Here is a 56,610-nt window from a genome sequence, read left to right on the forward strand (position 1 = left end):
TGTCGGCTTTGAGCTGAACGCATAATTGAAGAGTGTGCTTGTTCGCTCGAAACCATTAGGGTTTCGGTGGTTATAGCGTGAGGGAAACGCCCGGTTACATTTCGAACCCGGAAGCTAAGCCTTACAGCGCCGATGGTACTGCAGGGGGGACCCTGTGGGAGAGTAGGACGCCGCCGAACAATCTTTGGAAGGACCCCTGGTCCCAGCGTTCAGCTGGGCCGGGGGTCCTTTTTGTTTTTACAATGCTTGCGGTACCGAAGACAGGAGTCACCGATGTCCACCAACTCTCCCGACGACCGACCGGAGCGCGACCAGCGGCGACGGGACAGTGGGGACCGCGGAGACCGCGGCGGTCGAGGTGACCGTGGCGGCTTCCGCGGTAATGACCGTCGTGACGACCGGCGCGATGACCGACGCGATGACCGGCGTGGCGACAATCGTGGTGGCTCCGACCGTGGCGGGTACGGCCGTCGTGATGACCGTGGTGGTTTCCGGCGCGACGACAACCGGGGCGGCGGCGGTTACGGCCGGCGCGATGACCGGCGTGACGACCGCGACCGCGGTCCGCGTCCCTCCTTCCAGCGTGACGACCGTGACCGTGGACCGCGCCGCGACGACCGCGGTGACCGTCCCGGGTTCCGGCGCGACGACCGCGGCGATCGTGGTGACCGCCCGGCCTTCCGCCGTGACGACCGTCGTGACGGCGACCGTGGTGGTTTCCGTCGTGACGACAACCGGGGCGGCGGCGGTTACGGCCGGCGCGACGACCGACGTACCGATGACCGTGACCGGGGAGACCGCGGCGACCGTGGCGGCTTCCGCCGCGACGACCGGCGCGATGACCGCCGTGATGACCGGCGGGACGACAACCGTGGTGGATACGACCGCGGCGGCTACGGCCGACGGGATGACCGTCGTGACGACCGGCGTGACGTCAGGCGGGACGATCGCGACCGCGGTCCCCGTCCGTCCTACCAGCGCGACGACCGTGACCGTGGACCGCGCCGCGACGACCGCGGTGACCGTCCCGGGTTCCGGCGCGACGACCGTGGCGATCGTGGTGACCGCCAGGCCTTCCGTCGTGATGACCGTGGCGAGCGTCGTGACGGCGACCGTGGTGGTTTCCGGCGCGATGACAACCGAGGTGACCGAGGCGACCGCGGTGGATTCCGTGGCCGTGACGACCGTGGCGGACGCGGTCCCCGGCGCGACGACCGTCGTGACGACCGCGGCGGCCGTCCCGGAGGCTTCCGTGGCCGTGACGACCGGCGTGGTGGCCCCGCCGGCGGCGGTGGCCGTTTCCGCGACGACCGGGACCGGGACCGCGAGCCCATCAAGCGGCTGCCGATCCCGGAGGACGTCACCGGCGAGGAGATCGACAAGGACGTACGGCAGGAACTGCTCAGCCTGCCCAAGGGGCTCGCGGAGGACGTCGCCAAGAACCTGGTGATGGTCGCGCGGCTCATCGACGAGGACCCCGAGGCCGCCTACGGCTACTCCAGGGTCGCTCTGCGGCTCGCGTCGCGTGTCGCCGCCGTACGGGAAGCCGCCGGGTTCGCCGCGTACGCGAACCAGAAGTACGCAGAGGCGCTCGCGGAGTTCCGGGCGGCGCGGCGGATGACCGGCAGCGTGGAGCTGTGGCCCGTGATGGCCGACTGCGAGCGTGGGCTCGGGCGGCCGGAGAAGGCGCTGGACATGGCCGGTGCTCCCGAGGTGCACAAGCTCGACAAGGCCGGGCAGGTCGAGATGCGGCTCGTCGCGGCCGGTGCCCGGCGTGACATGGACCAGCTCGACGCGGCCATCGTCACGCTGCAGAGCCCTGAGCTCGCCTCCAACTCCGTACAGCCGTGGACCGCGCGGCTGCGGTACGCCTACGCCGACGCACTGCTCGCCGCCGGTCGTGAGGGCGAGGCGCGGGAGTGGTTCGCGAAGGCCGTCGAGGCCGACCGGGACGGCAGCACGGACGCCTCGGACCGGCTCGCCGAGCTGGACGGCGTCGAGTTCGTGGACGCCTTCGACGAGGGCGACAGCGACGCCGCGGCCGACGAGAAGGTCGTAGAAGACGACGGTGATGAAGAGGGTGAAGGGGACGAGCACAAGGGCTGACACGCGCTGTCACTGAGTAAGGGGCGGGTTCCTTGATCCCGCCCCTTACTCGTACTCGCGTCACACGTCCAGCGCGCGCAGGACCAGGCCCGAGGCCGGCTTCGGGCCGAAGGACGTCGACTTGCGGGGCATCGTCACGCCCTGGCGGGCCAGGTCGCGGACGACCTCCTCGCGGACCGGGTGCATGAGGACGGCCGTGCCGCCGTCGCGTTCCGCCTTCGCGACCGTGGCCGCCGTGTCGTGGATGTAGGCGATGCGGGTGGGGTCGTCCTCGGGGATGTGCCAGACGTGGTCGAGGAGCGTGGCGTGCAGGACCGTCGCGTCAAGGGTGCGCCAGGCGGTGGGGCGGTCGGCGGGGATCGTGCGGGCCAGCAGGTCCGGGTCCGGGCGGTCGATGAGGTGGAAGGTGCCGTCGCCGGTGAGCAGGAAGGCGTTGCCCGCGCAGGCCGCGTCGGCGAGGGCCTCCAGGGCCTCGGCGAGGGGCACGTCCAGGCGTCGTATGCGGAACAGGCCCTCCACGGCGGCGAGCGCCTCCGCCACCGGCAGGCCGTGCAGGAGGCGGTGGATGGCGCGGACGCGCAGGGGGTAGCGGGCGGTGTCGACCAGGAGGACGAGGCCGTAGTCCCAGGGGCTGGGGGAGGGGTGCTCCGCGCGTAGACGTCGGTATGTCGCCCAGCGGTGGTGGCCGTCGGCGATCAGGGCCTGGTGCCGGGCCAGGTCGGCCTGGACGCGGGCCAGGTCGGTCGGGTCCGTGATCGACCACAGGCGGTGGCTGTAGCCGTCCTCGGTGGTCGTGGAGAGGATCGGGGGTTCGGCGGCGAGGCGTTCCACGGCCTGGGCCGCAGCGGCCGTCGAGCCGTTGCCACGGTAGGTCAGGAGCAGGGGCTCCAGGTTCGCGGAGGTCGCGCGCATCAGGGCCGCCCGGTCGGCGACCACGTGCGGCATGACGTCCTCGTGCGGCAGCACCACGCCCTCGGACGGGTCCGAGACGCGCAGGGCGCCGATGATGCCGCGTTGCAGCATACCGTCGGCGTGGCGCTGCTCGTAGACGTACAGGCCGGGATCGGTGTCGGCGGCCAGGACTCCCTCGGCCTGCCAGCGGCGCAGGGTGTCGGACGCCTGTTCGTTGCGGGCGCCGACGGTGGGGGCCTGCGGCAGGATCAGGCGGACGATGTTGTGCGGATCGGAGTCCTGGAGATGGTGCAGGCCGTCGGGACGCACCACGACGTCGTACGGCGGGGACGTCACGGCCGCCAGGCTGCCGACCCGGTCGGGGTCGTAGCGAAGGCCTCGGAACGGGGTCAGTTCCAGGCCTCGGCGCGCCGTTGCTTCCGAGTGACCTGCTGTGTTCATCCCGGCATCGTACGTGTGTCAGTGGCGTGAGGGATGATCGGGGGAAAGCGGTCGAACGAGGAGCGATGCGGAATGAGCCAGGTCGTCAGGACGAGGCCCGAGGGCAGTGGGCAGGCCCTGAGTGAGGCGTACGACACGGCGCTGCTCGACCTGGACGGGGTGGTGTACGCGGGGGGCAACGCCATTGCCCACGCGGTCGAGTCGCTGGCCACCGCCCGGGCGGGCGGGATGCATCTCGCGTACGTCACCAACAACGCGCTGCGGACCCCGGACACGGTCGCGGACCACCTGACGGAGCTGGGGATACCGACCGGCGCCGATGACGTCATCACCTCCGCCCAGGCGGTCGCGCGGCTGATCAGCGAGCAGGTGCCGGAGGGCAGCCGGGTGCTGGTGATCGGCGGTGAGGGGCTGCGGGTCGCGCTGCGCGAGCGTGGGCTCGTGCCGGTCGAGTCGGCGGAGGACGATCCGGCGGCGGTCGTACAGGGGTACGGCGGGCCCGAGTTGCAGTGGGCGCGGTTCGCCGAGGCCTGTTACGCCATCGCGCGCGGGGTGCCCTGGTACGCGTCCAACACCGACCTGACGATTCCGAGCGCACGCGGTATCGCGCCGGGCAATGGCGCCGCGGTGGAGGTCGTGCGGATCGCGACCGGGGCCGAACCGCAGGTCGCGGGCAAGCCGTTGCCCCCCATGCACCGCGAGACGATCCTGCGCACGGGCGCCCGCCGGCCGCTGGTCGTGGGCGACCGGCTGGACACGGACATCGAGGGCGCGTTCAACGGCGAGGTGGACTCCCTCCTCGTCCTCACCGGCGTGACGGACGGCGCCCAGCTGCTTGCGGCGCCGCCGCAGCATCGGCCGACGTATGTCGACGCCGATCTGCGCGGTCTGCTCACGGGACAGCCGGAGGTCAGCGAGGCGGACGGCGGCTTCCGGTGCGGGGGTTGGACGGCGAAGGCCGGTTCGGACCGGCTTGAACTCGACGGTGACGGGGAGGCGTTGGACGGGTTGCGGGCGCTGTGCGCGGCGGCCTGGACGGCGGCCGGGGACGGCGTGTGCGAGCTCGATCCGGGGAAGGCGCTGGCTCGATTGGGACTGTGAATGGGAGGGTAGGCTAACCTAACTGCGTGTTGGTCGACAGTCCTCCAGAACAGCGCGCGGAGACCGCCCCCGCGCCCCCAACCCGCCGGGCGATACGTGGCCTTGGGCTGCTCGCGTCCGTCCTGGTCCTGGCGCTCGTCGCCGTGGCGAGCATCGCGATCGGGGCGAAAGGGCTGTCCCTGGAACAGGTGTGGCACGGACTGTTCCAGGACACGGGCACGTACGGCGACGTCGTGGTCGACGAGCGGCTGTCGCGGACCGTCCTCGGGCTGCTCGCCGGCGCAGCCCTCGGGCTCTCCGGGGCCGTGCTGCAGGCGCTGACCCGCAATCCGCTGGCCGACCCTGGGCTGCTCGGCCTCAACGCGGGCGCGTCCGCCGCGGTCGTCACGGCGATCACGTACTTCGGTGTCACCTCGCTGACCGGGTACGTCTGGTTCGCCTTCGCCGGTGCGGCGGCCGTGGGGGCGCTGGTCTGGTTCCTCGGGGGCAGCAGGGGGGCCACGCCCGTGCGGCTCGCGCTCGCCGGGACCGCGATCAGCGCCGCGCTCTACGGCTATCTGCAGGCCGTGATGATCACCGACCAGGCGGCGCTCGGCCGGATGCGCTTCTGGACGGTCGGTTCGCTGTCCTCGGCCACCGACTCGACCATCCTGCAAGTGCTTCCGTTCCTCGCGGTCGGCACCCTGCTCGCGCTCGGCCTTGCCCGGCCGCTGAACGCCGTGGCCATGGGCGACGACACCGCCAAGGCCCTCGGCGCCAACCTCAACCGCACCCGGGCGCTGTCCATGCTGGCCGCGACCGTGCTGTGCGGAGCGGCTACCGCCGCATGCGGGCCGATCGCCTTCGTCGGGCTGATGGTCCCGCACGCCGTACGGTCCTTCACCGGCCCCGACCTGCGCTGGATCCTGCCGTACGCCACGATCCTGTCGCCCGTGCTGCTGCTCGGCGCCGATGTCGTCGGCCGGGTCGTCGCCCGCCCCTCGGAGTTGCAGGTCGGCATCATCACCGCGCTCATCGGCGGGCCGGTCTTCATCTTCCTGGTACGACGGCGGAGGACGGCCCAGCTGTGAAGAGCAACCGTGTGCTGAGGACGCCCGGCGGGCTCTCCCTGCGCCTGGACGTCCGTGCCGTCACCGTCGTGGTCCTGCTGCTGCTCGCCGCGTTCGCCGCGAGCGTCGTGCTGATCGGGACCGGGGACTTCCCGATCCCGGCCGGCGACGTGGTGAAGACGCTGTTCGGGAACGGCGACGCGGGCCAGGAGTTCATCGTCAACGAGCTGCGGCTGCCACGGGTCCTGGTGGGGCTGCTGGTCGGCGCCTCGCTCGGGCTCGGCGGCGCGCTGTTCCAGGCCGTGACCCGCAATCCGCTGGGCAGTCCCGACGTACTCGGGCTCGGGCAGGGCGCGACCGCCGGGGCGCTCGTGATGATCGTGCTGTTCAGCGGCAGCGCGGCCCAGGTGACCCTGGGCGCGCTCGTGGGCGGCCTGGTGACCGGGCTCGCCATCTATCTGCTCGCCTGGAAGCAGGGCGTGCACGGCTACCGGCTGGTCCTGGTCGGTATCGGCGTCTCCGCGATCGTCACCGCGGTCAACGGCTATCTGCTCACCGTCTCCGACATCGTCGACGCGACCCGCGCGCTCGTCTGGATGACCGGGTCCCTCAACGGCCGCGACTGGGACCAGGTCTGGCCGCTGCTCGCGGTGTGCGCCGTACTCGTGCCGCTCGTCCTCGTCAACGCGCGCGGCCTTCGGATGATGGAGATGGGCGACGACGTGTCGAACGCGCTGGGCGTACGCGTGGAGCGGGTACGGGCGCTGCTGATGGTGGCCGCCGTCCTGCTCACCGCGACCGCCACCGCCGCTGCCGGTCCCGTCGGTTTCGTGGCGCTCACCGCGCCGCAGCTGGCCCGCCGGCTGACCCGATCGCCGGGGCCGAACCTGCTGGCTTCCCTCTGCATGGGCGCCGCCCTCCTGGTCACCGCCGACTGGGCCTCCCAGCGGGCCTTCGGTGCCGACCAGCTGCCGGTCGGCGTGGTCACCGGCGTCCTCGGTGGCGTCTACCTCCTGTGGCTCCTGGTCACCGAGCGCAGGGCGGGCCGGATATGAGCAACGACAGCACCACCAGCAGCGGGCTGAACAACCGAAGGAGCACCGTGAACCGTCTGTCCGCCGAGAAGGTCACCCTCGCCTACGACCAGCGGGTCATCGCCGAGCAGCTGTCGGTGGAGATCCCCGACAACTCCTTCACCGTGATCGTCGGCCCGAACGCGTGCGGCAAGTCCACGCTGCTGCGGGCCCTGTCGCGGATGCTGAAGCCGAGCGAGGGCCGGGTGCTGCTCGACGGGCAGGTCATCCAGTCGATGCCCGCGAAGAAGGTCGCCCGGACGCTGGGCCTGCTGCCGCAGTCGTCCATCGCGCCCGACGGCATCACCGTCGCCGACCTCGTGGGCCGGGGCCGGTACCCGCACCAGGGCATCCTGCGCCAGTGGTCGACCGAGGACGAGCGCGTCGTACAGGAGTCGATGGCGCAGACCGGGGTCGCCGAGCTCGCCGACCGGTATGTCGACGAGCTGTCCGGCGGGCAGCGGCAGCGCGTGTGGATCGCCATGGCGCTCGCCCAGCAGACCCCGCTGCTCCTGCTCGACGAGCCGACCACCTACCTCGACATCCAGCACCAGATCGACGTCCTCGACCTCTGTGCCGAGCTGCACGAGGAGCAGGGGCGCACGCTGGTCGCCGTACTCCACGACCTCAACCACGCGGCCCGGTACGCCACGCACCTGATCGCGCTCAAGAACGGGCGGATCATCGCCGAGGGCGCGCCCAACGACATCGTCACGGCCGAGCTGGTGGAGGAGGTCTTCGGGCTGCGCTGCCAGGTCATCGACGACCCGGAGACGGGGACGCCGCTGGTGGTGCCGGCGGCGCGCAAGGCACGTACCGAAGCGAGGGTCGCGGCTACAGAAGCTTCCTGAGCTGGAACAGGTCCCGCAGGCCCGCCTCCAGCTTCACCCGGCCCGAGCCCCAGGCCTTGGCGAAGTTCAGCTCGCCGTTCACCAGGGCCACCAGGTCGTCGCCGGCCATGGTGAGTCTGATCTGGGCCTTCTCCTTCGGCGGGCCCTGGATCGTGTCGTGCACGACGATCCGGCCGCCCGTCATCAGGCCGACGAAGGTGATGTCGAGGTCGGTGATCCGGCAGCTCACCGAGCGGTCCAGGGACGCGGCGGTGCGGACGTCCCCCTCGGCGTGCTGCATGTTGTCCGAGAGCTTCTCGAGTGCGGCGCGGCACTCCTCGATCGTGGCCATCGCGATCGACGTTACCCCAGGGCTTCGGGGTAGCGTCTGGGCATGAGCGACGCGGTACCCGAGACGGAGATCACCGAGGAGACGGCGGAGCCGGAGTACGACCCGGCCGCCCCCGCCCCGCTGGACGTGACCCGCACCCCCACCGGCAACGCCGAGGTCGACGCCCAGCTGGAGCGGCTCGGCGACGCCGACCACCTCGCGACGGACGGACACGTCGAGGTGTACGAGGATGTACACCGGGGGCTGCGCGACGCGCTCACCGCGCTCGACGCCCGCCCGGGACCTCCGGCGCCCTCGCCGTCGTACGACCAGAGGGCCCCTTCACCCTCGTATGGCAATAGGAGCTGAACCGAACGTGGCAGGAGTCGCACGCCGTCGGCTGGACGCGGAGCTGGTGCGCCGGAAGCTGGCGCGCTCGCGCGAGCACGCCAGCCAGCTGATCGCGGCCGGGCGGGTCACCGTCGGCAAGACCGTCGCGACCAAACCGGCCACGCAGGTGGAGACCGCGGCGGCCATCGTGGTCCAGGACGACGACGGCGATCCCGACTACGTCTCCCGCGGTGGGCACAAGCTCGCGGGCGCGCTCCAGGCGTTCGTACCGCGGGGGCTCGTCGTCGAGGGGCGGCGGGCGCTGGACGCAGGCGCCTCCACCGGCGGTTTCACCGATGTGCTGCTGCGGGCCGGGGCCACGCACGTCGTCGCCGTCGACGTCGGCTACGGACAACTCGCGTGGACTCTGCGGAGTGATGAACGCGTCACCGTCAAGGACCGTACGAACGTACGCGAGTTGACGCTTGAAGCGATCGATGGGGAACCTGTGGATCTTGTCGTGGGTGATCTGTCCTTCATTCCGCTCGGGCTGGTGCTGCCTGCCCTGGTGCGTTGTGTGAAGCCGGATGCCGACCTGGTGATGATGGTCAAGCCGCAGTTCGAGGTGGGGAAGGAACGGCTGGGCAGCGGGGGAGTCGTACGGAGCACGCAGCTGCGGGCCGAGGCCGTGCGGGGTGTGGCCCACAAGGCGTGGGAACTCGGGCTCGGGGTGCAGGGTGTCACCGCCAGCCCGTTGCCCGGACCGTCCGGGAACGTCGAGTACTTTCTGTGGCTGCGGGCCGGAGCACCCGAACTGGACCCGGCCGATGTCGATCGTGCAGTGGCGGAGGGGCCGCGTTGACTCAGAACCGAGCTCGTACTGTTTTCCTGCTCGCCCACACCGGCCGGCCCGCGGCGATCCGCAGCGCCGAGCTGGTCGTGAAGGGGCTGCTGCGCGAGGGCATCGGCGTACGGGTCCTGGAGTACGAGGCCGCCGACCTGCCGCTGCCGGAAGAGGTGGAGCTGGTCAAGGAGGCGACCGCGCAGTGCCTCGAAGGGTGCGAGCTGCTCATCGTGCTGGGCGGTGACGGGACGCTGCTGCGGGGCGCCGAGTTCGCGCGGGCCTCCGGGGTGCCGATGCTCGGCGTCAACCTGGGCAGTGTCGGGTTCCTCGCGGAGGCCGAGCGGGACGACCTCGACAAGGTCGTCGACCGGGTGGTCTCCAAGTCGTACGAGGTCGAGGAGCGGATGACCGTCGACGTCGTCGTCCACCGCAACGGGGACATCGTCCACACGGACTGGGCGCTCAACGAGGCGGCCGTGCAGAAGGCCGGGGCCGAGAAGCTGCTAGAGGTCGTGCTGGAGATCGACGGGCGGCCGGTCACCGGGTTCGGGTGCGACGGGATCGTACTGTCCACGCCCACCGGGTCGACGGCCTACGCGTTCTCCGCGGGCGGGCCCGTGGTGTGGCCGGAGGTCGAGGCGCTGCTGATGGTGCCGATCAGCGCGCACGCGCTGTTCGCGAAGCCGCTGGTGACCTCGCCGAACTCCGTGCTCGCGGTGGAGCTGCTGCCGCACATTCCCCCGGGGGTGCTGTGGTGCGACGGGCGGCGGACCTTCGACCTGCCGCCGGGGGCGCGGGTGGAGGTGCGGAGGGGGGCCGTGCCGGTGCGGCTGGCCCGGCTGCATCACGCCTCGTTCACGGACCGGCTGGTGGCGAAGTTCGCCCTGCCGGTGTCCGGATGGCGGGGAGCGCCTCACTGAGAAACCTCCACTCGCCCGGGTGACAGGGTGCCTCGCGCTTGTCCTGCCCTACCTCGTAAGGTCTTCATCGTGCTGGAAGAGATGCGGATACGGTCGCTCGGCGTCATCGACGACGCGGTTGTCGAGCTGTCGCCGGGGTTCACCGCCGTCACCGGTGAGACGGGCGCGGGCAAGACCATGGTGGTCACCAGCCTCGGGCTGCTGCTGGGCGGGCGGGCCGATCCGGCGCTGGTCCGGATCGGGGCCGAGAAGGCCGTGGTCGAGGGGCGGATCACCGTGCCGGCGGGCGCCTCCGCCGTGGTGCGGGCCGAGGAGGCCGGAGCGGAGCTCGACGACGGGGCGCTGCTGATCAGCCGTACCGTTTCCGCCGAAGGGCGCTCGCGGGCGCACGTCGGCGGGCGCAGTGTGCCGGTCGGACTCCTCGCGGACCTCGCCGACGACCTCGTGGCCGTGCACGGGCAGACCGATCAGCAGGGACTGCTGAAGCTGTCCCGGCAGCGGCAGGCCCTCGACCGGTACGCGGGCGACGCCGTGGCCGGGCCGCTCACCAAGTACGGCGAGGCCTACCGGCGGCTGCGGGCCGTCTCGGTCGAGCTGGAGGAGATCGTCACGCGCGCGCGTGAGCGGGCCCAGGAAGCCGACATGCTGCGCTACGGCCTCGAGGAGATCGCCGGGGTCGAGCCGCGTGCCGGGGAGGACGTCGAGCTGGCGGAGGAGGCCGAGCGGCTCGGGCACGCGGAGGCCCTGTCCTCCGCCGCCACGGCCGCCCACGCGGCGCTCGCCGGGAACCCCGAGGACCCCGAGGGCATCGACGCCGCCACGCTCGTCGCGGGCGCCCAGCGGGCGCTGGACGCCGTCCGGTCGCACGATCCGGCGCTGGCCGCGCTCGCCGACCGGATCGGGGAGATCGGGATCCTGCTGGGCGACGTGGCGGGGGAGTTGGCGGGGTACGCCGACGATCTCGACGCGGATCCCCTGCGGCTGGCGGCAGTTGAGGAACGGCGGGCCGCGCTCACCGCGTTGACCCGGAAGTACGGCGAGGACGTCAACTCCGTGCTGGCCTGGGCCGAGCGGAGTGCGGCGCGGCTGACCGAGCTGGACGGCGACGACGAGCGGATCGACGAGCTGACGGCCGAGCGGGACGCGCTGCGGGCCGAACTCGGCGGGCTGGCACAGGCGTTGACCGATGCGCGGACCGAGGCCGCGGAGCGGTTCGCGGCCGCCGTGACCGCCGAGCTGGCCTCGCTCGCGATGCCGCACGCGCGGGTGTCGTTCGAGATCCGGCAGACCGAGGATCCGGAGGGCGTCGAGGTCGGCGGGCGTGCGGTCGCGTACGGACCGGCCGGTGCCGACGAGGTCGAGCTGCTGCTCGCCCCGCACCCGGGGGCGCCGCCGCGGCCCATCGCCAAGGGCGCCTCGGGCGGTGAGCTGTCGCGCGTGATGCTGGCCGTCGAGGTCGTCTTCGCGGGCACCGACCCCGTGCCGACGTACCTCTTCGACGAGGTCGACGCCGGTGTCGGCGGCAAGGCCGCGGTCGAGATCGGGCGGCGGCTCGCGCGGCTCGCGAAGTCCGCCCAGGTCGTGGTCGTCACCCACCTCCCACAGGTGGCCGCCTTCGCCGACCGGCAGCTGCTGGTCGAGAAGACCAACGACGGATCCGTGACCCGGTCCGGCGTGAAGGTGCTCGAAGGCGAGGACCGGGTACGGGAGTTGTCCCGGATGCTGGCCGGTCAGGAGAACTCGGAGACGGCCCGGGCCCATGCGGAGGAGCTGCTGGCGACAGCCAGGGCGGACGTGTAGGAGGGTCGCCGCATAGGGTGGGCCGATGGTCAACCTTCCTGGCAGGACTGCCTCGTTCGGACTCGCCGCCGCCCTCACCCGTGCCGGGATCGCCGGGCTGCGCGCCAAGGCGCCCGGCGGGCGCGGGCGTTGGGAGCGGAAGAACTACGCCGGGCGGACGGTCGAGCTGTACGCCGGTCCCGCGACCGCGGTCGCCACGGCCGTCGGCGCCGGGCGCGTGCGGCCCGCCGCGGGGCTCGCGGTGCTTGCCGCGGGGGCCTGCGGGGCGTACGACGACGTCGCCGGGGCCGGTGATTCCCGGCGGGGGTTCCGGGCGCATCTCGGGGCGCTGCGGGGCGGGGAGGTCACCAGCGGGGCCGTGAAGCTGTTCGGGATCTCGGCGGCGGGGCTCGTCGCGGGGGCGCTGCTCAAGGAGCGGGCCGTCGACAAGGTGCTCGCGGGGGTCGTGATCGCGGGGGCCGCACACTTCGTCAACCTCGTGGACGTACGGCCGGGCGCCGCCGCCGGCACGGTCGTCGCGCTCACCGCGCCCGGACTGCTGCGCTCCGGCCCCGGCGCGGAACTCGCCGCCGCCGCGATGGGCGCCGCCGCGGCCGTACTGCCGGACGACCTCGCCGAGCGCACGATGCTCGGCGACACGGGGGCGCATGCGCTGGGCGCGGCTCTGGGGGCGGCCGTCGTCGCGAGCAACGGGCGGGCCGGGCTGGCCGCGCATGCCGCGGCGTTTGTGGCCGCGGCGGCTTTCGGGGAGCGGGTGAGCGAGGCGGCGCGGGCGGTGGTCCTGCCGGGGGCGCGCACGGCGGAGTGAGGTGCGGGGCTTGCAGGGGCGCGCATGCCGGAGTCAGGCGCGGTCTTGCAGGGGCGCGCATGCCGGAGTGAGGTGCCGGGTCTGCGAGCCCATCCGCCCCGTTTCCTCCCCGGCTCCTTCACCGGCCTGCCCCGGAACCATCCCGTCCTCGCCCATGTGGGTGACGTCGCCCCCGGTCGCGCAGGGGCTCCGTCCCTTCCGCGTTGCCCGAACCCCCGTCCGTGCTGGCATCCTTGGCGTAGTGCGTGGAGGAAACCGCGCGGTACACCCCCTCCGCCCGGTCCTTCTGTACCTTCTTCGTGACCGCCCGACGCCGAACCAGGAGCCCCGGCCACGTGAGCCCCGTCAGCAGCCATCCGCCGCACGGTCAGTCGTCGCTGCGCACCGTGCAGGTGCTGGGCGGCGGCAACGCCGGCAGCAGCGCGCATGTGCGCTCGCTGGCCTCCGGGCTCGTCGCGAGGGGCGTGCGGGTGACGGTGTGCGCCCCTGTCGAGGCCGATCGCACCTACGACTTCACGGGCGTCGGCGCCGAACACGTGCACGTGCCGCGCAGCACCGACCCGGCCTCCGTGGCCGCGCTCCGGGACGCGTGCAAGGACGCCGACCTGGTCCACGCGCACGGGCTGCACGCCTCGTTCCGCGCCGTGCTCGCGCTCAGCGGCCGCCGGACCCCGCTGGTCGTCACCTGGCACAACCGCGCGCACGCCGAGGGCGCCCGCGCCCATCTGCTGCGGCTGCTGGAGCGGCGCGTGGTGAAGGCCGCCACCGTGGTGCTCGGCACGAGCTCCGACCTGGTGGACCGGGCCCGGCGCACCGGCGCGCGGGACGCCCGGCTCGCCGCCGTAGCACTGCCCGGCCCGCGCCGGCCCGACGCACCCGAGGACCCCGACCCGGGCTCCAAGATCCGCGCCGAACTCGGCGCCACCGGCCGCCCGTTGCTGATGGCCGTCGGCTCCCTCGACCGCCACCGCGGTTACGACACCCTGCTGGACGCCACGCGCGCGTGGCGCCGCCTCGACCCCGTGCCGCTCGTGGTGATCGCCGGCGAGGGGCCGCTGCGGACCGCGCTGCAGCGCCGTATCGAGGACGAGGGCCTGCCCGTACGGCTCATCGGGCGGCGCGACGACGTGGACCGGCTGCTCGCCGCCGCTGACCTGGCGCTGCTGCCCAGCAGCCGGGAGTCGCGGTCGGTGCTCGCGCAGGAGGCCCTGCACGCACGCGTGCCGCTCGTCGCGACCCGGGTCGGCGGGATTCCCGAACTCGTCGGCGACGCCGCGGAACTCGTGCCGTACGGAGACGCGGAGGCCCTCGCCGACGCCGTGACGGCACTCCTCGACGACCCCGAACGGCGTGACGCGCTGCGTGAGAAGGGCACCCGGCAGGCGGCCACCTGGCCGACCGAGGACGAGACCGTCGCCCAAGTGCTCAGCATCTACGACGAGTTGACCCAGCCGCTGCCGCTGATCTGAGGAGCCCTGTGAAAAGGGGGTCTCACGACACGTGCCGGCGTGCCCGCAGGGCCAGGCTCAACGCCAGTACCGTCTGCGGGTCGTCGAGGTCCGTGCCGAGCAACTCCCCGATGCGGGCGAGGCGGTTGTACAGGGTCTGGCGGTTGAGGTGGAGTTCGCGGGCCGTCTCCGCCTTGCGGCCCGCGTGCGCCAGGTACGTCTCCAGGGTGGGCAGCAGCGGCGGCCGGGAGCGGTTGTCGTGGTCGCGCAGGGGCCCGATCGCGCGGTCGACGAAGGCGGCCAGGTCGGGATGGTCGCGCAGCCGCCACAGCAGCAGGTCGATGTCGAGGCGGCGGGCGTCGTACCAGGGCCGGTCCGTCAGGCCCTGGGCCGCGGTCGCCGCCTCCGCCGCGTGCCGCAGCCCCGCCGAGGCCGCCGCCCAGCCGCCGGCGACGCCCACGACCACGACCGGCGGCTGGGCACCCGGCCGCTGCATGCCGGCCCGCTCCACCCCGGCCCGCAGCGCCGCCGCGACCCGGTCCGCCACGGCCGACCGCTCCGACTCCGACCGCAGGCCCAGCAGGACGAGGACACGGCCCTCGACAGGCCGTACACCCAGCAGCACGGGCACTCCGACCGACGCCAGCTCCTCGGAGACCGCGCGGGCCAGCACCGCCCAGCCGCCGCCGGGGGAGAGGGCGTCGCCGAGCCGCATGACGACCGGGAGCAGGGGGCTGTTGCCGGGCTTGAAGCCCAGGACGCGGGCCTGCGCGGGGGCGTCCTCCGCGGTGATGCGGCCCTCGGCGAGGTCGGTGAGGAAGTCGCCGCGCCCGCGCGCGGCCAGCTCCTCCTCCTGGCGGGCCTGCATCAGGACGACCGCGAGGATGCCGGCGGCACGCTCGGCGGCCATCCGGTGCACCGGGCCGAGCGGCGCCCGTACGGGCAGCAGGACCAGCCGGGCCCGTACCGAACCCGTGCCGGGGCCGCCGCCGGGCACGTCCACCAGCGCGGAACCGGCGGGCGGCGCGTCCTTGTGCTGGCCGCGCAGCCCCTCCCACACCTGGAGCGGATCCGCGCCCTCGGGCCCCGCCCCCGCCGCGTACAGCAGCTGCCCGTCGGTCGTCTCCAGGAAGACCGGGTTGCCGCTGAAGTCGGCCAGGATGCCGAGGACCTGAGGGACCCCGCCGCCGCCCAGGAGGGCTTCCGTGCAGCGGCGGTGCACCTCCTCGGCGCGCTGGAGGAGCGCGTAGTGGCCGTTGACGATCTCGGTGTGGATCTCCTCGGTGACCGTCACGAAGGGCACCTCGCGGTGCAGCTGGACCAGCGGGAGACCGGCCGCGCGGGCCGTGTCGACGAGGGCCGCGGGGAGGCGGGTGAAGCGCGGCCCGAGTTCCATGACGAGGGCGGCGATGCCGCGTTCGGCGAGGGTACGGACGAAGGCGCGTTGTTCCGCCGGGCGGGTGCCGAGTCCGTAGCCGGTGGTCAGCAGCAGCTCGCCGCCCTTGAGCAGCGAGGCGATGTTGGGCACCTCGCCGGCGTGCACCCAGCGAACGGTGCGCTGGAGCCGGTCGGCGCCCGCGAGCACCTCGGGCAGCCCGCTGCGCAGTCCGGGCAGCTCCAGCGCCCGCTGAACGGTGATCCCGGCGCCCTGGGTGTCGAATCTGCTGTCCATAGGTGGACGCTACCTGCGCGGATGCCTTCAGGTCAGCCTGGTGACAGCCGGCCCTCCGGGTTCGGGCGGGCATGACGGGGTAGCGGCCCGGCATGGACTTCAGTGTGGTCGCCGTGGCGCGGGAGGACGACAGTCCGGTCGAGGAGCCGTTACGGGTGGCGGTGGCCGCCGATCGGCTGGGGTACCGCGAGGTGTGGGCCGGGGAGGGGCCTACGTGGGACTCCTTCGTGCTCGCGACGGCGATCGGGCGGGCCACCGAACGGGTCGCGCTGACGGCGGGGCCGGTGCCGGTGTCGGTGCGGGACGCGTACACCGTGGCCCGGGGTGCCGCCTCGGTCGGGGCCCTGACCGGGCGGCCCGTCGGCGTGGCGCTGGGCACGTCCAGCAAGCGGGTCGTCGAGGGCGTGCACGGGCGGCCCAGGGTGCGGCCCGCCGCCGTACTGGAGGAGTCCGCGGCGGCCGTACGGGCCCTCCTGCACGGCGTGGAGGGCGAACCGGTCGTCCCCGGCAGCGACTTCCGGCGCCGGCTCGCGCCGCCCGGCGGGCCGCTCACCGTGGCCGCGTTCGGCGACCGCGCGATCGGCACGGCGGCCGCGCATGCCGACCGCATGCTGCTGGACGTGGTCTCGCCGGAGCAGGTGCGCGCCCTGCGGGCCCGCCTCGACGCGGCGGCGGCGCGGCTGGGCCGTACACCGCCCGCGCTCGCCGCGTGGCTGCCGGCCGCCGTCGACCCCGGCCCCGAGTCCCTCGCCCAGGTGCTGGGCAGCATCGCCGGCTATCTGACCGTGCCGGGCTACCGCGAGGTGTTCGCCGAGGCGGGCTTCTCCAAGGCCGTGGAGCTGGCCGCGTCCGGCGCCGACCGCGGCACGCTGGTGCGCGCCCTGCCACCGGAGGCCGCCACCACGCTGGGCCTGGTCGGCGACCTCGCCACGGTACGCGCGCGTGTCGCCGACTACGCCGAGGCCGGCCTGGACGAGATCGCCCTGGTCCCGGCGACTGCGGGAGACCCGGCGGGGGAGCGGACACTCACCGCGCTCGGGCCGGCTTGATGTTGTGGTTGAAGCGGAACACGTTGTCCGGGTCGTACTGCCGCTTCACCGCGCCCAGACGTGCCGTGTTCTCCGCGCCCAGGCCCGCCACCACCCGTTCCTCGCCCTCGTCCCCGATGAAGTTCAGGTAGGTCGCGCCGGTGCTCCACGGGCGTACCGCGTCTCGGACGCCGTGGACCCACTGGACGCAGCGTTCGTCGTCCGCCGGGTCCTCCCAGAGGCCGAAGGGGTGGACCGCCCAGGGGGCGTCGCGGTACGGGACCGGGTACGCGTGCGGGCCGGCCGCGATCGCGCCGCCCTGTGGGAACAGGACGTGCTGGGTGCCGGTCTGCACCGGGAGCGAGTCCGCGCAGGTGCAGAAGACGTCCGCCAGCTCGTCGGGCAGGCCCGTCAGGTACTCCGCCGACCAGTGGTTCCGCATGCCCGGCGGGTCGTCGAACATCGTCTGGAAGTCGGCGTACGGGATCGCGCTGACGATCTCGCCCTCGTGCGGCAGTGCGAGCAGCGGCTCCGCCGTCTTGCGCAGATCCTCCTCGGCACCGGCGTACGCCACCAGCGCACCGCACATCAACTTGCCGACCAGGTGCGGCGGTACGAACTCCTCCGGCGGCCCGGTGACGTACAGGACCCCACCGCTCGCCTCCGCCGGGCCCGACTCGATGACCTCCCGGTAGATGCGGACGACCTCGCGGCCGTACTCGGGCTGGTACAGCAGCAGCGCGATGGAGAACGCGGGCAGCGGGTGGAGCTTCAGGGTGATCGACGTCGCGATGCCGAAGTTGCCTCCGCCGCCGTGCAGCGCCCAGAAGAGCTCCGGGTTCTCGTCGGCGTTCGCACGCACGCGCGTGCCGTCCGCGGTGACCAGCTCGACGTCGAGGAGGTTGTCGACGGCGAGCCCGAGCGAGCGGTCCAGCCACCCCGTGCCGCCGCCCAGGACATAGCCGCCGACGCCGGTCGTGGAGGCCCGGCCGCCGGTGGTGGCGAGGCCGTGCGGCGCGCTCGCGCGGTCCAGCTCGCTCATCGTGGCGCCGCCCGCGACCCGTACCGTCCGGGCCGCGGGGTCGACGGTCGCCGCGCGCATGTGGCGCAGGTCGACCACGACACCGCCGTCGTTCAGCGCCATGCCCGCCACGCTGTGGCCGCCGCCGCGCACCGCGATCGGCAGGTCGAGGTCGCGGGCGAAGCGGACCGCCCGTACGACGTCCTCCTCGTTCACGCACTGCGCGATCACCGCCGGGCGCCGGTCGATCATCGCGTTGAAGACGGTCCGGGCCTCGTCGTAGCCCGCGTCCCCCGGGGCGAACACGTCGCCCACCAGATCCTCGCGCAGCGCGGTGAGGGCCGCGCCCGCCTTCGAGAGGGAAGCCATGGCCGCCCCCTTTCCGAAAGGGGCAAATGGGACGCTTTCAGCGTAGGTGGGCGGCGTACGGCGGGCTCTGTTCAGCCGCCGTACGTCACCGATCCGTAAGGGTCAGCCGCCGTAGGCCCCGGACGCCGTCAGGCGCAGCGCCGTGTCGATGAGCGGGACGTGGCTGAAGGCCTGCGGGAAGTTGCCGACCTGGCGCTTGAGGCGCGGGTCCCACTCCTCGGCGAGCAGGCCGAGGTCGTTGCGCAGGTCGAGGAGCTTCTCGAAGAGCTTGCGGGCCTCGTCCACACGGCCGATCATCGCCAGGTCGTCCGCCATCCAGAACGAGCAGGCCAGGAAGGCCCCTTCGTCGCCCGGCAGTCCGTCGACGCCCTCGCTGTCGCCCTCGGTCGGGTAGCGCAGGATGAAGCCGTCGGGCGTGGACAGCTCGCGCTGGATCGCCTCGATGGTGCCGATGACCCGCTTGTCGTCGGGCGGCAGGAAGCCCATCTGCGGGATCAGCAGCAGGGACGCGTCCAGCTCCTTCGAGCCGTACGACTGCGTGAACGTGTTGCGCTCCTTGTCATAGCCCTTCTCGCACACGTCCCGGTGGATGTCGTCGCGCAGCTCGCGCCAGCGCTCCAGCGGGCCGTCCGCGTCGCCGGACTCGATGAGCTTGATCGTGCGGTCCACGGCGACCCAGGCCATGACCTTGGAGTGCACGAAGTGGCGGCGCGGGCCGCGCACCTCCCAGATGCCCTCGTCCGGCTCGTCCCAGTGCTGCTCCAGGTAGCGGATCAGCTTGAGCTGGAGCAGGGAGGCGTAGTCGCTGCGGGCCAGGCCCGTCATGTGGCCCAGGTGCAGGGCCTCGGTGACCTCGCCGTACACGTCCAGCTGGAGCTGGTGGGCCGCGCCGTTGCCGACGCGCACCGGGGCGGAGTTCTCGTAGCCCGGCAGCCAGTCCAGCTCCGCCTCTCCCAGCTCGCGCTCGCCCGCGATGCCGTACATGATCTGCAGGTTCTCGGGGTCGCCGGCGACCGCCCGGAGCAGCCACTCGCGCCAGGCGCGGGCCTCCTCGCGGTAGCCGGTGCGCAGGAGGGAGGAGAGGGTGATGGCCGCGTCGCGCAGCCAGGTGTAGCGGTAGTCCCAGTTGCGGACACCGCCGATGTCCTCCGGCAGGGAGGTCGTGGGCGCGGCGACGATGCCGCCGGTCGGCGCGTACGTCAGCGCCTTCAGCGTGATCAGCGAGCGGATCACCGCCTCGCGGTACGGGCCGTGGTACGTGCAGTGCTCGACCCACTCCCGCCAGAACTCCTCGGTCGCCTGCAGCGAGGCCTCCGGCTCCGGCAGCGGCGGGGGCTGCTTGTGCGAGGGCTCCCAGGAGATCGTGAACGCGATCCGGTCACCCGGGGCGACCGTGAAGTCCGAGTACGTGGTCAGGGACTTGCCATAGGTCTCGCACTCGGTGTCGAACCAGACCGAGTCGGGGCCGGCGACGGCGACCGTGCGGCCGTCGTGCTTGTGCACCCACGGCACGACACGGCCGTACGAGAAACGCATGCGGAGGGCCGAGCGCATCGGGACGCGGCCCGAGACGCCCTCGACGATGCGGATCAGCTGGGGGGCGCCGTCACGCGGGGGCATGAAATCGGTCACCCGGACCGTGCCGCGCGGGGTGTCCCACTCCGACTCCAGGATCAGCGAGTCGCCGCGGTAGGTGCGGCGGGCCGCCGTCGGGGGCTGGGCGTCGGCGGCGTGGGCCGGGCCCAGGCGCCAGAAGCCGTGTTCCTCGGTGCCCAGCAGACCGGCGAAGATGGCGTGCGAGTCGAAGCGGGGCAGGCACAGCCAGTCCACTGTGCCGTCCCGGCAGACCAGCGCCGCGGTCTGCATGTCTCCGATGAGTGCGTAGTCTTCGATGCGCCCGGCCACGTGCAACTCCAGTCGAACGGCCACGTCACCCCCCAGGTGGAACGGGGGGCTGTCGCTAGTGCGGTCAAGGGGTCGTTGTAATGCGTCGTTGAGCGGTGAAGCAAAGCAGTCGTCCTGGCCGTGTGGCAAAACGACAATTGATGCTCAACGAACTGACGAGCTCTCGTTGTTCCGGTCATCACGTGCGGGGGTGGTGACGTGTACCCGGCCGGGCTCGGCAGCGAGTGTCCGAGCAGGATACGACGCACGTAGATGATCTGTGTGCCGCTCCGGGCAACCCGGATCGGCCGATCGGGTGAGCGCCGGGTGAGAAACCGGTGAGGTCGCGCGGGTTCGTGTCGACGTGTGCGCAGAGCGTGGCCGGAAGCCATCGGTCCTCGTCGCTGATACCCTGGTAGCCCGTGGACCGGTGGGCGAGAAAACCCCGGAACCGCACCCCAGACCGCGACCACGGGAGCCCCCTCTTGGCCATGCCGCCGAAATCTACGACGACCAAGCACATCTTCGTCACCGGGGGTGTCGCCTCCTCGCTCGGCAAGGGCCTCACGGCCTCCAGCCTCGGGATGCTGCTCAAGGCCCGCGGCCTGCGCGTCGTCATGCAGAAGCTCGACCCGTACCTGAACGTCGACCCGGGCACGATGAACCCCTTCCAGCACGGTGAGGTCTTCGTCACCAACGACGGCGCCGAGACCGACCTGGACATCGGCCACTACGAGCGCTTCCTCGACCGTGACCTGGACGGCTCCGCCAACGTCACCACGGGCCAGGTCTACTCGACGGTGATCGCCAAGGAGCGGCGCGGCGAGTACCTCGGCGACACCGTGCAGGTCATCCCGCACATCACCAACGAGATCAAGCACCGCATCCGCCGTATGGCGACGGACGAGGTCGACGTGGTGATCACCGAGGTCGGCGGCACGGTCGGCGACATCGAGTCGCTGCCGTTCCTGGAGACGGTCCGCCAGGTCCGGCACGAGGTCGGCCGGGACAACGTGTTCGTGGTCCACATCTCCCTCCTCCCGTACATCGGCCCGTCGGGAGAGCTGAAGACGAAGCCGACCCAGCACTCGGTTGCGGCGCTGCGGAACATCGGTATCCAGCCGGACGCCATCGTGCTGCGCTGCGACCGCGAGGTGCCCACCGCGATCAAGCGCAAGATCTCCCTGATGTGCGACGTCGACGAGGCCGCCGTGGTCGCCTGCCCCGACGCCCGCTCGATCTACGACATCCCGAAGACCGTGCACGGCGAGGGCCTGGACGCCTATGTCGTCCGCAAGCTGGACCTGCCGTTCCGCGACGTGGACTGGACGACCTGGGACGACCTGCTCGACCGCGTCCACAAGCCCGACCACGAGATCACCCTCGCCCTGGTCGGCAAGTACATCGACCTGCCCGACGCCTACCTCTCGGTCACCGAGGCGCTGCGCGCCGGCGGCTTCGCCAACCGGGCCCGCGTGAAGATCAAGTGGGTCACCTCCGACGACTGCAAGACCCCGGCCGGCGCCAAGGCCCAGCTGGAGGACGTCGACGGCATCTGCATCCCGGGCGGCTTCGGCGACCGCGGGGTGCTCGGCAAGGTCGGCGCGATCAAGTACGCCCGCGAGAACAAGATCCCGCTGCTCGGCCTCTGCCTGGGCCTGCAGTGCATCGTGATCGAGGCCGCGCGCAACCTCGCCGGCATCACCGACGCCAACTCCACCGAGTTCGACTCCGCCACCGGCCACCCGGTCATCTCCACCATGGCCGAGCAGCTCGACATCGTGGCCGGCGAGGGCGACATGGGCGGCACGATGCGGCTGGGCATGTACCCGGCCAAGCTGGCCGAGGGCTCCATCGTGCGCGAGGTCTACGACGGCAAGGAGTACGTCGAGGAGCGGCACCGGCACCGCTACGAGGTGAACAACGCCTACCGCGCGGAGCTGGAGAAGAAGGCCGGCATCGTGTTCTCCGGCACTTCGCCCGACGGCAAGCTCGTGGAGTACGTGGAGTACCCGCGCGAGGCGCACCCTTACCTGGTCGCCACCCAGGCGCACCCGGAGCTGCGCTCGCGCCCGACCAGGCCGCACCCGCTCTTCGCGGGCCTGGTGAAGGCCGCGGTCGAGCGGAAGACGTCGAAGTAGCACAACAGTTGTACGGTGGCCGGGGCGCGCGCATTCAAAAGGTGAGCGCCCCGGTTTTTTCGCGTACGTCGGGAAGGGCAGGGCATGACGATCAAGGACACCCCCGAGGAGTGGGAGATCCGGGCCACGGAAACCCCCTTCCGGGGCAACAAGACCTCCGTCCGGACCGACGACGTGGTCATGCCCGACGGCTCCGTCGTCCGCCGCGACTACCAGGTGCACCCCGGCTCGGTCGCCGTGCTCGCCCTCGACGACGCCGGCCGTGTCCTGCTGATCCGCCAGTACCGCCACCCCGTGCGCCAGAAGCTGTGGGAGATCCCGGCCGGCCTGCTCGACGTGCCCGGCGAGAACCCGCTGCACGCCGCCCAGCGCGAGCTGTACGAGGAGGCGCACGTCAAGGCCGAGGACTGGCGGGTGCTGACCGACGTCTACACCACGCCCGGCGGCTGCGACGAGGCCGTGCGCGTCTTCCTGGCCCGCGACCTCTCCGAGGCCGAGGGCGAGCGCTTCGCCGTCGAGGACGAGGAGACCGACCTGGAGTACGCGCGCGTGCCCGTCGATGAACTCGTCCGGGGCGTCCTCGCGGGCGAGCTGCACAACAACTGCCTCGTGGTGGGCGTCCTTTCGCTCGTCGCCGCGCAGCAGGGCGAGGGCCTCGACGCGCTGCGCCCGGCGGAGGCGGAGTGGCCCGCGCGTCCGTTCGAGTCCTGAACGCCTCCTTCCGCGTGCCGGTGTGACCATCGGCTGATCCGATCGAGGGACCTGCCCGCCGCGCTCCACCAGGAACGTTGCAGAGCGTGAACTAGGCTCTGTTAACGCCCGGTACCGGAGTCCCGGCGGGCTTGCTCGTGCGGTGGGACGGGAGCGTGGCCCGTGACGGATCAGGCGGTGGACACAGGCGGCGTACGGCTGTCGGGGCACGCTGTGGCGGACAGTCAGTTCCTGGGCCGGACGCGGGAGTTGAAGGAGCTGCGCGCCGACATCGAGCGCGCGGGCCTGGACACCCTGTCCGGGAAGAAGCCGCCACGCGCGCGCGTACTGCTCATCGCGGGCCGCCCCGGCTCCGGCCGCACGGCCCTCGCCGAGGAGCTCGTACGGCAGGTCGCGGACGGTTACGACGACGGGGTGCTGCGCGCCCGGCTGAGCGAGCCCGACGGCACTCCCGTACCGACCGAGCGCGCCGCCCGTGAGCTGCTCGCCGCCCTCGACCGGCCGGCCCCGGCCGGAGCCGCCGAGGACGACCTCACCGAGGCGCTGCGCGCGGCCCTGGCCGGCCGCCGCACGCTGATCCTGCTCGACGACGCGACCGACGCCGAACAGGTCGACGCGCTGCTGCCCGACAGCCCGGACTGCCTGGTCGTCGCCGTCTCCGACGGCCCGCTCACCGGCATCTCCGACGTCCGCCCGTGCACCCTCGGCGGCCTCGACACCAAGTCGGCGCTCGAACTGCTCACCCGGTACACCGGCTCGGTCCGCATCACCGTGGACCCGCGGGCCGCCGAGGGCCTGGTCGAGGAGTGCCAGGGCCAGCCCGCCGCGCTGACGCTGGCCGGAGGCTGGCTCGCCGCCCGCCCCAAGGCGGCCGTCGCCGACCTCGCCAAGCACCTGCACGCGGACGGCGACGACGGCACCCCGCTCAGCCGGGTCTTCCGGCTCGCCTACGGCTCGCTGCCCTCGACGGCCGCCCGGATACTGCGACTGCTCTCCCTGGCCCCGGCCGGCCTGGTCGACCCGCACACCGCCTCCGCGCTGGCCGGCTGCTCGGTGAACGGCGCGCGGACCACCCTGGACGACTTCGTCGCCCTCGGCCTGCTGCGGGCCGTGGACTCACCGCTGCCGCAGTACGAGGTCCCGGCCTGTCTGTATCCGTTCCTCAAGGCCCTCACCGGGACCCAGGACCGCCCCGGCGAGCTCCAGCTGGCCCGCGCCCGGATGCTGGAGCGCACGGTACGGCTGCTGCAGTCGTGCCGGGCGATCACCGAGACCGACAACCCCGAGGCCCGCGAGAAGCTCCAGGGCATGCCCCGCTCCCTGCGCTTCCCGAACCCGCGGGCCGCCGAGGACTGGCTGCGGGTGCGCCGGCCCGCCCTGCTGGCGGCGGCCCGGCTCGCGGTCGCCGACGGGGAGCTCGACACGCTGGCCCGACGGCTGATGTCCCAGCTGGTGCGGGCCATGGTCGCGCACTTCGGCACCCAGGCCGCCGCACCCGACCTGTACGGCATCCACGGGCTCGTCCTCGATGTCGCCGAGCGCCGGAAGCTGCCCCGCGAGAAGGCCGCGGCGCTGCTGAACCTGGGCGACCTCGACGCCCAGACCGGCCGCACGACCGACGCGCTGGTGCGATATCGGTCGGCGCTGGACGCCGGACGCCAAGCAAATGACCCGTATGCAACCGGCCGCGCAATGGAATCCGTAGGCGGTGCGCATCAGGAGCTCGGGGACTACGACCGGGCCGCCGACTGGTTCGGCCGCGCCCTCGCCCAGCGCCTCGCCCGGGACGAGCGCGCGGAGGCCGCCCGGCTGTACGGCCGTATCGCCGCCGCGCACACCTACGCGGGCCGCTACGGCGAGGCGCTGCGCAACTGGAGGGCCGCGGTCGCCGGGCACCGCAAGAACGGCGATGTGGCCGCCCACGCACGGGCGTTGAGCGAGCTCGCCCGGGTCCAGGAGTACGCCGGCCGGCCCGAGGAGTCGCTGCGGACCTGCCACGAGGCCGTGGAGTGGGCGCGCCGCGCCGAGGACGTACGGCTCCAGGCGGCGCTGCAGCTGCGGCTCGCGGACACGCTGGAGCACCTCGGGGATCCCGCCGCCGCTCAGCTGCACCGGGGCACCGCCGAGCGACTGCTCGGTGAGGACCCCGAACAGGGCGATGATCCGGGCGACGGCCCGAAACAAGACGCTGACGCCTGCGAAATCCGTAGTACATCCGCAGAAGATTGATGCAATGAAAGGCTAGACAGCGGGAACACCTTCATTAAACTGGCTCTGCCGCACCTTCTCCTGCGGTGCATCCTGGTGTGCTCATGCATGGCCGGGTATGTGTTGTATTGCCCCACACCCTCTGAGCCAAGGACCGTGATCGACGTGAAGGTCGGCATCCCCCGCGAGGTCAAGAACAACGAGTTCCGGGTGGCCATCACCCCCGCCGGTGTGCACGAGCTGGTGCGCAACGGTCACCAGGTCGTCATCGAGCGCAACGCCGGTGTCGGTTCGTCGATCACGGACGAGGAGTACGTGTCGGCGGGCGCGAAGATCCTGGAGACCGCCGACGAGGTGTGGGCCACCGCCGACCTGCTGCTGAAGGTCAAGGAGCCCATCGCCGAGGAGTACCACCGCCTCCGCAAGGACCAGACGCTCTTCACCTACCTGCACCTGGCCGCCTCCAAGGAGTGCACCGACGCGCTCATCGAGTCCGGCACCACGGCGATCGCGTACGAGACCGTCGAGCTGCCCTCCCGCGCGCTCCCGCTGCTCGCCCCGATGTCCGAGGTCGCGGGCCGGCTGGCCCCGCAGGTCGGCGCCTACCACCTGATGCGCTCGGTCGGCGGCCGCGGTGTGCTGCCCGGCGGTGTCCCCGGCACCCAGCCCGCGCGCGCCGTCGTCATCGGCGGCGGTGTCTCCGGCTGGAACGCCACCCAGATCGCCGTCGGCATGGGCTTCCACGTCACGCTGCTCGACCGCGACATCAACAAGCTCCGCGAGGCCGACAAGGTCTTCGGCACCAAGGTCCGGGCGATCATGTCCAACTCCTTCGAGCTGGAGAAGGCCGTCCTCGACGCCGACCTCGTGATCGGCGCGGTGCTGATCCCCGGCGCCAAGGCCCCGAAGCTGGTCACCAACGAACTCGTGGCGCGGATGAAGCCCGGAAGTGTCCTTGTCGACATCGCCATCGACCAGGGCGGCTGCTTCGAGGACTCCCGTCCGACCACGCACGCCGAGCCGACCTTCCAGGTGCACGACTCGGTCTTCTACTGCGTCGCCAACATGCCCGGCGCGGTGCCCAACACGTCCACCTACGCGCTCACCAACGCGACCCTGCCGTACATCGTCGAGCTCGCCAACCGCGGCTGGGTCGAGGCGCTGCGCCGCGACCCGGCGCTCGCGAAGGGCCTCAACACGCATGACGGCAAGGTCGTTTACCGCGAGGTCGCGGAGGCGCACGGCCTGGAGCACGTGGAGCTCGACTCGCTGCTCGGCTGACCCGTGACCTCGCCGAACGGCTAAGTCACCTTTTCGTAAAGGCGATACGTCAACAAGGCGCGTCAACCACGCACATGCGGCCGGACCTTGCCCACAAGGTCCGGCCGGATGTGTGTATGGTCACTTTGCGGCTCTCGCTCAACTCGCCTCGAACGTAACCCTTTGGTCGATTCGCGCCCCGGTGAAACCTGCCGTGCGACGGCCGTACGCCCTTGACAGAGGGATGTTTCATTGCCGACACATCCTGCCGGGTCCGGCGGATTGTGTTGCTGCGGACGCCCGACACGCCATAGAGTCGCCAACCGTCGGCATGGTGCCACGCCGACCTGTCTAGAAGTTTCCTGGTCACCAAGGAGGTAAGACGACTTGTGAATGAGTCGACATTTTCTCCCGGGGGTGGTCAACCAGGAACGCCGGTAGGGGACCAGGGTCCCGCGGGGTTCGAGGCTGTCGGCTCCGTTGCTGTGCGCACCTTCGCAGCCCGACAGAGCCCGGGTCCGCAGGTGATCCGGACAGCACACAAGAGCATGGATGGCCATCACGTGAACGCCATGGCCGGCGACGGAAGTGGCGCGCCCCACAACCACTTCGCCGACTACGACGAACTGCCCGAAGGGCACTTCTACGACCCCGACGCGGAGTACGAGCCCGACCCCGAGTACGCGGCCACGCTCGCGCCCGACGCTGCCCGCCAGCGCCGTGAGCGCATCGGCCCGACCGGGCGCCCGCTGCCGTACTTCCCGATCCCGGGCCCGCTGACCGACCACGGCCCCGCGAAGATCATCGCGATGTGCAACCAGAAGGGCGGCGTGGGCAAGACCACGTCGACCATCAACCTGGGTGCCGCGCTCGCGGAGTACGGCCGGCGCGTGCTGCTCGTGGACTTCGACCCGCAGGGCGCGCTGTCGGTGGGCCTCGGCGTCAACCCGATGGAGCTCGACCTCACCGTCTACAACCTGCTCATGGAGCGGGGCATGGCGGCCGACGAGGTGCTCCTGAAGACCGCTGTCCCGAACATGGACCTGCTGCCGAGCAACATCGACCTGTCGGCGGCGGAGGTCCAGCTGGTCTCCGAGGTCGCCCGCGAGTCGACGCTCCAGCGCGCCCTGAAGCCGCTGATGGCCGACTACGACTACATCGTGATCGACTGCCAGCCCTCGCTGGGCCTGCTCACGGTGAACGCGCTGACGGCCGCGCACAAGGTGATAGTGCCTCTGGAGTGCGAGTTCTTCGCGCTGCGCGGTGTCGCCCTGCTGACGGAGACCATCGAGAAGGTCCAGGAACGGCTCAACCCGGAGCTGGAACTCGACGGGATCCTCGCCACCATGTACGACTCGCGCACGGTCCACAGCCGTGAGGTCCTGGCCCGTGTGGTCGAGGCGTTCGACGACCACGTCTACCACACGGTCATCGGACGCACGGTCCGCTTCCCGGAGACCACGGTCGCCGGCGAGCCGATCACCACGTACGCCTCCAACTCCGTCGGCGCCGCCGCCTACCGCCAGCTCGCCAGGGAGGTGCTCGCCCGGTGTCACGCCGAGTGAGTCTGCCGGGGGCCGACGAACTCTTCCGTACGACAGGGGGAATGGCGCTCCAGCCGTCCACGCCGCGGCGTGGGGCCAACGGCGAGGCCCGGGTGCCCGCGCCCGCCGGGGAGAGCGACCCGGCCGCGAGCGCGTCCGAGGACGCGCCGCAGTCGGTGCCCGCGCAGGGCGGCGACGGCGAGGGCGCGGAGCATGTGGCGGCGGAGCCGGACGCGGCCGACGCGGGCGAGTCCCGCAGCCGGGCCGCGGCCGCGGAGCGCTCCGCACGACGTCAGCCGGCGCAGGAAGGTTCTGCCCCGGCCGACCCGAACGCGCAGGCGCGGGGCAAGCGCGGACGGGCCGCCAACCGGCGCCCCAGTGGGCGGGAACGGCACGACGAGAAGATCACCGTGTACGTCTCCGCCGAGGAGCTGATGGATCTGGAGCACGCCCGCCTGGTGCTCCGCGGCGAGCACGGGCTGGCCGTCGACCGCGGGCGGATCGTCCGCGAGGCGGTCGCCGTGGTGCTGGCCGATCTGGAGTCCCGCGGGGACGCGAGCATCCTGGTACGCCGGCTGCGCGGGCGGTAGGCGGTAGCCTGCGGGGGCCATGACCTCGAACGACGCGCCCGCCTCCGGCCCAGCGGCCGGCCGTCGGCGTGCGCTGGGCCGGGGGCCGGGTGCTCCGCAGGCCGAGCCGGAGACCAGGCCTGTGGTCGAGCCCGAGCCTGAAGAGGAGCCGCAGGTCGCAGAGCCTCAGCCGGAGGAAGCGCCGCAGGTCGCAGAGCCTCAGCCGGAGGACGCGCCGCAGGTCGCCGAGCCTCAGCCCGAGGAAGCGCCGCAGGCTGCCGAGCCCGAGGAATCCGACGACGGTGTCTTCAAGGTCCGGCTCGCCAACTTCGAGGGCCCCTTCGACCTGCTGCTCCAGCTGATCTCCAAGCACAAGCTGGACGTCACCGAGGTCGCGCTGTCCAAGGTGACCGACGAGTTCATGGCGCACATCCGGGCGATGGGACCCGACTGGGACCTCGACCAGACGACCGAGTTCCTGGTCGTCGCGGCCACGCTGCTCGACCTCAAGGCCGCCCGGCTGCTGCCGTCCGCCGAGGTCGAGGACGAGGCCGACCTGGCGTTGCTGGAGGCCCGGGACCTGCTGTTCGCGCGGCTGCTGCAGTACCGGGCGTACAAACAGATCGCCGACATCTTCAACGCCCGCCTCGACGAGGAGGCCCGCCGCTACCCCCGTACCGTCGGACTCGAACCGCACCACGCCGAACTGCTGCCCGAGGTCGTCATCAGCATCGGCCCCGAGGGCTTCGCCAAGCTCGCCGTCAAGGCGATGCAGCCCAAGCCCAAACCGCAGGTGTACGTCGACCACATCCACGCCCCGCTGGTCAGCGTGCAGGAGCAGGCCGGGATCGTGGTGGCGCGGCTGCGGGAGCTCGGGGAGGCCAGCTTCCGGGCGCTGGTCGAGGACACCGACGACACGCTCACCGTCGTGGCGCGCTTCCTGGCCCTGCTGGAGCTGTACCGGGAGAAGGCCGTCGCGCTGGACCAGGAGACCGCGCTCGGCGATCTGATCGTGCGGTGGACCGGCGGGGAGGGGGACGAGACGCCGATGGTGACGGACGAGTTCGACCGGCCGCCCGAGGAGCCCAAGGAGGAGAAGAAAGCATGACCGAGGAGACCGAGGAACTCCCGGCAGGGCTCCGCGGCGTCGCCGACCTCGACCTGAAGCCCGCCCTGGAGGCCGTCCTCATGGTCGTGGACGAGCCCGCGACCGAGGAGCACCTGGCGAAGATCCTGGAGCGGCCCAAGCGGCAGATCGGGGACGCGCTGCGGGCGCTGGCCGACGAGTACGCCGTGCAGGGCCGCGGTTTCGAGCTGCGGCTGATCGCCGGCGGCTGGCGCTTCTACAGCCGCGCCGAGTACGCGCTGGCCGTGGAGCGGCTCGTCCTGGACGGCCAGACGGCCCGGCTCACCCAGGCGGCCCTGGAGACCCTCGCGGTCGTCGCCTACCGCCAGCCGGTGAGCCGCAGCCGCGTCTCGGCCGTACGAGGAGTCAACTGTGACGGGGTCATGCGGACCCTGCTGCAGCGGGGCCTGGTCCAGGAGGCGGGCACGGAACCCGAAACAGGTGCGATCCTGTACACGACGACGAACTACTTCCTGGAGCGGATGGGCCTGCGCGGCCTGGACGAGCTCCCGGAGCTCGCGCCCTTCCTCCCGGAGGCCGAGGCGATCGAGGCCGACACACTGGAAGGGGTCCCGTCGTTCGATCCGGACGCTCCGGATTCCGAGGACGCAGACGACAAGACGGAACTTTGATGCGAAGCAGCAGCGGCAGGAACAGCAGCGGAAACAACGGCGGGAGCCGTGGTGGCAACAGCGGCGGCCGCGGCGGGAGCAGCTCAGGCCGCGGCAACTACCGCGGCGCCGGCAACTCCCGGGACGACAAGCAGGGCGGCCGGCCGAAGAAGCCGCGCCCGGAGGAGCGGCGCTACGACGTAGGCCCCGGCGCCACCCAGGACGGCCCCAAGTCGGGCCGCGGCGCCTCGGCGCGCGGCGGCGCCAAGGGCGGCCCCAGGCAGGGCCAGGGCACCGGGCGCGGCCGTACGGCCCCCGGCAGCTCCCGCGAGTACGAGGCACGGGCCGAGGAGCGCAACCGCGAGCGGTACGCCGGCAAGAAGGACGTCAAGCTGCCCAAGACCTTCCCGGGCGCCGAGCAGGAGGGCGAGCGCCTGCAGAAGGTCCTCGCACGCGCGGGCTACGGCTCCCGGCGCGCCTGCGAGGAGCTCATCGAGCAGGCCAGGGTCGAGGTCAACGGCGAGATCGTCCTGGAGCAGGGCAAGCGCGTCGACCCCGAGAAGGACGAGGTCAAGGTCGACGGCCTGACGGTCGCGACGCAGTCGTACCAGTTCTTCTCGCTGAACAAGCCGGCCGGTGTCGTCTCCACCATGGAGGACCCCGAGGGGCGCCAGTGCCTCGGCGACTACGTCACCAACCGGGAGACCCGGCTCTTCCACGTCGGGCGGCTCGACACCGAGACCGAGGGCGTCATCCTGCTCACCAACCACGGCGAGCTGGCGCACCGGCTGACCCACCCCAAGTACGGCGTGAAGAAGACCTACCTCGCCGCCATCGTCGGCCCGATCCCGCGCGACCTGGGCAAGAAGCTCAAGGACGGCATCCAGCTCGACGACGGGTACGCGCGTGCCGACCACTTCCGGGTGGTCGAGCAGACGGGCAAGAACTACCTGGTCGAGGTCACCCTGCACGAGGGCCGCAAGCACATCGTCCGCCGGATGCTCGCCGAGGCGGGCTTCCCGGTCGAGAAGCTGGTGCGCACCTCCTTCGGCCCGATCACCCTGGGCGACCAGAAGTCGGGCTGGCTGCGGCGGCTGTCGAACACCGAGGTCGGCATGCTGATGCAGGAAGTCGACCTCTAGGCGATGCGTTTCGGTCCTCTCGCCGGTCTGTACTCATGACCGGCGAGAGGAATGGCCATGCCTGCGACGACGACGGACCGCGACGAGTTCGTACGCCTGACGGACCCGTACCGGCGGGAGCTGCTCGCGCACTGCTACCGGATGCTGGGCTCGGTCGACGAGGCCGAGGACCTGGTGCAGGAGACGTATCTGCGGGCCTGGCGGTCCTACGACGGCTACGAGGGCCGCGCCTCGCTGCGGACCTGGCTGCACAGGATCGCCACCAACACGTGTCTGACGGCGCTGGAGAGCCGTGCGCGGCGTCCGCTGCCCTCCGGGCTCGGGGGGCCGTCACAGGCGCCTGAGGAGCCGCTGAGGGGCCCTGTGACGGATGTTCCGTGGCTCCAGCCGCTGCCCGACGCGCTCGTCGACCCGGCGACCGTGGTGGCCGCCCGCGGCAGCCTGCGCCTCGCGCTGGTCGCCGCGCTTCAGCATCTGCCCGCGCGGCAGCGGGCGGTGCTCATCCTGCGGGACGTGCTTGCGTGGCGGGCGCCCGAGGTGGCCGCGGTGCTCGGCACCTCCACGGCGGCCGTGAAGAGCAGCCTCCAGCGCGCGCGTGCCCGGCTCGACGAGGTCGCCCCGGACGAGGACCTCGTGGTCGAACCCGAGGGCGCGGCCGACCGCGAGGTGCTCGACCGGTACATGGCCGCCTTCGAGCACGCCGACATGGACGCCCTGCTCGACCTCCTCCAGGACGGCGTCGAACTGGAGATGCCGCCCAACCTGGAGTGGTTCAGCGGCAAGAAGGACGTCCTGAACTTCCTGCGCTCGCGCGGGCACGGCGAGGGCCGCTACAAAATGCTGCCCACGCGCGCGAACGGCCAGCCGGCCGTCGTCATGTACGTGCGCGGGGTGGACGGCGTGCTGCGCGCGCACTCGGTGCAGGTGCTCACCGTCGAGGGCGGCACGGTGGCCCGTATCACCGCCTTCATCGACCTCGACCAGGTCGAACGCTTCGGATTCCCGCGGGTGCTCGCGTGAACGCCGGGGAGCTGCTGGAGCGTTCGCTCGCCTACGCGCTGGGGAGCGTGGCCGAGGTGGCGCCGGGCGGGCTGGACCGGGGCACGCCGTGCGGGGAGTGGGACCTGGGGGAGCTGCTCGGGCATCTCGACGACTCGCTGGACGCCCTGCACGAGGGGCTGACCGGCGGGCGGATCGGGCTGTTCCCCAGGGTGATCGGGGCCGCCGACCCGGCGTGCGCGTTCCGTACGCGCGCGTGCGCGGTGCTCGGCGCCTGGGCGGCCGGACCGGGGGAGCGGGTGCGGGTCGGCGAACTGCCGCTGGACGTACGGGTGATGGCGGCCGTGGGGGCGGTGGAGATCGCCGTGCACGGCTGGGACGTGACCCAGGCCTGCGGTCGGCCCCGGCCCATACCGCGCCCACTCGCGGCCGACCTGCTGCCCGTGGCGCGGTGCGTGGTCGCGGAGGAGGACCGGGGCGTGCGGTTCGGCGCGCCGGTGGCCGTACCGCCGTACGCGGGGCCCGACGCGCGGCTGCTGGCCTTCCTGGGGCGGCGCGATTCCTTTCCGGGGTGAGGGTGGTCTGCCTTCCGTGAGCGACCTGGAACAGCTCACGAGCTCACGGAAGGAACCCCCGGACATGACCGACACCCTGAGTGTCTCCGTACGCAAACCACCCGCCGAACCGGGCCGGACCCGACGCGGCTGGACCGTGATCCTCGCCGGACTCGGCGCCCTGCTCTGCTCCCTCGACGTCGTGGTCGTGTCGACTGCGCTGCCCGCCCTGCGGGCGGATTTCGGGGCGAGTCTGTCGGACCTGGAGTGGACGATCAACGCCTACAACCTGGTCTTCGCCTGCCTCACCCTGACCGGCGCCGCACTCGGCGACCGCTTCGGGCGGCGGCGGATGTACGTCTTCGGGCTCGCCGTCTTCACCCTCGGCTCCGCCGCCTCCGCGCTCGCGGGCGGCCCGGGCCAGCTCATCGGCGCGCGCGTGGTGCAGGGCGCCGGGGCCGCCGTACTCCTGCCGCTCACCCTCACCCTGATCAGCGAGGCGTTCCCGGCCGAGAAGCGGGGCGTCGCCATCGGTGTCTGGGGCGGAGTGACCGGCCTCGGGGTCGCCGCCGGGCCCGTGCTCGGCGGGGCCGTCACCGAGGGCCTGTCCTGGCAGTGGATCTTCTGGCTGAACGTCCCGATCGGCCTCGCGATGCTGCCGCTCGCCGCCACCAGGCTCCACGAGAGTTACGGCACCCGGCCGCAACTCGACCTCGTCGGGCTGGTGCTGGCGGCCGCCGGGCTGACCGGCCTCGCCTGGGCGCCGGTGCGGGCGCCGCAGGTGGGCTGGGGAAGCGCCGAGGTGCTGTCCGCGCTGGCCGTGGGAGCCGTGTTCACGGCGGCCTTCCTGGCCTGGGAGCGCCGGGGCGCCCGCTACCCGATGCTGCCGCTCGGGCACTTCCGCAACCGCGGCTTCTCCACGGCCAACGCGGTCGCGTTCCTCCTCTTCGGCTCCCTGCTCGGCGCCCTCTTCATGATCACGCAGCTCTTCCAGACCGGGCTCGGCTACTCCCCGCTGGAGGCGGGCGTACGCATCCTCGTCTGGAACGCCATGCCGCTGCTGATCGCGCCGGCCGCGGGCGCCCTCGCGGACCGCTTCGGCACCCGGCCGTTCATGCTGACCGGCCTGCTGCTCCAGGGCGCGGGCCTGGCCCTGCTCGCCTGGCAGGTCGAACCCGGCGTCGGATACGGGCAGTTGGTCCTCCCGCTGATCATCGCCGGGATCGGCATCTCGATGGTCTTCCCGAGCGTCGCCAACGCAGTGACCTCGTCCGTCCCGCTCAGCGAGGCGGGCGTCGCGGCCGGCGTGAACAACGCGTTGCGCGAACTGGGCGGAGTCTTCGGAGTGGCCGTCGCCGCCCTGGTCTTCACGCAGTACGGCGGCTACGACTCGCCCGCGTCCTTCCTGGACGGCTGCGCGCCGGCGCTCTGGGTGTCGGCCGGGGCCGCCGGGCTGGGGGCGCTGGTGGCGGCGTTCGCGCCGTCGCGTGCCCGGGACGGGGGTGCGCCGGCCTCGTCGTCCGTGGCCTGAACCGACGGGCGGGCGCGGGATCCGCGGTCCGTGTCGCCGAGCAGCTCCTGCATGGTCTCGGCGGCACGGACCGCCGCGGTCCCGCAGCAGTTGTTGAACAGGACGTGCAGCTCGTCGACGCGTCCCGCGAGGTCCCGCAACCGGGGCAGCCACTCGGCGAGTTCGGCCTCCCGGTAGTCGTGGCGGAACCGGTCCTCCTTGCTCCCCGAGCCCCAGGCCCCGCTGCGGCCGTGGAACCGGACGACCGACAGCCGCGGCGAGGTGACCGTCGTGACGGGCGGGACCGACCCGGGCAGCGTCTGGGTCATGTCGACGGCCACGGCCGCCATGTCGTAGCGGGTGAGCAGCGCGCGGGTCGCGTCCGCCCACTCCGCACGCCACCAGCCGGGGTGCCGGAACTCCACCGACACCGGCCAGCCGACGGTCCGTTCGGCGCACTCCCGGAGAAACTGCCCGGCCCGCCTGCCGGGCCTGACCCACGGCGGAAACTGGAACAGCACGCTGCCCAGCCGCCCGGCCGCCCTGAGCGGCTCGATGTCCTCGGTGAACCGCGCCCACACCTCGTCCAGCACCTTCGGGTCCCGCGGCTCGGCGGGCAGCCCGTCCGGCATCGCCGCGGGGCGCGTCGGATGCCCGGTCAGCAGCGAGAACGCCTTCACGTCGAAGACGAAACCCTCCGGCGTCCGCTCGGCCCACAGACGGCAGTTGCGGGCGCCGGGCAGCGCGTAGTACGCCGAGTCGACCTCGACCACGGGGAACCGCTCGGCGTAGTACCGCAGCCTCCCCTCCGCGTCCCGCCGGCCCGGCGGATACCAGCCGCTGCCGACCAGTGCCCGGTCCGTCCACGAACAAGTGCCCACCAGGATCTCGCCCATGGGAGCCCGGTTACCCCCGAGGGGCTTGTGGAAGCACCGGCATGCTGTTTATAGTCGTAATGACTATTAAGGGGGTGTGGGTGCATGGCGTTCGACAAGGCGGATTACGACAAGTACGCCTACGAGCCCTTCGCCGTGACCGTCGACCTCGCCGTCCTCACCATCCGCGCGGGCGCCCTGCACGTCCTGCTGGTGAAGCGCGGTCAGGAGCCGTTCGCCGGGCACTGGGCGCTGCCCGGCGGGTTCGTGGAGCCGGACGAGTCCGCCGAGACGGCCGCGCGGCGCGAACTCGCCGAGGAGACCGGGCTCGCGGACGTCACCGGACTGCATCTGGAGCAGCTGCGGACCTACAGCGAGCCCGACCGCGATCCGCGTATGCGGGTCGTGTCGGTCGCCTTTGCCGCGCTGCTGCCGGATGCGCCGGAGCCGCACGGGGGGAGCGACGCGGCGGAGGCGCGGTGGGTGGTATGTGACATAGCACTGCCCCTGGCCTTCGATCACGACCGGATCCTCGCCGACGCCCGCGAACGCGTCGGCGCCAAGCTCGAGTACACCTGCCTCGCCACCGCCTTCTGCCCGGCCGAGTTCACGCTCGGCGAGCTGCAGCACGTCTACGAGACGGTCTGGGGCACTGCTCTCGACCGGCCCAACTTCCGCCGCAAGGTGCTCGCCACGCCCGGTTTCGTCGAGCCGGTGCCGGGGGCCGCGCGGCTCACCGGTGGCCGAGGCAAGCCGGCCGCGCTGTATCGCGCGGGAGCCGCCACCACCCTCCAGCCGCCTCTGCTCCGGCCGAACCGGGAAGGACGCTCCGCATGACCGTCACGATCGTCGACAAGCGCGCCGCCACGGGGACGTTGATCGGGCTCGCCCTGGGGGACGCGCTCGGGTTTCCGACCGAGTTCAACGACGTACCGTCGATCCTCGCCAAGTGCGGGCCCTGGCGGCAGATGCGGCTGTCCACGCCCGCCGTCGTCACCGACGACACGCAGATGACCCTCGCGGTCGGCAAGGGGCTGCGGGCGGCCATGGACCGGGGCGTGCTCGCGCCGGAGGGGATGGCCGAGGCGGTGCGGAAGGAGTTCGTCGCCTGGAACCGCTCCCCGGACAACAACAGGGCCCCGGGCAACACCTGCCTGCGCGCCTGCGCCCTGCTGGAGGACCCGGACCTGCCCTGGCAGGACGCCAGCCAGATCGGCTCCAAGGGGTGCGGCGCCAACATGCGCGTGGCTCCTGTCGGGCTGGTGCCCGGCCTGAGCGACGAACAGCGTTCCGGCGCCGCCCAGTTGCAGGCCGCGCTGACGCACGGGCACCCGACGGCGCTCGCCGCCTCCGACCTCACCGCCCATGCCGTACGGCTGCTCGCCGAGGGGGTCGAGCCGCGCAACCTGCTCGTGTCCCTCGTGACGTACGCCGAGGAGAACCGCAGCCACTACAGCCACCGTTGGCTCGGCGATCTGTGGACCCGGAGTCAGGACGGCACCCCCGAGGAATTCATCGCGCGCGGCTGGGACGAGTGCCGGGCGATCCTCGACCGCCTCGCCGGCGCAGTGGACGGCGTCGATCCGGACACCGACCCGTGCCTCGCCACCGGCGCCGGCTGGATCGCCGAAGAGGCCTTCGCCACCGGCCTGTTGTGCTTCCTGCTGTTCCCCGACGAACCCGTCACTGCCATCCGGCGGGCCGCCTGCACCTCGGGCGACTCGGACTCCATCGCCTGCCTGACCGGCGCCTTCGCGGGTGCCCACCTGGGCGCGGAGGCCTGGCCGACGGACTGGGCCGACCGCATCGAGTACCGGGGCGACCTGCTGACCCTCGGCGCCCTCTGGGACGCTTGACGGATGATCGACGCCCTGGCCATCGACCTGACCCCCGTGATCGCCGAACAGCCCGACCCGCTCCTGTTCGCGACGGTCTCCGGCGCGCACCTCTACGGCTTCCCGTCCCGCGACTCGGACGTGGACCTGCGGGGCGTGCACCTGCTGCCCACCGCGGCGCTCGTCGGCCTGCGCGAGCCCGAGGAGACCCGCTCCCGGATGTGGGACCGGGACGGCGTCGAGATGGACCTGGTCACCCACGACGTGCGCAAGTTCGTACGGCTGATGCTGCGACGCAACGGCTATGTGCTGGAGCAGTTGCTCTCGCCGCTGGTCGTGCACACGACGGACGCGCACCGGGAACTGGCGGCGCTCTCGCCGGGCGTGCTGACCAGCCATCACGCCCACCACTACCGGGGGTTCGCGACCACCCAGTGGCGGCTGTTCGAGAAGACCGGTGAGCTCAAGCCGCTGCTCTACACCTTCCGGGCGCTGCTGACCGGCGTACACCTCATGCGCAGCGGCGAGGTGCAGGCCCATCTGCCCACGCTGCTCGGCGAGATCGAGGAAGCCCCCGCGTATCTGCCCGAGTTGATCGCCGTGAAGGCCGAGCGTGAGCACGGGGACGCCGATGTCGACCACGCGCGCGTGCGGGGCGATGTCGAGCGGCTGCACGGGGTGCTGGACGAGGCCCAGGCCGCCTCCGCGCTACCGGACGCTCCGACCGTCCACGACGCCCTGCACGACTTCGTCGTGAGGATCCGGCTGGAGAGCTGAGGCGCGGCGGACGCGGATGAGGAAGTCCTCGACCCGGCGGTGGTCTGGGGCCTCGGGGAGCGGGCTGGTGGGGAGTGCCTCGTCCGCCTCCGCGGCCAGGCGGTTCATCCACGACTCGACCCCGGGCCAGGGGACCTCGCCGCGCTTCACGGCGAGGAGCGGCTCGCGCTGGTCGCCGACGTCGATGGTGAGGGCGCCCGTGCGCAGGAGGTCGCGGGCGCTCATCAGGAGGCGGAGCAGGTGCATCGCGTGTTTCCAGCGCGGGGAGCCGTGGGTGCGGAGGTCGGCCTCCAGCTTCCTGCGCTGGCCGAGCGCGTACCGCGTGAACGTCTCGTGGGCCCGGCGGGAGAGGAACGCCCCGCGCAGGGCGAGGAGTTCGCGGCCGGTGTCGGTGACGTGCTCCACCAGCGGGGAGTGCAGGCACTCCAGGATGTTCGGGTTGGCGCGCAGGGCGAGTTCGCAGAAGCGCTCCAGCTCCCAGCCGAACTGCTCCTCGCCCGGCCCCTCCACATGCGTCGGCGGCTTCTCGAAGCGCCAGAACAGGGGAGTGGGGGCGAGGTACACGCCCCGGCGGTCGGTGTCGCTCCCGTCCGTCGCAAGCCCGAAGGCGCGCGAGCCCATCACACAGGCGTAGATCGTGTGGTCGCGTACCAGGGTCTCGGGCTGCATGGACGGGAGCGTACGCGGCACCTCACGCCAGGCTGATGGAATTTCCGTCGACCTTGATCTGCTCGGCGGGCAGCGGCTTCGGCGCGGGGCCGCCCGCCACCGAGCCGTCGGCGATGCGGTACTTGCTGCCGTGGCAGGGGCAGTTGATGGTGCCGTCCGCCACGGCGCTCACGGTGCAGCCCTGGTGCGTGCAGATCGCCGAGAAGGCCTTGAACTCGTCCTTCTTCGGCTGGGTGACCACGACCTTCTCGTCCTTGAAGATCTTCCCGCCGCCGACCGGGATGTCCGTGGTCTTCGCCAGCTCCTGCCCGGCGGACGCCTGCGCGGAGGAGGACCCCGAGTCGCCGTTGCTGTCGCCGTACTTGCTGCAGCCCGCCGCGAGCGCAGACGCGCCCGTCGCGAGGAGAACCGTGCGCCGCGTCGAGCGGTGGGTCATGTCGTCACTCCGAACGTACGGAAGAACCAGAGGGCCGAGGTCAGCCAGAGAAGGGTGAGAACGGTGAAGACGAGTCCGCCGACGAGCGGCAGCAGCCAGCCGGGCAGCCGCTGCGAGCGGAGCAGCAGCATCTTGGCACTGAAGGCACCGAAGAAGAAGCAACCCAGGGCAGAGTGCCACATAACTCGCGTTTCGTACGTCTGGTAGCCCAGCGCGTACAGGCAGTGCACGGCGACCGGGACGGCCACCAGGAAGGCGATCCGGCCCGACCAGCGGTGCAGCTTCCCCGCCCAGCGCGGGCCCGGCAGCTTGCCGTACACCATGAACGCGCTGACCAGCTGGACGAGCGCGAAGAAGAACGCGGTCGTCGCCAGCCACGACTTCACCGCGCCCGTGCTGCTGAACCCGGCGATGTTGAAGGCGGTCCCGGCCGGGTCGTGGACCTTGCCGTACACGCCGAGGGCGACCGCCACCGCGGCGGCGACCAGGGCCGGGACCAGATAGCGGGCCGGGCCCGGCGGGCGCTGGGCCGGCTGGGGTGGCGGGAAACTCTGGGTGGCGGCGTTCGGATCGACACTCATGTCGGCTCCCTGGTCAGAAGGGTCAAGGAGTTACGGGACGTGCCGTGAGCTGCTGTCCGTCGACCGTCACCGCGCCCGTGTCCGGGTCGATGGCGGGAGCGGCCGAGGGCTTCCCGTCGCGGGTGAGGATGCCGACCTGCTTGCCGTTCGGCAGGATGATCCAGCCGCCCTCGATCCGGGCGCCGGCCACCTGGCTGTTGGCCCGGAACAGCCCCGACGGCTTCTTCGCCTTGTCGATGGTGAAGGTGTAGTGCCCGCCGCCTACGTCGGCCGAGCCGCCGAGCCGCCTGCCCTTCACCGTGCCGGTCAGCTTCGCGCCGTCCTCGCCGGTGAGCCGCATGCTGCCGTCGTCCTCGACGTCGCCCTTCAGCCAGGACTCGATGTTGTGGCCGTCGCAGAAGTACGCGATGGCCTTGCCGCCCTTCAGGGAGACGGCGACCGCGGAGGAGTCGTCGTCGGTGCGGCCGGTGTACACGCCGGTCGGCGCGGGCGTCCGCGACGGCGACGCGCTCGGCGGCGCGGTTGTCCGCGTCGGAGCGGGCGATGACTTCGGTGCCGGTGACGACTTCGGTGCCGGCGACTTCTCCTGGTACGAGGACGAGGCGGTCTTCGTCCCCGTGGTCGCGTTCAGAGACAGCATGAACAGGCCGAGCAGCAGTCCCGCGAGCAGAGTCAGCAGCGGTCCAGGACGCTTCATGTGAGGGCCTCCCCCGAGGCGAGTTTCCTGCCATCAGAGCGGACCGGCGGCCCCGGCGTAAAGAGGCGCACAGGGGCGACCCTCGCCAAGTAGCGAAATTGGGGCGATTCGGTGACATTGGCAAGATCCCGGCGGCATGTCTCGCGGCATGTCTCAGCGGGCGGGCGCCGCACACCCGCCCGCCCGTCGCTGACTACGCTGGACGGGCGAAGAGCCGATCCGTGAGCAAGGAGCTAAGCCGTGGCGGTACGAGCGGTCCGGGGAGCCGTCCAACTGGAACGGGACGAGGCCGGACACATGGACGAGCAGGTCGGTGCCCTGCTCACCGCCGTCCTGGAGCGGAACGGCCTGACCCCCGACGACCTGATCAGCATCTGGTTCACGGCCACGCCCGACCTGCACAGCGACTTCCCGGCGGCCGCCGCCCGCAAGCTCGGCATCGTCGACGTGCCGCTGATCTGCGCCCAGGAGCTGGACATCGAGGGCGCCATGCCCCGGGTGGTCCGGATCCTCGCGCACATCGAGTCCGACAAGCCCCGTTCCGACATCGCGCACGTCTACCTCGGCGCCGCGGCCGCCCTGCGCAAGGACATCGCCCAGTGAGAACCGCACTCGTCATCGGCACCGGCCTCATCGGTACGTCCGCCGCGCTCGCGCTGACCCAGCGGGGCGTCGTCGTCCACCTCACCGACCACGACCCCGAGCAGGCCCGTACCGCGGCCGCGCTGGGCGCCGGCACCGACGAGGCGCCCGAGGGCCCGGTCGACCTCGCGATCGTCGCCGCCCCGCCCGCCCATGTGGCGGCGGTCCTCGCCGACGCCATGCGCCGGGGCCTGGCCCGCGGCTACATCGACGTGGCCAGCGTCAAGGGCGGCCCGCGCCGCGAGCTGGAGGCCCTCGGCCTCGACCTCTCGGCATACATCGGCACCCACCCCATGTCCGGTCGCGAGAAGTCCGGCCCGCTGGCCGCGACCGGCGACCTCTTCGAGGGCCGCCCCTGGGTGCTCACCCCGACCCGGGACACCGACACCGAGGTCCTGAACCTCGCCCTGGAACTGGTCTCGCACTGCCGGGCCGTCCCGGTGGTCATGGACGCCGACGCCCACGACCGCGCCGTCGCGCTGGTCTCGCACATGCCCCACCTGGTCTCCAGCATGGTCGCCGCCCGTCTGGAGAACGCCGAGGAGGCGGCCGTACGACTGTGCGGTCAGGGCATCCGGGACGTGACCCGGATCGCCGCCTCCGACCCCCGGATGTGGATCGACATCCTCTCCGCCAACCCCGGCCCGGTCGCTGACCTGCTCTCCGACGTCGCCGCCGACCTGGAGGAGACCGTCGAGGCGCTGCGGTCGCTGCAGTCCTCCGACGAGGCAAAGCGGGGCGAGGGCGTCGCCGGGATCGAGGACGTGCTGCGGCGTGGGAACGCCGGGCAGGTCCGGGTGCCGGGCAAGCACGGCTCCGCGCCGCGGGTGTACGAGGCCGTGACCGTCCTGATCAGCGACGAGCCGGGCCAGCTGGCCCGCATCTTCGCGGACGCCGGCCGGGCCGGGGTCAACATCGAGGACGTACGCATCGAGCACGCGACCGGGCAGCAGGCGGGCCTGATCCAGCTGATGGTGGAGCCGCAGGCGGCGCCGGTGCTCAGCGCCGCGCTGCGGGAGCGGGGCTGGTCCATCCGGCAGTGATCCCCCCGATCCGTCCCGCGGTGATCGTCCCGATCATCCGCCTGTAAGAGGGGACCCGTAGGGCCGGTAACCTTGTGCGGGGCGCTTTCGCGCCCACCCATCCTCGCCACACCGCACCAGGAAGGTGTCCCCACGTGGAAAACGGCGCCGCCCAGCCCGTGATCGTCGCCATCGACGGTCCCTCCGGCACGGGCAAGTCGAGCACGTCGAAGGCCGTGGCCGCGCAGCTCGGCCTGAGCTACCTGGACACCGGTGCCCAGTACCGGGCGATCACCTGGTGGATGGTGGCCAACGGCATCGACATCGAGGACCCGTCCGCGATCGCCGCCGTGGCCGGCAAGCCGGAGATCGTCTCCGGCACCGACCCGGAGAACCCGACGATCACGGTCGACGGCACCGACGTGGCGGCCCCGATCCGCACCCAGGAGGTCACCTCCAAGGTCAGCGCCGTCAGCGCCGTGCCGGAGGTGCGGGCCCGGATCAGCGAGCTGCAGCGCTCCATCGCCGCCGCGGCCGAGGCCGGCATCGTCGTCGAGGGCCGGGACATCGGTACGACCGTGCTGCCCGACGCCGACCTGAAGATCTTCCTCACCGCCTCGCCGGAGGCGCGTGCCGCCCGCCGCAGCGGTGAGCTGAAGGGCGCCGACGTCAACGCCACGCGCGAGGCGCTGATCAAGCGGGACGCGGCCGACTCCTCCCGCAAGACCTCGCCGCTCGCCAAGGCGGACGACGCGGTCGAGGTCGACACCACCGAGCTCACCCTCGCGCAGGTCATCGAGTGCGTCGTCACGCTCGTCGAGGAGAAGCGGGCCGGGAAGTGACCGAGGCCACTTCAGCGAAGGCAGCCTCCGAGCGGGGCGCCGAGGTCGGGCGGCGCATCGGCGTCGGCCTGATGTACGGGCTGTGGAGGCCGCGCGTGCTGGGCGCCTGGAAGGTCCCCGCGACCGGCCCGGTGATCTTCGCCGTCAACCACTCCCACAACATCGACGGCCCGATGGTCATGGGCGTGGCGCCCCGGCCGACGCACTTCCTGATCAAGAAGGAAGCGTTCATAGGCCCGCTCGACCCCTTCCTGACGGGCATCGGCCAGCTGAAGGTGGACCGCTCGGTCGCCGACCGCGGCGCGATCACCCGGGCCCTGGACGTCCTGGCGGCGGGCGGGGTCCTCGGCATCTTCCCGGAGGGCACCAGGGGCGAGGGCGACTTCGCCTCCCTGCGCGCCGGGCTCGCCTACTTCGCCGTCCGCAGCGGAGCGGCGGTCGTCCCGGTCGCCGTCCTGGGAAGTTCCGGGCGCGGCGGACGGTTGATAAAGGGGCTGCCCCCACTGCGCAGCCGTATCGACGTCGTCTTCGGCGACCCCTTCGAAGCTGGCGACGGAAGCGGCCGCCGTACGCGCAAGGCCCTCGACGAGGCCACCGAGCGCATCCAGAAGCAGCTCACCAGCCACCTGGAAAACGCCAGGCGCCTCACCGGGCGCTAGGCGACACTAAGTAGTGGATCAATCCGGAGAAACCGGGTGGTCCACCGATCACCACGAATGAACGACGAGGTACGGACTTCATGAACGACCACATCCACTCCGACGGCTCGGGCGCAGAGCACGACCACGGAGCGCTTGGCGATGCCGAGTACGCGGAGTTCATGGAGCTCGCCGCGGAAGAGGGCTTCGACCTCGAGGACGTCGAGGGTGCCATCGAGGCGGCCGGTCACGGTCCGCTGCCGGTGCTCGCCGTCGTCGGCCGGCCGAATGTCGGCAAGTCGACCCTCGTCAACCGGATCATCGGGCGCCGCGAGGCCGTCGTCGAGGACAAGCCCGGCGTCACCCGCGACCGGGTGACCTACGAGGCCGAGTGGGCGGGCCGCCGCTTCAAGGTCGTCGACACCGGCGGCTGGGAGCAGGACGTCCTCGGCATCGACGCCTCCGTGGCCGCCCAGGCCGAGTACGCGATCGAGGCCGCCGACGCCGTCGTCTTCGTGGTCGACGCCAAGGTGGGCGCGACCGACACCGACGAGGCCGTCGTACGACTGCTGCGCAAGGCCGGGAAGCCGGTCGTGCTGGCCGCCAACAAGGTGGACGGGCCGAGCGGCGAGGCCGACGCGGCCTATCTGTGGTCGCTGGGGCTCGGCGAGCCGCACCCCGTCTCGGCCCTGCACGGCCGGGGCACCGGCGACATGCTGGACGCCGTCCTGGAGGCCCTGCCGGAGGCCCCCGAGCAGACCTTCGGCGGCGCCGGGGTCGGCGGCCCGCGCCGGATCGCGCTCATCGGGCGGCCGAACGTCGGCAAGTCCTCCCTGCTGAACAAGGTGGCGGGCGAGGAGCGCGTCGTCGTCAACGAGATGGCGGGCACCACCCGCGACCCGGTCGACGAGCTGATCGAACTCGGCGGCGTCACCTGGAAGTTCGTCGACACCGCCGGTATCCGCAAGCGCGTCCACCTCCAGCAGGGCGCCGACTACTACGCCTCCCTGCGCACCGCGGCCGCCGTCGAGAAGGCCGAGGTCGCTGTCATCCTGATCGACGCCTCCGAGTCCATCTCGGTGCAGGACCAGCGGATCGTGACGATGGCCGTCGAGGCCGGGCGCGCGATGGTCATCGCCTACAACAAGTGGGACACCCTCGACGAGGAGCGCCGCTACTACCTGGAGCGGGAGATCGAGACGGAGTTCGGCCAGGTGGCGTGGGCGCCGCGGGTCAACGTCTCGGCGCGCACCGGCCGGCACATGGAGAAGCTGGTCCCGGCGATCGAGACGGCCCTCGCGGGCTGGGAGACCCGGGTCCCGACGGGCCGGCTGAACGCCTTCCTCGGCGAGCTGGTCGCCGCCCACCCGCACCCGATCCGCGGCGGCAAGCAGCCCCGCATCCTCTTCGGCACCCAGGCCGGCACCAAGCCGCCGCGGTTCGTGCTCTTCGCCTCCGGCTTCATCGAGGCGGGCTACCGGCGCTTCATCGAGCGCCGCCTGCGCGAGGAGTTCGGCTTCGAGGGGACGCCGATCCACATCTCGGTGCGGGTGCGCGAGAAGCGCGGCGGCAACAAGAAGAAGTAGTCCGACGAGCAAGAGGGCGGCCCCGGTCGGGGCCGCCCTCTTCCGACGTCCAGGGACGTCTCAGATACCTCTGCGTGGGCCCGGTGGCAGGGCCGCCGGCACATGGTGCATGCCTGTGGGCTGCGGCCCGATGTGTCCGATCCGCTGCCACTGCGACTGCTGCCGGGCGCTGTAGGCCCCCGCGCTGTACGCGCTGTACGAGCTGCTGAACGACCCCGGCCGGTGTCCGCCGTAGGCCCCCGTACTGTGCGGGATGCTCCCGAAGGCGGTGAAGCCCAGTTCCTCCTCACCGCTGCGGTCGCCGGGCAGCGACCGGAAGGACTTGACGTACTCGGCATAGAGCGCGTCGTAGATCGGCGTGGCCGATGGCCCACTCTGGAAGGAGGGGCGGAGGGGAACGTCGTATGCGTGCACGTATGTCCAAACGACCCTGGACGTGAAGAGATGCGGCCCGCCGCTCCCCGTCACCTTCCTCAGGTGCCGGCCAGCGGCATGGCCGCGGCGACCAACTTGCCGTTCGCTGCCGCCTTGTCCAGCGCGTCCCGCAGCAGGTCCTCGCGCGGCTGGCGGCCGATGGAGCCGACCGGCGCCGCGAACATCAGCACCTGCTGGTGCTTGTTGGCGGCGGCTCGCCAGCTCTCGGTGACCTGGAGCGGCTGGTGCGCCTGCCACCAGGCGACCGGCTGGCCCCCGTTGGCGTTCGGCTGGAGCACCGCGTGCAGCTGGCCGACGGCGAGCAGCACCGACCAGCCGTGCAGCACCGGGGGCACCTCGGTGATCTCCGTCAGCGGCATGAACCCCTGCTCGATCAGCAGCGGCAGGAAGTCGTCGCCGATGCCCGTCGTGCCGGGACGGACGATCGGGCCGGTCGGCTCGACCACCAGCGCCGGGTGCAACTCCCCGGCGATCAGGACCAGTCCGCTGGTCACGCCGAGCACCGCCTGCTCCGGTACGACCTTGTCGGGGTCGAGGTCCACGGTGTCCCCGGAGATGGACCGCACGGCCCCCTGGAGCTGCTCCTCGGTGACCTGGACGACCTGCGAGGGCAGGCAGGTGGCGTGGGCGAAGGCCAGGACGGCGGTCTCGTCGCCGATGAACAGGACGGTGCTGGTGCGCTCCTGTTCGGAGTCGCCCGGGGTGCGGCAGGACGTGCAGTCGTAGCTGCCGGGGGCGTTCTCTCCGGCGAGCAGCCGGTCGGCTTCTTCGTCGCCGATCTCGGCGCGTACCTCGTCGCTGACGTCGAGCATGCGCGGCACGGGTGGCTCCCCTCGGGAAGTGTGAACCGGGCGGTTCCCGGGCTCATGAAGAAGACAACGGCCGATCTGTGGCGAGAGTCACGCTCCAGGGCGAACGGAATCAATCCATCCAGCCCGCACTGTCACGACGGGTCCGGAATTCGTCACTCACCGTCAAATGCTTGGAAATGCAAGAGAGTTGGTTGCGTGAAGTGAGTCACAGTCAGATCGGGGTGCTGGTCGAAATATCAGGAAATCGCGGAATGAAGTGGGTGGCCGGAAATCTCCGCTACCGCCGGTAACAGTCAACTGGCCTGCCGCGACGGCCCGTTGGTTGTCCTCGACCCCACCGCTCCCTAGATTCCTCGGCCGTGTGCAACGAGCACCGCTCGGGAACGTCCGCCGGCACCGCACCAAGCCAGCACCCAGCAAGACCTCCGGCGGACGGGGCGGAGCGCGAGGACCGCGCAGATGCGTGGGAGGCGCGCCCCGCTCTGGGGGACCCCGGGTTGTTCGAGAGGGAACTTCATGTCCGAATGTGCCGATACCAACCGCAGCAACGCTCGTGACGACAGCGCTCGCAAGACGCAGAATCGTACGACGGCGGTCCTCGCCGGGGCCGCGTTGCTCGCCGCCCCGCTGGGACTGCTCGCCGCGACCGGCAATGCCGTGGCGGCGGACGGCGGAGTGTGGGACCGCATCGCCCAGTGTGAGAGCGGCGGCAACTGGCACATCAACACCGGAAACGGCTACTACGGCGGACTTCAGTTCTCCGCCGGCACCTGGCGCGCGTACGGCGGTTCCGCCTACGCGCCGACCGCCGACAAGGCTTCCAGGGAAGCGCAGATCGCGGTAGCCACCAAGGTCCAGCGGGCACAGGGGTGGGGCGCCTGGCCCACCTGTTCGGCGCGGGCCGGAGCCTACGGCAGCGCGCCCGCGGCCGCCACGGGCGGCACGGCGACCACCAAGTCGGCCAAGTCGGCCCCGGCCAAGTCGGCCCCGGCGAAGAAGTCCGGGAAGGTGACGCGCTCGACGGGCCACACCAACCGCGGTGCCTCCCGCGGCGACTACACGGTCCGCGAGGGCGACACCCTCAGCAAGATCGCCGCCCGGCACGGGACCACCTGGCAGCGGATCTACGCCGCCAACAAGGCCGTCATCGGCGGTGATCCCGACCTGATCGTGCCTGGGCAGCAGCTCGAGATCTGAGCGGCCCCCTCATCCGGGCCCGGGGCCCCGTCCGGTCGTCCGACCGGACGGGGCCCCTCGGCACACCGGACGCGCCGGGAGCCGGGCATGCCGCTGGTCATCGCGGACGGCCCGGCTCGCCCGCCTCTCCGCTGAACACGACGGCGCCGCGGCGCAGTTCGTGCACGAAGACGGGTGTACGGCCGTGCAGGCCCGGTGGCAGGCGCTGCTCGGCGACGATCACGCACGCGTCGAGCTCGCCGAGCAGCTCGTACGTGCGGGCCGCGACCGCCGGTGACATGCCCTGGGCCGGTTCGTCGACGAGCACCACGCGCGCGCGTGCCAGGAGGGCGCGGGAGAGGGCGAGCATGCGCTGCTCGCCGCCGGAGAGGGTGCCGGCGCGGCGGGGGAGCAGGGGCTTGAGCCGGGGGTAGGCCTGGAGCGCGAAGTCGTACTCCCTGGCGGCCAGTTCGAGGTTCTCGTGGACAGTGAGCGAGCCGAACACCGCCTGCCGCTCGGGGACCAGGCACAGGCCGCGGCGGGCTCGTTCGTACGCGGGCGTACGGGTTACGTCCGCGCCGTCCCAGACCACCGCGCCGCCGGAGAGGGGCACAGTGCCGGCGAGGGCACGCAGGACGGTCGTACGGCCGGAGCCGTTCCTGCCCAGCAGGACGGTGAGGCCCTTGGCGGGGGCGGCGATCGTGACGCCGTGCAGGGCCTCCAGGGGGCCGTAGCGCACGCGCGCGTGGCGCAGGGAGATCGTCATGGGGCGGGCTCTTCCGCGCCGAGGGTGTCCAGTACGTGGTCCGGTGGGCCGGAGGCGATGATGCGGCCGGCCGCCATGACATGGACGACGTCCGCGAGGTCGGCGACCAGGTCGAGGTCGTGTTCCACGACGAGGAGGGCGGTGCCGTCTGCCGCGAGGGCGCGCAGGACGCGGGCCAATGCCATGACTTCGGCGTTGTCGAGGCCGGCCGCGGGTTCGTCGAGGAGGAGGACTCGGGGGGTGCCTGCGAGGGCTCTTGCGAGTTCTGCTCGGCGGAGGGTGCCGGTGGGGAGGGCGGCGGCGGGGGCGGAGCGCAGGGGGCCGTCCAGGCCGAGGAGTCTGAGGGTGCGTTCCACTGCGGCCGGGTCCTGGACGTGGCCCTGTTCTGCGCCTACTTGGACGTTCTCGGCGACCGTGAGGGTGGGGAAGACGGCGAGTTGCTGGAAGGTGCGGGCGATGCCGAGGCGGGTGCGGGCGTGTGCGGGGAGGTGGGTGATGTCCTGTTCGCCGTAGTGGATGCGGCCGGACGAGGGGCGGAGGGTGCCGGCCAGGCAGTGGAAGAGGGTGCTCTTGCCTGCGCCGTTGGGGCCGACGATGGCGGTGACTTGGGCGGGGTGGACGGTGAGGTCGACTCCGGCGAGGGCGGTGAAGCCGTCGTAGCGGGCCAGGAGGTTGTGGGCGGTCAGGACGGGCCGGCCTTCGGCCGGATCTGTTTTCCCACCCGCACCGCCCGTGCGGCTATCGCGGTCGCGTGCGGGTGGCCCTGGTGGGGGTGGGGCGCCGTCGGCGGCTGCGGGTTGTCGGAGGGCGGCCTCGGCGGGTCCTGCGGGTGCGGGTTGCTTGGTGGGGGCTTCCGCGGGGCCTACGGCTGCGGGTGCGTGTGCCGTGCGCAGTCTCGTCCGTACCCGGGTGCCCGTTTCCGTCAGGTGCGCCCGCCTCCGTAGGCGCAAGCGTGTCGCCGTCGTGCGCAACGCCTCGTACGGGCCCCCGGGAAAGCGGCCCACCAGCACCGCCAGCACGCCGATCAGGGCCGCCGCCACGCCGCCCCGGGCGCCCGCGTCCAGGCCCACCAGGAGTGCTGCCGCCAGCAAGGCGCCCAGGGTGCTGTCCGCACCCAGGACCACCACCGCCGCGAACCACAGGAGGCTGCGTACGGGGTCGTAGGCGGACGGGTCGAAGGCTCGGGAGCCCATGGAGAGCATGCCGCCGCCGAGGGCGGCCAGGGCGGCGCCCGCGACGAAGGCCAGGAGTTTCAGGGCCGGGACCCGGACGCCTGCCGCCGAGGCGCCCGACTCGTGGTCGCGCATGGCCGCCAGGGCACGGCCCGTGCGGCCCCGGCGCAGGGCCCGGGTCGCCAGCAACGCCGCTGTCAGGAGGGCCAGTTCGAGGACGTAGTACGCGCGGTCCCCGTCGAAGCCCGCCGGGCGGTCCAGGGTCAGGCCCGACGTGGCGTACGGCTGGGCGAAGACGAAGCGGCTCACACCGACGCCTACCGCGAAGGTCGCGAGTGCCAGGGCGAGGCCCCGGCGGCTGATCGCCGGCCAACCGGTGAGGAGGCCCAGGGGGGCCACCAGGATGACCGCCAGGGCGAGGGCCGCGAGTTCCGGGAGGCGGGGGAGGCCGGGGAAGCGGCCTGCCGACAGCAGGGCCGTGAACAGGGCGCCCAGGCCCGCGTACGCCGCCTGGCCCAGGGAGATCTGGCCGCCGCGGCCCGTGACGACGACCAGGGAGAGCAGGACCACTCCCAGCGCCGGGACCTGGACCGAGGTGTGGAGGTCCGAGCCCGCGAAGCCCAGCGGGAGGAGGAACAGGACCACCGCCACTATCCAGGCGCCCGGCGGTGTCGGCACGCGTGCCGTCGCCGTGCGGGGCAGGGCGTCACGGGTGCCGATGCGCGGGAGGACCAGCGCCGCCAGCAGCAGGGCCACCACGAAGAGGTTGGCACCCACCGCCTGCAACAACGGCTCGGTCCAGCCCGACGGGTGCAGTCGCGTCAGCTGGCTCTGGGCGACCCCGATGGCGAGGGCCGTGCCGACGGCGACCGGCAGGCTGCGCATGCGGGCCGCCACCGCGACCGCGACCACCTCCATGACCAGCAGCGGGAGCCCGTACGGGTCCAGGCGGACGTACGGTGCGAGGAGCACGCCCGTCAGGCCCGCCGTGAACGACCCGAACGCCCAGCCCGCCGCGGCCACCCGGTCCGCGTCGATCCCGCCCAGCACGGCAAGCCCCCGGTCGTCCACCACGGCCCGCAGCTCCCGCCCGAACCGCGTCCAGCGGATCACCGCGCCCACGCCGACGGCAAGGACGAGAACGACCGCCAGCTGGCCCCAGGGGTCGTCCGACACCAGCTCCGGAGCGTCGTCCCGGGCGCCCTGGCCCCACAGCAGCGCCGCTCCGCCGACCAGAAGCACGAAGACCCCGATGGAGGCCACCAGGGTCTGCGCCGGGTCGCTGCCCAGGACGGCGAGGGGGCGGAAGACGAACCGTTCCAGGGCCACGCCGATCGCCGGGGCCAGGAACACGAGGGTGACCGTCGCCGCGAGCCACAGGGGCCAGCCCCACTCGACCACGCACTGCCGCAGCACGTACGCGCACACCATGGCGATCGCGCCGTGCGCGAAGTTGAGCACGCCGGTCGCGCGGTACGTCACGATCAGGCCGATCCCGGTGAGCGCGGCGGCGCTGCCGATCGAGAGGCCGGCGAGGGTGAGGTCGTACGTGAGGGAGGACATCGGGGAGATCAGCCGGTTTCCTCGGCGGGGTCGCAGATGGGGCACGGGCCCAGTTCGCCGCTCGTCAGCAGCTTGGCGTCGACCGGGACCGCCTCCACCTTCCCGGCGACCAGCGGGCAGTCCGCGCGGTGCCACAGGGTGCCGCCCGGCACCATCAGCAGGTCCCGGCTGACCGCGAGGGGGATCGCGGCCGCCTGCCCGGACTCGTCGGCGTCGGCGGGCTCCTCGGCGACCAGGAGGCCGTACAGCTCCTCCACGCGGGCGGCGGCGAGGGCGCCCCGGCCGTGGGTGAGCAGCACCGACCCGGCGACGATCAGGGCCGCGCCCGGGATGGTGCAGGAGGCCAGGTAGGGGAGCTGCCGCTCGGCGTAGCGCTCGCCGGAGACGCCGTACCAGCCGATGACGCACAGCACCGCGCCCGCGGCGAGCGCGGCCCAGCCGGCCCACAGGACGGGGTGCACGGTCCGCAGTCGGCCTGTCCGCATCTTTGGCTCCGTCCGTTCACACACGTCGTGTGTCTGTCCATGTCAGCCAATGGCTTGCACTATGCCTTCTGGAAGCTGACCCTGAAAGCACCGGGCGCGCGTTGCCCGGACCGACACCCGGTGGTGAGCCAATTGGTTCTCGGGAGCGACCTCAGGCGGGGGACGGCCGGACGGGGTGCGGTGGTCGTCGCCGCCCTGGTCGTCGCCCTTGTGGCGTGCAGCGACGACAGCGGTGGAGGGAGTTCCGGGCCGCCGCCCACGCCGACCGTGGAGAAGCCGACGAGCAGCGCGCCGGCCACCGCGCCCGCCGATCCCGCCGCGGCGAAGCAGGAGGTCACGGAGAACTGGCAGAAGTTCTTCGACCCGAAGACGTCCCTCGCCGAGAAGCAGAAGGTGCTGGAGAACGGCGACAAGATGGCGCCCGTGCTGAAGGCCTTCAGCGGGGACAAGCGGGGCGGGCAGGTGCAGGCGAAGGTGCAGAAGATCGAGTTCACCTCACCGACCCGGGCGACCGTCACCTACGCGCTGACCCTGAACGGCGCCACCGCCCTGCCCAACGCCTCCGGGACCTCCGTCGAGCAGGACGGCACCTGGAAGGTGTCCGTCAACACGCTGTGCGCGCTGGTCCAGCTGAGCGGCGATGCGTCCGGCACGCCCGCACCGGGCTGCTGAGGCCGCCGTCGCGGTGCTGCTGCTCGCGCTGGGCACGGCCTGCGGCAGCCGCCTGCCGGAGAGCGACTTCGAGCACGACGACCGGACGGGCACGCCCGCGCGGAGCAGCGGCGCGCCCATCCCCGTCGGCATCGTCACCAGCGCCACCAGCCCGGTCGGCGGCAACACCTTCACCGGCCCGCGCGACGGCGCCAAGGCCTACTTCGACCGCCTCAACGCGCGCGGCGGCATCGACGGCCGGCCCGTCGAGGTGCACGAGTGCGACGACGGCGGCAGCGGCGTCGGCGACAACACCTGCGTGCGCAAGCTGATCGACGAGGACAAGGTGGTCGCCCTCGTCGCGACCACCGCCCTCGACTACGCCGGCGCCTCCCGCGTCTCCGACGCGCGCGTGCCCGACATCGGCGGCCAGCCCATCGGCGCCGCCTACGACACCTGGCCCCACCTGTACGGCATCTACGGCAGCCTCGCGCCCAGGAACGGCACCCCCGGCTGGGACGGCAAGCTCTACGGCGGCACGGAGGTCTACCGCTACTTCAAGCGCGAGCAGGGCGCCCGTACGGCCGCCGTCGTCTCGTACAACCAGGCCTCCTCGGCCGCCTACGCCCGGCTCGTCGAGCAGGGGCTGAAGGCCGAGGGCTACAAGGTCGTCACCGAGCAGGTCGACTTCGCGCTGCCCAACTTCCGTGCCGCCGCGGCCGACCTGAAGGAGCAGGGCGCCGACCTCGTCTTCGACGCCATCGACACGCACGGCAACGCCCAGCTGTGCAAGGCGATGGACGAGGTCGGCGCCAAGGTCATCGCCAAGGTGACGAACGTGCAGAACTGGACCTCCACCGTCCCCGAGGACTACAAGGACGCGCCGCGCTGCCGCAACGCCCTCTGGGCGACCGGCTCCAGCCGGAACTTCGACGACACGGACAACGCGGCCGTACGGGAGTTCCGGGACGCCACGAAGGGCCTGAAGACGCATTCCCAGTGGCAGTTGGAGGGCTGGGCGGCGGCGATGTGGTTCACCGACGCCGCCAGGTCCTGTGCGGGGGAGGGCGTCACGCGCGCGTGCGTCGACGGCTACATGAACCGCAGCGAGAACTACACCGCCGACGGCCTCCTGGTCCCCGTCGTCTTCCAGCGGCTGCCCGAGCCGCCGAAGACGCGCAGGACGTGTCTGTCGGTGGCCCGTTGGCGGGACGGCAGGGGCTGGGTGTCCCAGGGGGACATGAACGCCACCTGCTTCGACGTGCCGCAACTGGGTTACGAGCCCTAGAGCGCCCCGAAGAACTCCCGCACGTCGGCTACCAGCAGCTCGGGGACCTCCAGCGCCGCGAAGTGGCCGCCGCGGTCGAACTCCGTCCAGCGGACGACCGTGTTGGCCTGCTCGGCCCAGCGGCGGATCGCCACGTCCTCGCCGAAGTTCGCGACGGCCGTCGGCACCCCGGAGTTCGTGGTGGGGAACCAGTCGGGCACATGGGCGTTCTCGTAGTACATGCGGGCCGCCGAACCGGCCGTGCCGGTCAGCCAGTACAGCATCACGTTGGTCAGGAGCGTGTCGCGGTCGACGGCGTCCTCGGGCAGTGCGGCCGAGGCGTGCGTCCACGCCTGGAACTTCTCCATGATCCAGGCGAGTTGGCCGACCGGGGAGTCGGTGAGGGCGTAGGAGAGGGTCTGCGGGCGGGTCGACTGCAGAACGTTGTACCCGAAGCCGTCGGTCGTGAACTCGGCGATCTTCGCGAGGGACCTCAGCTCCCGCTCGTCGAGTCCCTGCCGCGCCTCCTCGTCGACCGGGCCGAGCGGGATGAAGCCGACCGACGCCGCGTTCACATGGACGCCGACCACGGACTCGGGGGCGACCCGGGCCAGCGCGGGCGAGACCAGCGCGCCCACGTCGCCGCCCTGGGCGCCGTAACGCTCGTATCCGAGCCTGCGCATCAGCTCCGCCCACGCGCGCGCGACCCGTGCGACGTTCCAGCCCTTCTCACGCGTCGGCCCCGAGAAGCCGAAGCCGGGGATCGACGGGACCACCAGGTGGAAGTCCTCGCTCAGCGGGCCCAGCACGGACAGGAACTCCACCACCGAGCCCGGCCAGCCGTGCGTCAGGATCAGCGGGAGGGCGTCCGGGCGCGGGGAGCGGATGTGCAGGAAGTGCACCCGGGCGCCGTCGATCTCGGTCGTGTACTGCGGGATCTCGTTCAGGGCGGCCTCGTGCTCGCGCCAGTCGTAGCCGCTGCGCCAGTACGCCGCCAAGTCCCGGAGGTAGGGCAGGGAGGCACCGTAGTCCCAGCCCGCGTCCGGGAGTTCGTCGGGCCAGCGGGTCAGGTCGAGGCGGGTGTGCAGGTCGTCGAGCTGGGCCTGGGGGATGGCGATCCGGAAGCCGTGCACGCTGTTGTCTGCCATGAGCCCAAGGTAGGAAGGCTTGCGGACAGCGACTGTCCGCAAGGGCTGGCAGACTCGGCGTCATGTTGGAGACCTCGGCACGACTCCTGCGCCTGCTCTCGCTCCTCCAGGCCCACCGCGAATGGTCCGGCGCCGACCTCGCCGAACGCCTCGGCGTCACCCCGCGCACGGTCCGCCGGGACGTGGACCGGCTGCGCGAGCTGGGCTATCCCGTCAACGCCAGCCCCGGTACGGGTGGCGGCTACCAGCTGGGCGCCGGGGCCGAGCTGCCGCCGCTGCTCCTCGACGACGACGAGGCGGTCGCCGTCGCGGTCGGCCTGCGCACCGCCGCCGGACAGGGCATCGAGGGCATCGGCGAGACCTCCGTACGGGCCCTCGCCAAGCTGGAGCAGGTGCTGCCGGGTCGGCTGCGCCGCAGGGTCGGCGCCCTGAACGCCTTCACCGTGCCGATGCTGCGCGGCCCGCGGCCGGATGCCGTCGACCCGGCCGTCCTCACCGAACTCGCCAACCTCTGCCGGGACTCCGAGCGCCTGCGCTTCGAGTACAGCGACCACGGGGGCGCACCGAGCCGCCGTACCGTCGAACCGCACCGCCTGGTCTGCACCGAGCGCCGCTGGTACCTGGTCGCCTGGGACCTGGACCGCGACGACTGGCGTACCTTCCGCGTCGACCGCATCACCCCCAAGCCGCCGCACGGCCCGCGCTTCGCCCCACGCACCCCGCCCGCCGAGGATCTCGCCGCGTACGTGTCGAACGGCGTCTCCACGCGCGCGTACGCCACACACGCCGTCGTCCGGCTGCTCGTGCCGGTCGAGGAGGCCGCCGAGCGGATCTCGCCGAGCGCCGGGCAGCTGGAGCCGGACGGGCCCGACGCCTGTCTGCTGCGCACCGGGGCGGCGAGCCTCGACGTGATGGTGATCCACGTGGTGCTGGCGGGCTTCGAGTTCGAGGTGCTGGAGCCGGACGGGCTGACCGGGGCGATCAGGACGGTCCGGGACCGGCTGTCTCGCGCTCTGGAGCGGGGGTCTCCTGAATCGCCCCGTACTCGGGATGGTGCAGGTCGAACGCCGGGGACTCGGAGCGGATCTTCGGCAGCGACGTGAAGTTGTGCCGCGGGGGCGGGCAGGAGGTCGCCCACTCCAGGGAGCGGCCGTAGCCCCAGGGGTCGTCGGCCTCGACCTTCTCGCCGTACTTGGCGGTCTTCCAGACGTTGTAGAGGAACGGCAGCGTCGACATGCCGAGCAGGAACGCGCCGATGGTCGAGACGGTGTTGAGGGCCGTGAAGCCGTCCGCGGCGAGATAGTCGGCGTACCGGCGCGGCATGCCCTCCGCGCCCAGCCAGTGCTGCACCAGGAACGTCGTGTGGAAGCCGACGAACAGCGTCCAGAACTGGATCTTCCCGAGCCGCTCGTCGAGCATCTTGCCGGTGAACTTGGGCCACCAGAAGTAGAAGCCGCCGAAGATCGCGAAGACGACCGTGCCGAAGACGACGTAGTGGAAGTGCGCGACGACGAAGTACGTGTCCGAGACGTGGAAGTCCAGCGGCGGCGAGGCCAGGATCACCCCGGTCAGACCGCCGAACAGGAACGTCACCAGGAAGCCCGTCGCCCACAGCATCGGCGTCTCGAAGGACAGCGAGCCCTTGAGCATGGTCCCGGTCCAGTTGAAGAACTTCACGCCCGTCGGGACGGCGATCAGGAAGCTCATGAAGGAGAAGTACGGCAGCAACACGGCGCCCGTGACGAACATATGGTGCGCCCACACCACCACCGAGAGACCGGTGATGGACATCGTCGCGCCGACCAGCGTCAGATAGCCGAAGATCGGTTTGCGGCTGAAGACCGGGATGATCTCCGTGATGATCCCGAAGAACGGCAGCGCGATGATGTACACCTCGGGATGGCCGAAGAACCAGAACAGGTGCTGCCACAGGATCGCCCCGCCGTTCGCCGCCTCGAACACCTGCGAGCCGAACCGCCGGTCGGCCTCCAGGACCAGCAGCGCCGCGGCCAGCACCGGGAACGCCAGCAGGATCAGGATCGACGTGAACAGCGTGTTCCAGGTGAAGATCGGCATCCGGAACATCGTCATCCCGGGACAGCGCATCCCGATGATCGTGGTGATGAAGTTGACCGCGCCGAGGATCGTCCCGAAGCCCGCCAGCGCCAGCCCCATGATCCACAGGTCGGGTCC

Annotated in this window: 51 protein-coding genes, 1 rRNA gene and 2 pseudogenes (1 of these 54 only partly in view); 37 read left to right on the forward strand and 17 right to left on the reverse strand. The window is 72.1% G+C overall.

Annotation, left to right across the window (positions count from 1 at the left end):
* Window positions 1-62: 62 nt before the first annotated feature.
* Window positions 63-179 (forward strand): 5S ribosomal RNA (gene rrf / locus MQP27_RS30880).
* 1,162 nt (window positions 180-1,341) lie between these two features.
* Window positions 1,342-2,106 (forward strand): tetratricopeptide repeat protein, encoded by a 765-nt coding sequence (locus MQP27_RS30885; protein ID WP_242771197.1) that lies wholly within the window; start codon window positions 1,342-1,344, stop codon window positions 2,104-2,106.
* A 60-nt stretch (window positions 2,107-2,166) separates the two neighbouring features.
* Here MQP27_RS30885 and MQP27_RS30890 read toward each other — a convergent pair whose 3' ends face one another.
* Window positions 2,167-3,459 (reverse strand): DUF1015 domain-containing protein, encoded by a 1,293-nt coding sequence (locus MQP27_RS30890; RefSeq protein WP_242769493.1) that lies wholly within the window; start codon window positions 3,457-3,459, stop codon window positions 2,167-2,169.
* A 72-nt stretch (window positions 3,460-3,531) separates the two neighbouring features.
* Between MQP27_RS30890 and MQP27_RS30895 the strand changes: the two genes are divergently transcribed.
* Genes MQP27_RS30895 through MQP27_RS30910 form a run of 4 tightly spaced genes read left to right on the forward strand, consistent with a single transcriptional unit; the run spans window position 3,532 to window position 7,533 of the window.
* Window positions 3,532-4,560, forward strand: coding sequence for an HAD hydrolase-like protein (locus MQP27_RS30895; RefSeq protein ID WP_242769496.1), 1,029 nt, complete (start codon window positions 3,532-3,534; stop codon window positions 4,558-4,560).
* A gap of 26 nt (window positions 4,561-4,586) precedes the next feature.
* Window positions 4,587-5,630, forward strand: a complete 1,044-nt coding sequence (locus MQP27_RS30900) for a FecCD family ABC transporter permease (protein WP_242769499.1) — start codon at window positions 4,587-4,589, stop codon at window positions 5,628-5,630.
* Entirely contained in the window at window positions 5,627-6,664 is a 1,038-nt protein-coding gene (locus tag MQP27_RS30905) for a FecCD family ABC transporter permease (protein WP_242769503.1), read from the forward strand. The genes MQP27_RS30900 and MQP27_RS30905 overlap by 4 nt, the downstream gene beginning before the upstream one ends.
* Window positions 6,661-7,533 (forward strand): ABC transporter ATP-binding protein, encoded by an 873-nt coding sequence (locus MQP27_RS30910; RefSeq protein ID WP_242769506.1) that lies wholly within the window; start codon window positions 6,661-6,663, stop codon window positions 7,531-7,533. Before MQP27_RS30905 ends, MQP27_RS30910 begins: the two co-directional genes overlap by 4 nt.
* Here MQP27_RS30910 and MQP27_RS30915 read toward each other — a convergent pair.
* The gene (locus MQP27_RS30915) at window positions 7,517-7,864 is read right to left on the reverse strand and encodes an SCP2 sterol-binding domain-containing protein (protein WP_242769509.1); all 348 of its coding nucleotides are present in this window, start codon (window positions 7,862-7,864) and stop codon (window positions 7,517-7,519) included. The two genes, MQP27_RS30910 and MQP27_RS30915, sit on opposite strands and share 17 nt — an antisense overlap.
* Before the next feature lie 42 nt (window positions 7,865-7,906).
* Between MQP27_RS30915 and MQP27_RS30920 the strand changes: the two genes are divergently transcribed.
* The 6 genes from MQP27_RS30920 to MQP27_RS30945 all read left to right on the forward strand — a co-directional run bounded on the left by MQP27_RS30920 (window position 7,907) and on the right by MQP27_RS30945 (window position 14,014).
* Window positions 7,907-8,212, forward strand: coding sequence for a hypothetical protein (locus tag MQP27_RS30920; RefSeq protein WP_242769512.1), 306 nt, complete (start codon window positions 7,907-7,909; stop codon window positions 8,210-8,212).
* A 7-nt stretch (window positions 8,213-8,219) separates the two neighbouring features.
* Window positions 8,220-9,035 carry a TlyA family RNA methyltransferase gene (locus MQP27_RS30925; RefSeq protein ID WP_242769515.1) on the forward strand — a complete coding sequence of 272 codons (816 nt, stop codon included), beginning with the start codon at window positions 8,220-8,222 and terminating at the stop codon, window positions 9,033-9,035.
* Window positions 9,032-9,937 (forward strand): NAD kinase, encoded by a 906-nt coding sequence (locus tag MQP27_RS30930; protein WP_242769518.1) that lies wholly within the window; start codon window positions 9,032-9,034, stop codon window positions 9,935-9,937. Before MQP27_RS30925 ends, MQP27_RS30930 begins: the two co-directional genes overlap by 4 nt.
* 81 nt (window positions 9,938-10,018) lie before the next feature.
* Complete coding sequence (recN, locus tag MQP27_RS30935) at window positions 10,019-11,737, forward strand: DNA repair protein RecN (RefSeq protein ID WP_242771199.1); 1,719 nt, start codon at window positions 10,019-10,021, stop codon at window positions 11,735-11,737.
* A gap of 25 nt (window positions 11,738-11,762) precedes the next feature.
* Window positions 11,763-12,545 (forward strand): hypothetical protein, encoded by a 783-nt coding sequence (locus MQP27_RS30940; protein WP_242769521.1) that lies wholly within the window; start codon window positions 11,763-11,765, stop codon window positions 12,543-12,545.
* A gap of 335 nt (window positions 12,546-12,880) precedes the next feature.
* Window positions 12,881-14,014, forward strand: a complete 1,134-nt coding sequence (locus MQP27_RS30945) for a glycosyltransferase family 4 protein (protein ID WP_242769524.1) — start codon at window positions 12,881-12,883, stop codon at window positions 14,012-14,014.
* Between the two features lie 22 nt (window positions 14,015-14,036).
* Here the strand turns inward: MQP27_RS30945 and MQP27_RS30950 are convergent, their stop codons facing one another.
* On the reverse strand, window positions 14,037-15,665 hold the full coding sequence (locus MQP27_RS30950; protein ID WP_242769551.1) for a PucR family transcriptional regulator: 1,629 nt from the start codon (window positions 15,663-15,665) through the stop codon (window positions 14,037-14,039).
* Between the two features lie 92 nt (window positions 15,666-15,757).
* On the opposite strand from MQP27_RS30950, the gene MQP27_RS30955 reads away from it, so the two are divergent.
* Window positions 15,758-16,714 (forward strand): LLM class F420-dependent oxidoreductase, encoded by a 957-nt coding sequence (locus MQP27_RS30955; RefSeq protein ID WP_242769554.1) that lies wholly within the window; start codon window positions 15,758-15,760, stop codon window positions 16,712-16,714.
* Here MQP27_RS30955 and MQP27_RS30960 read toward each other — a convergent pair.
* Entirely contained in the window at window positions 16,692-18,083 is a 1,392-nt protein-coding gene (locus tag MQP27_RS30960; protein WP_242769557.1) for an FAD-binding oxidoreductase, read from the reverse strand. The genes MQP27_RS30955 and MQP27_RS30960 overlap by 23 nt on opposite strands.
* Window positions 18,084-18,185: 102 nt before the next feature.
* The gene (locus MQP27_RS30965) at window positions 18,186-19,988 is read right to left on the reverse strand and encodes a glycoside hydrolase family 15 protein (RefSeq protein ID WP_242771202.1); all 1,803 of its coding nucleotides are present in this window, start codon (window positions 19,986-19,988) and stop codon (window positions 18,186-18,188) included.
* Between the two features lie 470 nt (window positions 19,989-20,458).
* On the opposite strand from MQP27_RS30965, the gene pyrG reads away from it, so the two are divergent.
* The 12 genes from pyrG (at window position 20,459) to MQP27_RS31025 (ending at window position 34,363) form a co-directional block, all read left to right on the forward strand.
* Window positions 20,459-22,108: a CTP synthase gene (gene pyrG, locus MQP27_RS30970; RefSeq protein WP_242769560.1), complete on the forward strand. Its 1,650-nt coding sequence runs from the start codon at window positions 20,459-20,461 to the stop codon at window positions 22,106-22,108.
* A gap of 84 nt (window positions 22,109-22,192) precedes the next feature.
* A complete protein-coding gene (locus MQP27_RS30975) occupies window positions 22,193-22,819 on the forward strand; it encodes an NUDIX domain-containing protein (protein ID WP_242769563.1) in 627 nt (208 codons plus the stop codon).
* Between the two features lie 162 nt (window positions 22,820-22,981).
* Window positions 22,982-25,048: a tetratricopeptide repeat protein gene (locus MQP27_RS30980; protein WP_242769566.1), complete on the forward strand. Its 2,067-nt coding sequence runs from the start codon at window positions 22,982-22,984 to the stop codon at window positions 25,046-25,048.
* A 144-nt stretch (window positions 25,049-25,192) separates the two neighbouring features.
* Entirely contained in the window at window positions 25,193-26,308 is a 1,116-nt protein-coding gene (gene ald, locus MQP27_RS30985; protein WP_242771244.1) for an alanine dehydrogenase, read from the forward strand.
* A 551-nt stretch (window positions 26,309-26,859) separates the two neighbouring features.
* The gene (locus MQP27_RS30990; RefSeq protein WP_278196802.1) at window positions 26,860-27,852 is read left to right on the forward strand and encodes a ParA family protein; all 993 of its coding nucleotides are present in this window, start codon (window positions 26,860-26,862) and stop codon (window positions 27,850-27,852) included.
* Window positions 27,837-28,421 (forward strand): hypothetical protein, encoded by a 585-nt coding sequence (locus tag MQP27_RS30995; RefSeq protein ID WP_242769572.1) that lies wholly within the window; start codon window positions 27,837-27,839, stop codon window positions 28,419-28,421. Before MQP27_RS30990 ends, MQP27_RS30995 begins: the two co-directional genes overlap by 16 nt.
* Window positions 28,422-28,440: 19 nt before the next feature.
* Entirely contained in the window at window positions 28,441-29,508 is a 1,068-nt protein-coding gene (locus MQP27_RS31000) for a segregation and condensation protein A (protein WP_242769575.1), read from the forward strand.
* Window positions 29,505-30,158, forward strand: a complete 654-nt coding sequence (gene scpB, locus MQP27_RS31005; protein WP_242769578.1) for an SMC-Scp complex subunit ScpB — start codon at window positions 29,505-29,507, stop codon at window positions 30,156-30,158. Before MQP27_RS31000 ends, scpB begins: the two co-directional genes overlap by 4 nt.
* Window positions 30,158-31,279: a pseudouridine synthase gene (locus tag MQP27_RS31010; protein ID WP_242769581.1), complete on the forward strand. Its 1,122-nt coding sequence runs from the start codon at window positions 30,158-30,160 to the stop codon at window positions 31,277-31,279. Before scpB ends, MQP27_RS31010 begins: the two co-directional genes overlap by 1 nt.
* A 57-nt stretch (window positions 31,280-31,336) precedes the next feature.
* Window positions 31,337-32,299 carry a sigma-70 family RNA polymerase sigma factor gene (locus MQP27_RS31015; protein WP_242769584.1) on the forward strand — a complete coding sequence of 321 codons (963 nt, stop codon included), beginning with the start codon at window positions 31,337-31,339 and terminating at the stop codon, window positions 32,297-32,299.
* On the forward strand, window positions 32,296-32,853 hold the full coding sequence (locus MQP27_RS31020) for a TIGR03086 family metal-binding protein (protein WP_242769587.1): 558 nt from the start codon (window positions 32,296-32,298) through the stop codon (window positions 32,851-32,853). The genes MQP27_RS31015 and MQP27_RS31020 overlap by 4 nt, the downstream gene beginning before the upstream one ends.
* Window positions 32,854-32,917: 64 nt before the next feature.
* A complete protein-coding gene (locus tag MQP27_RS31025; protein ID WP_242769590.1) occupies window positions 32,918-34,363 on the forward strand; it encodes an MFS transporter in 1,446 nt (481 codons plus the stop codon).
* An 80-nt stretch (window positions 34,364-34,443) separates the two neighbouring features.
* Here MQP27_RS31025 and MQP27_RS31030 read toward each other — a convergent pair.
* Window positions 34,444-35,238, reverse strand: a pseudogene (locus MQP27_RS31030) (DUF72 domain-containing protein); the annotation flags it as partial.
* 84 nt (window positions 35,239-35,322) lie between these two features.
* Here MQP27_RS31030 and MQP27_RS31035 point away from each other — a divergent pair.
* Genes MQP27_RS31035 through MQP27_RS31045 form a run of 3 tightly spaced genes read left to right on the forward strand, consistent with a single transcriptional unit; the run spans window position 35,323 to window position 37,829 of the window.
* Window positions 35,323-36,054, forward strand: a complete 732-nt coding sequence (locus MQP27_RS31035; RefSeq protein ID WP_242769593.1) for an NUDIX hydrolase — start codon at window positions 35,323-35,325, stop codon at window positions 36,052-36,054.
* Window positions 36,051-37,073, forward strand: a complete 1,023-nt coding sequence (locus MQP27_RS31040) for an ADP-ribosylglycohydrolase family protein (RefSeq protein ID WP_242769609.1) — start codon at window positions 36,051-36,053, stop codon at window positions 37,071-37,073. The genes MQP27_RS31035 and MQP27_RS31040 overlap by 4 nt, the downstream gene beginning before the upstream one ends.
* Before the next feature lie 3 nt (window positions 37,074-37,076).
* Window positions 37,077-37,829: a nucleotidyltransferase domain-containing protein gene (locus MQP27_RS31045; RefSeq protein WP_242769612.1), complete on the forward strand. Its 753-nt coding sequence runs from the start codon at window positions 37,077-37,079 to the stop codon at window positions 37,827-37,829.
* Here MQP27_RS31045 and MQP27_RS31050 read toward each other — a convergent pair.
* From MQP27_RS31050 to MQP27_RS31065, 4 genes are read right to left on the reverse strand one after another with little or no spacing between them, the layout of a single operon-like run.
* The gene (locus tag MQP27_RS31050) at window positions 37,761-38,498 is read right to left on the reverse strand and encodes a nucleotidyltransferase domain-containing protein (protein WP_242769615.1); all 738 of its coding nucleotides are present in this window, start codon (window positions 38,496-38,498) and stop codon (window positions 37,761-37,763) included. The two genes, MQP27_RS31045 and MQP27_RS31050, sit on opposite strands and share 69 nt — an antisense overlap.
* 22 nt (window positions 38,499-38,520) lie before the next feature.
* Complete coding sequence (locus MQP27_RS31055; RefSeq protein WP_242769618.1) at window positions 38,521-38,934, reverse strand: Rieske (2Fe-2S) protein; 414 nt, start codon at window positions 38,932-38,934, stop codon at window positions 38,521-38,523.
* Window positions 38,931-39,515 (reverse strand): DUF6529 family protein, encoded by a 585-nt coding sequence (locus tag MQP27_RS31060; protein WP_242769621.1) that lies wholly within the window; start codon window positions 39,513-39,515, stop codon window positions 38,931-38,933. Before MQP27_RS31060 ends, MQP27_RS31055 begins: the two co-directional genes overlap by 4 nt.
* 22 nt (window positions 39,516-39,537) lie before the next feature.
* Window positions 39,538-40,212 (reverse strand): hypothetical protein, encoded by a 675-nt coding sequence (locus MQP27_RS31065; protein WP_242769624.1) that lies wholly within the window; start codon window positions 40,210-40,212, stop codon window positions 39,538-39,540.
* A gap of 240 nt (window positions 40,213-40,452) precedes the next feature.
* Between MQP27_RS31065 and aroH the strand changes: the two genes are divergently transcribed.
* From aroH to der, 5 genes are all read left to right on the forward strand, one after another.
* The gene (aroH, locus tag MQP27_RS31070; protein WP_242769627.1) at window positions 40,453-40,815 is read left to right on the forward strand and encodes a chorismate mutase; all 363 of its coding nucleotides are present in this window, start codon (window positions 40,453-40,455) and stop codon (window positions 40,813-40,815) included.
* Window positions 40,812-41,897, forward strand: a complete 1,086-nt coding sequence (locus tag MQP27_RS31075) for a prephenate dehydrogenase (protein ID WP_242769629.1) — start codon at window positions 40,812-40,814, stop codon at window positions 41,895-41,897. The genes aroH and MQP27_RS31075 overlap by 4 nt, the downstream gene beginning before the upstream one ends.
* Window positions 41,898-42,031: 134 nt before the next feature.
* A complete protein-coding gene (gene cmk, locus MQP27_RS31080) occupies window positions 42,032-42,718 on the forward strand; it encodes a (d)CMP kinase (protein ID WP_242769632.1) in 687 nt (228 codons plus the stop codon).
* On the forward strand, window positions 42,676-43,377 hold the full coding sequence (locus MQP27_RS31085) for a lysophospholipid acyltransferase family protein (RefSeq protein WP_242769635.1): 702 nt from the start codon (window positions 42,676-42,678) through the stop codon (window positions 43,375-43,377). Before cmk ends, MQP27_RS31085 begins: the two co-directional genes overlap by 43 nt.
* 80 nt (window positions 43,378-43,457) lie before the next feature.
* Window positions 43,458-44,942: a ribosome biogenesis GTPase Der gene (gene der / locus MQP27_RS31090; protein WP_242769638.1), complete on the forward strand. Its 1,485-nt coding sequence runs from the start codon at window positions 43,458-43,460 to the stop codon at window positions 44,940-44,942.
* A 60-nt stretch (window positions 44,943-45,002) separates the two neighbouring features.
* On the opposite strand, the gene MQP27_RS31095 is transcribed toward der, so the two are convergent.
* Window positions 45,003-45,356 (reverse strand): hypothetical protein, encoded by a 354-nt coding sequence (locus MQP27_RS31095; RefSeq protein ID WP_242769642.1) that lies wholly within the window; start codon window positions 45,354-45,356, stop codon window positions 45,003-45,005.
* A 59-nt stretch (window positions 45,357-45,415) separates the two neighbouring features.
* Window positions 45,416-46,198: a DUF8842 C-terminal domain-containing protein gene (locus tag MQP27_RS31100; RefSeq protein WP_242769656.1), complete on the reverse strand. Its 783-nt coding sequence runs from the start codon at window positions 46,196-46,198 to the stop codon at window positions 45,416-45,418.
* 507 nt (window positions 46,199-46,705) lie between these two features.
* On the opposite strand from MQP27_RS31100, the gene MQP27_RS31105 reads away from it, so the two are divergent.
* On the forward strand, window positions 46,706-47,386 hold the full coding sequence (locus MQP27_RS31105; RefSeq protein WP_242769660.1) for a LysM peptidoglycan-binding domain-containing protein: 681 nt from the start codon (window positions 46,706-46,708) through the stop codon (window positions 47,384-47,386).
* A gap of 97 nt (window positions 47,387-47,483) precedes the next feature.
* On the opposite strand, the gene MQP27_RS31110 is transcribed toward MQP27_RS31105, so the two are convergent.
* Genes MQP27_RS31110 through MQP27_RS31120 form a run of 3 tightly spaced genes read right to left on the reverse strand, consistent with a single transcriptional unit; the run spans window position 47,484 to window position 51,351 of the window.
* Complete coding sequence (locus tag MQP27_RS31110; RefSeq protein WP_242769662.1) at window positions 47,484-48,131, reverse strand: ATP-binding cassette domain-containing protein; 648 nt, start codon at window positions 48,129-48,131, stop codon at window positions 47,484-47,486.
* Window positions 48,128-50,866, reverse strand: a complete 2,739-nt coding sequence (locus tag MQP27_RS31115; protein ID WP_242769665.1) for an ABC transporter permease subunit — start codon at window positions 50,864-50,866, stop codon at window positions 48,128-48,130. The genes MQP27_RS31110 and MQP27_RS31115 overlap by 4 nt, the downstream gene beginning before the upstream one ends.
* An 8-nt stretch (window positions 50,867-50,874) precedes the next feature.
* Window positions 50,875-51,351 (reverse strand): hypothetical protein, encoded by a 477-nt coding sequence (locus MQP27_RS31120; RefSeq protein WP_242769668.1) that lies wholly within the window; start codon window positions 51,349-51,351, stop codon window positions 50,875-50,877.
* A gap of 132 nt (window positions 51,352-51,483) precedes the next feature.
* Here MQP27_RS31120 and MQP27_RS31125 point away from each other — a divergent pair, with 132 nt between their 5' ends.
* Both MQP27_RS31125 and MQP27_RS31130 read left to right on the forward strand, forming a co-directional pair.
* Entirely contained in the window at window positions 51,484-52,023 is a 540-nt protein-coding gene (locus MQP27_RS31125; protein ID WP_278196780.1) for an MTB12 C-terminal domain-containing protein, read from the forward strand.
* Window positions 51,992-53,290 carry an ABC transporter substrate-binding protein gene (locus tag MQP27_RS31130; RefSeq protein WP_242769674.1) on the forward strand — a complete coding sequence of 433 codons (1,299 nt, stop codon included), beginning with the start codon at window positions 51,992-51,994 and terminating at the stop codon, window positions 53,288-53,290. The genes MQP27_RS31125 and MQP27_RS31130 overlap by 32 nt, the downstream gene beginning before the upstream one ends.
* Here MQP27_RS31130 and MQP27_RS31135 read toward each other — a convergent pair.
* Window positions 53,287-54,417, reverse strand: coding sequence for an epoxide hydrolase family protein (locus MQP27_RS31135; protein WP_242769677.1), 1,131 nt, complete (start codon window positions 54,415-54,417; stop codon window positions 53,287-53,289). The two genes, MQP27_RS31130 and MQP27_RS31135, sit on opposite strands and share 4 nt — an antisense overlap.
* A gap of 62 nt (window positions 54,418-54,479) precedes the next feature.
* Between MQP27_RS31135 and MQP27_RS31140 the strand changes: the two genes are divergently transcribed.
* A complete protein-coding gene (locus MQP27_RS31140; protein WP_242769693.1) occupies window positions 54,480-55,520 on the forward strand; it encodes a helix-turn-helix transcriptional regulator in 1,041 nt (346 codons plus the stop codon).
* Between the two features lies 1 nt (window position 55,521).
* Here the strand turns inward: MQP27_RS31140 and ctaD are convergent.
* Window positions 55,522-56,610, reverse strand: a pseudogene (gene ctaD / locus MQP27_RS31145) (aa3-type cytochrome oxidase subunit I); its annotated part runs 480 nt beyond the window's last position; the annotation flags it as partial.

This window comes from Streptomyces cylindrosporus (assembly GCF_022698165.1).
GTDB lineage: Bacteria > Actinomycetota > Actinomycetes > Streptomycetales > Streptomycetaceae > Streptomyces > Streptomyces cylindrosporus.

Bases quoted from the DNA above. Each gene is read 5' to 3' on its own strand.
- MQP27_RS30890 (WP_242769493.1), bottom strand. From the start codon at position 3,459: ATGAACACAGCAGGTCACTCGGAAGCAACGGCGCGCCGAGGCCTGGAA.
- MQP27_RS30895 (WP_242769496.1), top strand. From the start codon at position 3,532: ATGAGCCAGGTCGTCAGGACGAGGCCCGAGGGCAGTGGGCAGGCCCTG.
- MQP27_RS30910 (WP_242769506.1), top strand. From the start codon at position 6,661: ATGAGCAACGACAGCACCACCAGCAGCGGGCTGAACAACCGAAGGAGC.
- MQP27_RS30915 (WP_242769509.1), bottom strand. From the start codon at position 7,864: ATGGCCACGATCGAGGAGTGCCGCGCCGCACTCGAGAAGCTCTCGGAC.
- MQP27_RS30920 (WP_242769512.1), top strand. From the start codon at position 7,907: ATGAGCGACGCGGTACCCGAGACGGAGATCACCGAGGAGACGGCGGAG.
- recN (WP_242771199.1), top strand. From the start codon at position 10,019: ATGCGGATACGGTCGCTCGGCGTCATCGACGACGCGGTTGTCGAGCTG.
- MQP27_RS30940 (WP_242769521.1), top strand. From the start codon at position 11,763: ATGGTCAACCTTCCTGGCAGGACTGCCTCGTTCGGACTCGCCGCCGCC.
- MQP27_RS30950 (WP_242769551.1), bottom strand. From the start codon at position 15,665: ATGGACAGCAGATTCGACACCCAGGGCGCCGGGATCACCGTTCAGCGG.
- MQP27_RS30955 (WP_242769554.1), top strand. From the start codon at position 15,758: ATGGACTTCAGTGTGGTCGCCGTGGCGCGGGAGGACGACAGTCCGGTC.
- MQP27_RS30960 (WP_242769557.1), bottom strand. From the start codon at position 18,083: ATGGCTTCCCTCTCGAAGGCGGGCGCGGCCCTCACCGCGCTGCGCGAG.
- pyrG (WP_242769560.1), top strand. From the start codon at position 20,459: ATGCCGCCGAAATCTACGACGACCAAGCACATCTTCGTCACCGGGGGT.
- MQP27_RS30975 (WP_242769563.1), top strand. From the start codon at position 22,193: ATGACGATCAAGGACACCCCCGAGGAGTGGGAGATCCGGGCCACGGAA.
- MQP27_RS30990 (WP_278196802.1), top strand. From the start codon at position 26,860: ATGGCCGGCGACGGAAGTGGCGCGCCCCACAACCACTTCGCCGACTAC.
- MQP27_RS31000 (WP_242769575.1), top strand. From the start codon at position 28,441: ATGACCTCGAACGACGCGCCCGCCTCCGGCCCAGCGGCCGGCCGTCGG.
- scpB (WP_242769578.1), top strand. From the start codon at position 29,505: ATGACCGAGGAGACCGAGGAACTCCCGGCAGGGCTCCGCGGCGTCGCC.
- MQP27_RS31010 (WP_242769581.1), top strand. From the start codon at position 30,158: ATGCGAAGCAGCAGCGGCAGGAACAGCAGCGGAAACAACGGCGGGAGC.
- MQP27_RS31015 (WP_242769584.1), top strand. From the start codon at position 31,337: ATGCCTGCGACGACGACGGACCGCGACGAGTTCGTACGCCTGACGGAC.
- MQP27_RS31025 (WP_242769590.1), top strand. From the start codon at position 32,918: ATGACCGACACCCTGAGTGTCTCCGTACGCAAACCACCCGCCGAACCG.
- MQP27_RS31035 (WP_242769593.1), top strand. From the start codon at position 35,323: ATGGCGTTCGACAAGGCGGATTACGACAAGTACGCCTACGAGCCCTTC.
- MQP27_RS31040 (WP_242769609.1), top strand. From the start codon at position 36,051: ATGACCGTCACGATCGTCGACAAGCGCGCCGCCACGGGGACGTTGATC.
- MQP27_RS31045 (WP_242769612.1), top strand. From the start codon at position 37,077: ATGATCGACGCCCTGGCCATCGACCTGACCCCCGTGATCGCCGAACAG.
- MQP27_RS31050 (WP_242769615.1), bottom strand. From the start codon at position 38,498: ATGCAGCCCGAGACCCTGGTACGCGACCACACGATCTACGCCTGTGTG.
- MQP27_RS31055 (WP_242769618.1), bottom strand. From the start codon at position 38,934: ATGACCCACCGCTCGACGCGGCGCACGGTTCTCCTCGCGACGGGCGCG.
- MQP27_RS31060 (WP_242769621.1), bottom strand. From the start codon at position 39,515: ATGAGTGTCGATCCGAACGCCGCCACCCAGAGTTTCCCGCCACCCCAG.
- MQP27_RS31065 (WP_242769624.1), bottom strand. From the start codon at position 40,212: ATGAAGCGTCCTGGACCGCTGCTGACTCTGCTCGCGGGACTGCTGCTC.
- der (WP_242769638.1), top strand. From the start codon at position 43,458: ATGAACGACCACATCCACTCCGACGGCTCGGGCGCAGAGCACGACCAC.
- MQP27_RS31105 (WP_242769660.1), top strand. From the start codon at position 46,706: ATGTCCGAATGTGCCGATACCAACCGCAGCAACGCTCGTGACGACAGC.
- MQP27_RS31110 (WP_242769662.1), bottom strand. From the start codon at position 48,131: ATGACGATCTCCCTGCGCCACGCGCGCGTGCGCTACGGCCCCCTGGAG.
- MQP27_RS31115 (WP_242769665.1), bottom strand. From the start codon at position 50,866: ATGTCCTCCCTCACGTACGACCTCACCCTCGCCGGCCTCTCGATCGGC.
- MQP27_RS31120 (WP_242769668.1), bottom strand. From the start codon at position 51,351: ATGCGGACAGGCCGACTGCGGACCGTGCACCCCGTCCTGTGGGCCGGC.
- MQP27_RS31130 (WP_242769674.1), top strand. From the start codon at position 51,992: ATGCGTCCGGCACGCCCGCACCGGGCTGCTGAGGCCGCCGTCGCGGTG.
- MQP27_RS31135 (WP_242769677.1), bottom strand. From the start codon at position 54,417: ATGGCAGACAACAGCGTGCACGGCTTCCGGATCGCCATCCCCCAGGCC.
- MQP27_RS31140 (WP_242769693.1), top strand. From the start codon at position 54,480: ATGTTGGAGACCTCGGCACGACTCCTGCGCCTGCTCTCGCTCCTCCAG.